Annotated in this window: 59 protein-coding genes and 1 tRNA gene (2 of these 60 running past the window's edge); 33 read left to right on the top strand and 27 right to left on the bottom strand. The window is 68.6% G+C overall.

What is annotated here, in order from left to right; all coding sequences use genetic code 11:
• On the top strand, positions 1-1,400 hold the 3' portion of the coding sequence (locus L324_RS34695) for a catalase (RefSeq protein ID WP_037318633.1). The gene continues 43 nt to the left of window position 1, outside the view; the window shows 1,400 of its 1,443 coding nt (coding positions 44-1,443); the start codon falls outside the window, past its left edge; it ends in the stop codon at positions 1,398-1,400.
• Between the two features lie 454 nt (positions 1,401-1,854).
• Positions 1,855-2,385 carry a hypothetical protein gene (locus L324_RS34690; RefSeq protein ID WP_037318631.1) on the top strand — a complete coding sequence of 177 codons (531 nt, stop codon included), beginning with the start codon at positions 1,855-1,857 and terminating at the stop codon, positions 2,383-2,385.
• A 271-nt stretch (positions 2,386-2,656) separates the two neighbouring features.
• On the opposite strand, the gene L324_RS34685 is transcribed toward L324_RS34690, so the two are convergent.
• Positions 2,657-3,703: an alpha/beta hydrolase gene (locus L324_RS34685; RefSeq protein WP_037318629.1), complete on the bottom strand. Its 1,047-nt coding sequence runs from the start codon at positions 3,701-3,703 to the stop codon at positions 2,657-2,659.
• A 147-nt stretch (positions 3,704-3,850) separates the two neighbouring features.
• On the opposite strand from L324_RS34685, the gene L324_RS34680 reads away from it, so the two are divergent.
• The 6 genes from L324_RS34680 (at position 3,851) to thmT (ending at position 7,870) form a co-directional block, all read left to right on the top strand.
• On the top strand, positions 3,851-4,426 hold the full coding sequence (locus L324_RS34680) for an NADPH-dependent FMN reductase (RefSeq protein WP_037318628.1): 576 nt from the start codon (positions 3,851-3,853) through the stop codon (positions 4,424-4,426).
• A gap of 137 nt (positions 4,427-4,563) precedes the next feature.
• Entirely contained in the window at positions 4,564-4,986 is a 423-nt protein-coding gene (locus L324_RS34675) for an organic hydroperoxide resistance protein (protein WP_037318626.1), read from the top strand.
• A 54-nt stretch (positions 4,987-5,040) separates the two neighbouring features.
• The gene (locus tag L324_RS34670; RefSeq protein ID WP_007035084.1) at positions 5,041-5,517 is read left to right on the top strand and encodes a Dps family protein; all 477 of its coding nucleotides are present in this window, start codon (positions 5,041-5,043) and stop codon (positions 5,515-5,517) included.
• A 95-nt stretch (positions 5,518-5,612) separates the two neighbouring features.
• On the top strand, positions 5,613-6,986 hold the full coding sequence (gad, locus tag L324_RS34665) for a glutamate decarboxylase (RefSeq protein WP_037318621.1): 1,374 nt from the start codon (positions 5,613-5,615) through the stop codon (positions 6,984-6,986).
• Between the two features lie 62 nt (positions 6,987-7,048).
• Complete coding sequence (locus tag L324_RS34660) at positions 7,049-7,675, top strand: TIGR03085 family metal-binding protein (protein WP_037318618.1); 627 nt, start codon at positions 7,049-7,051, stop codon at positions 7,673-7,675.
• 9 nt (positions 7,676-7,684) lie between these two features.
• On the top strand, positions 7,685-7,870 hold the full coding sequence (gene thmT / locus L324_RS34655) for a 2-hydroxymuconate tautomerase (protein ID WP_037318615.1): 186 nt from the start codon (positions 7,685-7,687) through the stop codon (positions 7,868-7,870).
• Positions 7,871-7,952: 82 nt separating this feature from the next.
• Here thmT and L324_RS34650 read toward each other — a convergent pair whose 3' ends face one another.
• Positions 7,953-9,797 carry a prolyl oligopeptidase family serine peptidase gene (locus L324_RS34650; RefSeq protein ID WP_037318612.1) on the bottom strand — a complete coding sequence of 615 codons (1,845 nt, stop codon included), beginning with the start codon at positions 9,795-9,797 and terminating at the stop codon, positions 7,953-7,955.
• A 39-nt stretch (positions 9,798-9,836) separates the two neighbouring features.
• Between L324_RS34650 and L324_RS34645 the strand changes: the two genes are divergently transcribed.
• Positions 9,837-10,538, top strand: coding sequence for a class I SAM-dependent methyltransferase (locus tag L324_RS34645; RefSeq protein ID WP_037318609.1), 702 nt, complete (start codon positions 9,837-9,839; stop codon positions 10,536-10,538).
• 224 nt (positions 10,539-10,762) lie between these two features.
• Here L324_RS34645 and L324_RS34640 read toward each other — a convergent pair.
• The 3 genes from L324_RS34640 to L324_RS34630 all read right to left on the bottom strand — a co-directional run bounded on the left by L324_RS34640 (position 10,763) and on the right by L324_RS34630 (position 14,254).
• Positions 10,763-10,836 (bottom strand) — tRNA-Pro (locus L324_RS34640).
• Positions 10,837-10,864: 28 nt separating this feature from the next.
• A complete protein-coding gene (locus tag L324_RS34635; protein ID WP_037318607.1) occupies positions 10,865-11,791 on the bottom strand; it encodes a metallophosphoesterase in 927 nt (308 codons plus the stop codon).
• Between the two features lie 285 nt (positions 11,792-12,076).
• A complete protein-coding gene (locus tag L324_RS34630) occupies positions 12,077-14,254 on the bottom strand; it encodes a transglycosylase domain-containing protein (protein ID WP_152547080.1) in 2,178 nt (725 codons plus the stop codon).
• A 350-nt stretch (positions 14,255-14,604) separates the two neighbouring features.
• Here L324_RS34630 and L324_RS34625 point away from each other — a divergent pair, with 350 nt between their 5' ends.
• Positions 14,605-14,922 carry a WhiB family transcriptional regulator gene (locus L324_RS34625; RefSeq protein WP_037318605.1) on the top strand — a complete coding sequence of 106 codons (318 nt, stop codon included), beginning with the start codon at positions 14,605-14,607 and terminating at the stop codon, positions 14,920-14,922.
• A gap of 63 nt (positions 14,923-14,985) precedes the next feature.
• Here the strand turns inward: L324_RS34625 and bagB are convergent, their stop codons facing one another.
• The 4 genes from bagB to L324_RS34605 all read right to left on the bottom strand — a co-directional run bounded on the left by bagB (position 14,986) and on the right by L324_RS34605 (position 18,428).
• Positions 14,986-16,116: an ATPase BagB gene (gene bagB, locus L324_RS34620; RefSeq protein WP_037318603.1), complete on the bottom strand. Its 1,131-nt coding sequence runs from the start codon at positions 16,114-16,116 to the stop codon at positions 14,986-14,988.
• Complete coding sequence (bagA, locus tag L324_RS34615) at positions 16,116-17,120, bottom strand: ATPase BagA (RefSeq protein WP_037318601.1); 1,005 nt, start codon at positions 17,118-17,120, stop codon at positions 16,116-16,118. The genes bagB and bagA overlap by 1 nt, the downstream gene beginning before the upstream one ends.
• Positions 17,121-17,142: 22 nt before the next feature.
• Positions 17,143-17,391: a hypothetical protein gene (locus L324_RS34610; RefSeq protein ID WP_037318598.1), complete on the bottom strand. Its 249-nt coding sequence runs from the start codon at positions 17,389-17,391 to the stop codon at positions 17,143-17,145.
• A 92-nt stretch (positions 17,392-17,483) separates the two neighbouring features.
• Positions 17,484-18,428 (bottom strand): esterase/lipase family protein, encoded by a 945-nt coding sequence (locus L324_RS34605; RefSeq protein WP_037318597.1) that lies wholly within the window; start codon positions 18,426-18,428, stop codon positions 17,484-17,486.
• Positions 18,429-18,558: 130 nt separating this feature from the next.
• Here L324_RS34605 and sp36 point away from each other — a divergent pair, with 130 nt between their 5' ends.
• From sp36 to L324_RS34570, 7 genes are all read left to right on the top strand, one after another.
• Positions 18,559-18,720: a Sp36 family protein gene (sp36, locus tag L324_RS34600; RefSeq protein WP_005166970.1), complete on the top strand. Its 162-nt coding sequence runs from the start codon at positions 18,559-18,561 to the stop codon at positions 18,718-18,720.
• Between the two features lie 12 nt (positions 18,721-18,732).
• Positions 18,733-19,188: a RidA family protein gene (locus L324_RS34595; RefSeq protein ID WP_037318594.1), complete on the top strand. Its 456-nt coding sequence runs from the start codon at positions 18,733-18,735 to the stop codon at positions 19,186-19,188.
• Positions 19,188-19,817 (top strand): hypothetical protein, encoded by a 630-nt coding sequence (locus L324_RS34590; RefSeq protein ID WP_037318589.1) that lies wholly within the window; start codon positions 19,188-19,190, stop codon positions 19,815-19,817. The genes L324_RS34595 and L324_RS34590 overlap by 1 nt, the downstream gene beginning before the upstream one ends.
• Before the next feature lie 38 nt (positions 19,818-19,855).
• Complete coding sequence (locus L324_RS34585) at positions 19,856-20,992, top strand: hypothetical protein (protein ID WP_037318587.1); 1,137 nt, start codon at positions 19,856-19,858, stop codon at positions 20,990-20,992.
• A gap of 90 nt (positions 20,993-21,082) precedes the next feature.
• The gene (locus tag L324_RS34580) at positions 21,083-21,895 is read left to right on the top strand and encodes an NUDIX hydrolase (protein ID WP_037318585.1); all 813 of its coding nucleotides are present in this window, start codon (positions 21,083-21,085) and stop codon (positions 21,893-21,895) included.
• Positions 21,892-22,662 (top strand): MBL fold metallo-hydrolase, encoded by a 771-nt coding sequence (locus tag L324_RS34575; RefSeq protein ID WP_037318582.1) that lies wholly within the window; start codon positions 21,892-21,894, stop codon positions 22,660-22,662. The genes L324_RS34580 and L324_RS34575 overlap by 4 nt, the downstream gene beginning before the upstream one ends.
• The gene (locus L324_RS34570; RefSeq protein WP_037318579.1) at positions 22,659-22,913 is read left to right on the top strand and encodes a glutaredoxin domain-containing protein; all 255 of its coding nucleotides are present in this window, start codon (positions 22,659-22,661) and stop codon (positions 22,911-22,913) included. The genes L324_RS34575 and L324_RS34570 overlap by 4 nt, the downstream gene beginning before the upstream one ends.
• 230 nt (positions 22,914-23,143) lie before the next feature.
• Here L324_RS34570 and dnaN read toward each other — a convergent pair whose 3' ends face one another.
• The 4 genes from dnaN to L324_RS34550 all read right to left on the bottom strand — a co-directional run bounded on the left by dnaN (position 23,144) and on the right by L324_RS34550 (position 27,289).
• On the bottom strand, positions 23,144-24,208 hold the full coding sequence (gene dnaN / locus L324_RS34565; RefSeq protein WP_037318577.1) for a DNA polymerase III subunit beta: 1,065 nt from the start codon (positions 24,206-24,208) through the stop codon (positions 23,144-23,146).
• 9 nt (positions 24,209-24,217) lie between these two features.
• Positions 24,218-25,492: an MFS transporter gene (locus L324_RS34560; protein ID WP_037318575.1), complete on the bottom strand. Its 1,275-nt coding sequence runs from the start codon at positions 25,490-25,492 to the stop codon at positions 24,218-24,220.
• A gap of 712 nt (positions 25,493-26,204) precedes the next feature.
• Positions 26,205-26,879, bottom strand: coding sequence for a Crp/Fnr family transcriptional regulator (locus tag L324_RS34555; RefSeq protein ID WP_003081747.1), 675 nt, complete (start codon positions 26,877-26,879; stop codon positions 26,205-26,207).
• A gap of 158 nt (positions 26,880-27,037) precedes the next feature.
• Complete coding sequence (locus tag L324_RS34550) at positions 27,038-27,289, bottom strand: hypothetical protein (protein WP_005166943.1); 252 nt, start codon at positions 27,287-27,289, stop codon at positions 27,038-27,040.
• Between the two features lie 237 nt (positions 27,290-27,526).
• On the opposite strand from L324_RS34550, the gene nth reads away from it, so the two are divergent.
• The 4 genes from nth to L324_RS34530 are packed head-to-tail and all read left to right on the top strand — an operon-like array spanning position 27,527 to position 30,698.
• Positions 27,527-28,210, top strand: a complete 684-nt coding sequence (gene nth / locus L324_RS34545; protein ID WP_037318569.1) for an endonuclease III — start codon at positions 27,527-27,529, stop codon at positions 28,208-28,210.
• A complete protein-coding gene (locus tag L324_RS34540; protein ID WP_037318567.1) occupies positions 28,207-28,803 on the top strand; it encodes a TlpA family protein disulfide reductase in 597 nt (198 codons plus the stop codon). The genes nth and L324_RS34540 overlap by 4 nt, the downstream gene beginning before the upstream one ends.
• Positions 28,800-29,507, top strand: coding sequence for an NUDIX hydrolase (locus tag L324_RS34535; RefSeq protein ID WP_037318563.1), 708 nt, complete (start codon positions 28,800-28,802; stop codon positions 29,505-29,507). Before L324_RS34540 ends, L324_RS34535 begins: the two co-directional genes overlap by 4 nt.
• Positions 29,508-29,513: 6 nt before the next feature.
• Positions 29,514-30,698, top strand: coding sequence for a MarP family serine protease (locus L324_RS34530; RefSeq protein ID WP_037318560.1), 1,185 nt, complete (start codon positions 29,514-29,516; stop codon positions 30,696-30,698).
• Positions 30,699-30,799: 101 nt separating this feature from the next.
• Here the strand turns inward: L324_RS34530 and L324_RS34525 are convergent, their stop codons facing one another.
• Genes L324_RS34525 through nhaA form a run of 4 tightly spaced genes read right to left on the bottom strand, consistent with a single transcriptional unit; the run spans position 30,800 to position 33,896 of the window.
• Positions 30,800-31,213, bottom strand: coding sequence for a DnaJ family domain-containing protein (locus L324_RS34525; RefSeq protein WP_037318554.1), 414 nt, complete (start codon positions 31,211-31,213; stop codon positions 30,800-30,802).
• The gene (locus L324_RS34520; RefSeq protein WP_037318552.1) at positions 31,210-32,133 is read right to left on the bottom strand and encodes an alpha/beta fold hydrolase; all 924 of its coding nucleotides are present in this window, start codon (positions 32,131-32,133) and stop codon (positions 31,210-31,212) included. Before L324_RS34520 ends, L324_RS34525 begins: the two co-directional genes overlap by 4 nt.
• A 15-nt stretch (positions 32,134-32,148) precedes the next feature.
• Entirely contained in the window at positions 32,149-32,643 is a 495-nt protein-coding gene (locus L324_RS34515) for a phage holin family protein (RefSeq protein ID WP_152547079.1), read from the bottom strand.
• Positions 32,644-32,693: 50 nt separating this feature from the next.
• Positions 32,694-33,896, bottom strand: a complete 1,203-nt coding sequence (nhaA, locus tag L324_RS34510) for a Na+/H+ antiporter NhaA (RefSeq protein ID WP_037318550.1) — start codon at positions 33,894-33,896, stop codon at positions 32,694-32,696.
• Between the two features lie 207 nt (positions 33,897-34,103).
• Between nhaA and L324_RS34505 the strand changes: the two genes are divergently transcribed.
• Positions 34,104-35,564 (top strand): peptide MFS transporter, encoded by a 1,461-nt coding sequence (locus L324_RS34505; protein WP_081736564.1) that lies wholly within the window; start codon positions 34,104-34,106, stop codon positions 35,562-35,564.
• A 53-nt stretch (positions 35,565-35,617) separates the two neighbouring features.
• On the opposite strand, the gene L324_RS34500 is transcribed toward L324_RS34505, so the two are convergent.
• Positions 35,618-36,346, bottom strand: coding sequence for a VIT1/CCC1 transporter family protein (locus tag L324_RS34500; RefSeq protein ID WP_037318548.1), 729 nt, complete (start codon positions 36,344-36,346; stop codon positions 35,618-35,620).
• Between the two features lie 113 nt (positions 36,347-36,459).
• Here L324_RS34500 and L324_RS34495 point away from each other — a divergent pair, with 113 nt between their 5' ends.
• Positions 36,460-36,912 (top strand): ATP-binding protein, encoded by a 453-nt coding sequence (locus tag L324_RS34495; RefSeq protein WP_173426433.1) that lies wholly within the window; start codon positions 36,460-36,462, stop codon positions 36,910-36,912.
• Positions 36,909-37,691, top strand: coding sequence for a tRNA(His) guanylyltransferase Thg1 family protein (locus tag L324_RS34490; RefSeq protein ID WP_235783726.1), 783 nt, complete (start codon positions 36,909-36,911; stop codon positions 37,689-37,691). Before L324_RS34495 ends, L324_RS34490 begins: the two co-directional genes overlap by 4 nt.
• On the opposite strand, the gene L324_RS34485 is transcribed toward L324_RS34490, so the two are convergent.
• Positions 37,655-38,335, bottom strand: coding sequence for a DUF2848 domain-containing protein (locus L324_RS34485; RefSeq protein WP_037318536.1), 681 nt, complete (start codon positions 38,333-38,335; stop codon positions 37,655-37,657). The genes L324_RS34490 and L324_RS34485 overlap by 37 nt on opposite strands.
• A 108-nt stretch (positions 38,336-38,443) precedes the next feature.
• Here L324_RS34485 and L324_RS34480 point away from each other — a divergent pair, with 108 nt between their 5' ends.
• Together L324_RS34480 and L324_RS34475 are read left to right on the top strand one after the other, a co-directional pair.
• A complete protein-coding gene (locus L324_RS34480; protein ID WP_037318961.1) occupies positions 38,444-39,748 on the top strand; it encodes an MFS transporter in 1,305 nt (434 codons plus the stop codon).
• Complete coding sequence (locus tag L324_RS34475) at positions 39,745-40,080, top strand: cupin domain-containing protein (RefSeq protein WP_037318533.1); 336 nt, start codon at positions 39,745-39,747, stop codon at positions 40,078-40,080. The genes L324_RS34480 and L324_RS34475 overlap by 4 nt, the downstream gene beginning before the upstream one ends.
• A gap of 55 nt (positions 40,081-40,135) precedes the next feature.
• Here the strand turns inward: L324_RS34475 and L324_RS34470 are convergent, their stop codons facing one another.
• From L324_RS34470 to L324_RS34460, 3 genes are all read right to left on the bottom strand, one after another.
• Positions 40,136-40,642, bottom strand: coding sequence for a DUF6319 family protein (locus tag L324_RS34470; protein WP_037318530.1), 507 nt, complete (start codon positions 40,640-40,642; stop codon positions 40,136-40,138).
• 167 nt (positions 40,643-40,809) lie between these two features.
• Positions 40,810-42,780: an acetate--CoA ligase gene (gene acs / locus L324_RS34465; protein WP_037318528.1), complete on the bottom strand. Its 1,971-nt coding sequence runs from the start codon at positions 42,778-42,780 to the stop codon at positions 40,810-40,812.
• Positions 42,781-42,880: 100 nt separating this feature from the next.
• Entirely contained in the window at positions 42,881-43,459 is a 579-nt protein-coding gene (locus L324_RS34460) for a GNAT family N-acetyltransferase (RefSeq protein WP_037318523.1), read from the bottom strand.
• Between the two features lie 114 nt (positions 43,460-43,573).
• Here L324_RS34460 and L324_RS34455 point away from each other — a divergent pair, with 114 nt between their 5' ends.
• From L324_RS34455 to L324_RS34435, 5 genes are all read left to right on the top strand, one after another.
• Complete coding sequence (locus tag L324_RS34455) at positions 43,574-44,071, top strand: phosphoribosyltransferase (protein WP_037318519.1); 498 nt, start codon at positions 43,574-43,576, stop codon at positions 44,069-44,071.
• Complete coding sequence (locus L324_RS34450) at positions 44,068-44,799, top strand: Fic family protein (RefSeq protein ID WP_037318511.1); 732 nt, start codon at positions 44,068-44,070, stop codon at positions 44,797-44,799. The genes L324_RS34455 and L324_RS34450 overlap by 4 nt, the downstream gene beginning before the upstream one ends.
• Positions 44,800-44,954: 155 nt before the next feature.
• Positions 44,955-45,713 (top strand): 3-hydroxybutyrate dehydrogenase, encoded by a 759-nt coding sequence (locus tag L324_RS34445; protein ID WP_037318509.1) that lies wholly within the window; start codon positions 44,955-44,957, stop codon positions 45,711-45,713.
• 23 nt (positions 45,714-45,736) lie between these two features.
• Positions 45,737-47,071 (top strand): MFS transporter, encoded by a 1,335-nt coding sequence (locus L324_RS34440; RefSeq protein ID WP_037318507.1) that lies wholly within the window; start codon positions 45,737-45,739, stop codon positions 47,069-47,071.
• The gene (locus L324_RS34435; RefSeq protein WP_037318500.1) at positions 47,068-48,903 is read left to right on the top strand and encodes a helix-turn-helix domain-containing protein; all 1,836 of its coding nucleotides are present in this window, start codon (positions 47,068-47,070) and stop codon (positions 48,901-48,903) included. The genes L324_RS34440 and L324_RS34435 overlap by 4 nt, the downstream gene beginning before the upstream one ends.
• Here the strand turns inward: L324_RS34435 and L324_RS34430 are convergent.
• Both L324_RS34430 and L324_RS34425 read right to left on the bottom strand, forming a co-directional pair.
• The gene (locus L324_RS34430; RefSeq protein WP_037318497.1) at positions 48,881-49,465 is read right to left on the bottom strand and encodes a nitroreductase family protein; all 585 of its coding nucleotides are present in this window, start codon (positions 49,463-49,465) and stop codon (positions 48,881-48,883) included. The genes L324_RS34435 and L324_RS34430 overlap by 23 nt on opposite strands.
• A gap of 4 nt (positions 49,466-49,469) precedes the next feature.
• Positions 49,470-50,744, bottom strand: a complete 1,275-nt coding sequence (locus tag L324_RS34425) for an alpha/beta hydrolase family protein (protein WP_173426432.1) — start codon at positions 50,742-50,744, stop codon at positions 49,470-49,472.
• Between the two features lie 118 nt (positions 50,745-50,862).
• Between L324_RS34425 and L324_RS34420 the strand changes: the two genes are divergently transcribed.
• A complete protein-coding gene (locus L324_RS34420; protein ID WP_037318494.1) occupies positions 50,863-51,717 on the top strand; it encodes an extracellular catalytic domain type 1 short-chain-length polyhydroxyalkanoate depolymerase in 855 nt (284 codons plus the stop codon).
• Here the strand turns inward: L324_RS34420 and L324_RS34415 are convergent.
• Entirely contained in the window at positions 51,694-51,999 is a 306-nt protein-coding gene (locus L324_RS34415) for an ArsR/SmtB family transcription factor (protein WP_037318491.1), read from the bottom strand. The genes L324_RS34420 and L324_RS34415 overlap by 24 nt on opposite strands.
• 51 nt (positions 52,000-52,050) lie before the next feature.
• Here L324_RS34415 and L324_RS34410 point away from each other — a divergent pair, with 51 nt between their 5' ends.
• Positions 52,051-53,220: an MFS transporter gene (locus L324_RS34410; protein ID WP_037318485.1), complete on the top strand. Its 1,170-nt coding sequence runs from the start codon at positions 52,051-52,053 to the stop codon at positions 53,218-53,220.
• Between the two features lie 97 nt (positions 53,221-53,317).
• Here L324_RS34410 and nicT read toward each other — a convergent pair whose 3' ends face one another.
• Together nicT and L324_RS34400 are read right to left on the bottom strand one after the other, a co-directional pair.
• Positions 53,318-54,421, bottom strand: coding sequence for a Nickel transporter NicT (nicT, locus tag L324_RS34405; protein ID WP_037318957.1), 1,104 nt, complete (start codon positions 54,419-54,421; stop codon positions 53,318-53,320).
• Positions 54,422-54,495: 74 nt separating this feature from the next.
• Positions 54,496-55,261, bottom strand: partial view of an N-acetylmuramic acid 6-phosphate etherase gene (locus L324_RS34400; RefSeq protein WP_037318482.1) — the 3' portion only. Its footprint extends 164 nt past the window's final position; only the last 766 of its 930 coding nucleotides appear in the window; its start codon lies beyond the right edge, outside the window; its stop codon occupies positions 54,496-54,498.

Genomic DNA, 55,261 nt, shown 5'->3' with positions numbered 1-55,261 from the left:
GCGACAACGACTCGCTGACGCTGGGTGCCAACGGCCCGATCCTGCTCCAGGACCACTACCTCATCGAGAAGAACGCCCAGTTCAACCGTGAGCGCGTGCCCGAGCGCGTCGTGCACGCCAAGGGCGGCGGTGCCCACGGCTTCCTCGAGGTCACCGAAGACGTCAGCCAGTTCACGAAGGCCGCGGTCTTCCAGCCGGGCGTGCGCACCGAGAGCCTGGCCCGCTTCTCGTCGGTCGCCGGGGAGAACGGTTCGCCCGACACCTGGCGTGACCCGCGCGGCTTCGCGGTGAAGTTCTACACCTCCGAGGGCAACTACGACATCGTCGGCAACAACACCCCGGTGTTCTTCATCCGCGATCCGATCAAGTTCCCCGACTTCATCCACTCGCAGAAGCGCCGCGCCGACAACCACCTGCGCGACCACGACATCCAGTGGGACTTCTGGACCCTGCGCCCCGAGTCGGCGCACCAGGTCACCTGGCTGATGGGCGACCGCGGCATCCCGTCGAACTGGCGTGAGATGGACGGCTTCGGCTCGCACACCTACCTGTGGGAGAACGCGGGTGGCGAGAAGTTCTGGGTCAAGTACCACTTCAAGACCGACCAGGGCATCGGCTACCTGTCGCAGGCCGACGCGGACCGCATCGCGGGCGAGGACGCCGACTACTACATCCGCGACCTGTTCAAGAACATCAAGCAGGGCAACCACCCCAGCTGGACGCTGTACGTCCAGGTGATGCCCTACGTCGAAGCCGCGGACTACCGCTTCAACCCGTTCGATCTGACCAAGGTGTGGCCGAAGGGCGACTACCCGCTGATCAAGGTCGGCCGCTGGGTGCTCGACCGCAACCCGTCGAACTACTTCGCGGAGATCGAGCAGGCCGCGTTCGAGCCGTCCAACCTGGTGCCGGGCATCGGCCCGTCGCCGGACAAGATGCTGCAGGGCCGCCTGTTCGCGTACCCGGACGCGCACCGCTACCGGATCGGCGCGAACTACACCCAGCTGCCGGTCAACGCGCCGAAGTCCCCGGTGAACAGCTACTCGCGCGATGGCGCGATGCGCTACAACAACCCGGGCGACCCGGTGTACGCGCCGAACTCCTACGGCGGCCCGCACGCGAACGCGGAGATCGCCTCCGAGACGTCGTCGAGCTACGGCGTCGAGGACGAGGTGATCCGGTCGGCGTACCGGCTCCACGCGGAGGACGACGACTTCGGCCAGCCCGGCACCCTCGTGCGCGAGGTGATGGACGACGAGCAGCGTGAGCGGCTCGCGAACAACATCATCGGGCACGCCTCGAACGATGTCTCGCGGCCGGTGCTCGAGCGCGTCTTCGAGTACTGGCGGAACGTCGACAAGGACCTCGGAGACAAGGTCGCGGACGCTTTCCGCGAGTAAGAAGACCTCTTTCGAGAGGCTGCTCCCACCACCGGAACGCACCCGGCGCGCGTCATCCTCGCGCGCCGGGTGCTTCCATGTCCCCACTCGCATGTGAAACCAGTTGCGCCATACAGGTGGCGGGGCGTGCGTGGGGGACAACACGAGTGGACCAGTGCGACACGCCTGTCCGACAGAGTGATGAAGCTAAACGATCACCGTTTACACCGCTGTGGGTGAACGAACTGCTCTACCGGGTAGTTCGGTCACCGGTGGTCATAAACCTGATCGAAAAAGATGATCTTCAGGGGGAGGCACAAGATTTCGACGTTAATCAATTGCGGGGGTCTTCGCCTCTCATGAATCCGGCACGTAAGGGTTAGAAAACGGTTCAAACCGGTGATCGGCTGGTGTTCCTTCGATACGGCGGGTATCGATTTACCTCGTTAGGTCCCAGAGGCCAGGAGGTAAGGGAATGAAAGGCAACATTGCCCGGACGATTGCCGCGATAGCCGCAGGCAGTCTGTTGGCGGTGGCCTCAGCCGGCGCCGCAACGGCTAGCACCGAGGGTGGGAAGGGCTCGTCGAACACACAGGCGCTCGCCGCGCAGGTGCTGCAGATGCGAGACGGCCTCACGAAGGTGGCCTACGCCGGTGACGTCGGCAAGACCCGGGCGGACTTGGACAAGCTGAGCCCGGTGCTGGCGGACATCGCCGCCGGCAAGCGCTATCAGATCCAGACCGAGACGCAGAAGCTCGGTGACCTGGCCAAGGGCCGCTCCGACGAATCCAGCAGGCTGCTGGCGGACCCGACGGCCAAGGCGCGCCAGCTGCCGCCGCTGCCGGTGCCGATCCCGTCGCTTCCGGACCTGCCCGGACCGCTGAAGATCGTCAGTGACCTGGTGAAAGCCCTGCTGGCGGCCGTGACCGGCATCCTCGGCGGGCTGCTCGGCGGACTCCCTGTGCCGCCGCTTCCGCTGCCGCCGGTCCCGCTTCCCACGCCGTGATATCGCCGCGCGCTGACGGAAACCTTTCGCAGGGCGCGGGATCGCGGTCCGCTCGCGCAGGCAGGTAGGGGCGCCCTACAAAAGGTTTCCGTGGCCTTCGGCCAAAAGAGGCGCGCGGGGTGAAGTCTCTCGTCGCGCTGACGCGCTCCCGAGAGACAGGTGGGAGTCGTCTGGTTCGCCGTGCAGGGCGGCGGCCACGATATGGGGGCCGGAGCCCGAGTGGGGACATTTCTCCTCACTCGGGCTCTGGCCGTCTTTACCGCTACTTCGGTTACTTCGGCGCCAGGCCGAGTCGCAGCGCGCCCGCCGCTTCGGCGGTGGCCTCACGGAACCGCCTGCCGACGCCCAGGAAGTTGATGTACCCGTGGATCAGGTCCGGCTGGCGGCTGAGTGCCACCGGCACCCCGGCCTTCCGCAATTTCTCCGCGTAAGCCTCGCCCTCGTCGCGCAGCGGATCGAAACCGGCCGTCGCGATATACGCGGGCGGCAATCCGGAAACGTCGCCGTGCAACGGGGACAGTTTCGGGTTGTACAGATCGGTGCCCTTCGGCACGTAATGTCCTTCGAACCAGCTCATATCCGAGTCGGTGAGGAACAGGTCCTCCGCGAACAATTCCCGCGAGCGGCGGCGCACGGTGAAATCGGTCGCCGGGTAGAACAGCAGCTGGAACGCCGGGACCCCTCCGCCGCGTTTCACCGCCTGCTGCGCGGTCACCGCCGCGAGGTTCCCGCCCGCGCTGTCGCCGCCGACGGCGATGCGCGCCGGATCGGCGCCCAGGTCCCGCGCCTTCGCGTAGGCGTACTCGAAAGCCGCGATCGCGTCTTCGGTGGCGCCGGGGAACTGTGTCTCCGGCGCGAGCCGGTACTCCACCGATAGAACCCGCACGCCTGCCTGTTTCGCCAGGTAGCGGACGGTGTTGTCGTGGGAGGCGCGGCTGCCGACCACCCAGCCGCCGCCGTGGAAGAACACGAGCAGCGCGGACGGGTCCGGCAGTCCGGCCGGGGTGTAGAGCGTGGCCGGCACGTCGCCGTCTCCCGTGGGGATCAGGAGTTCCCTGGTGGAGACCGGTTCGATGACCTGCCCGCTGACCAGATGCCTGCTCGCGAGAAGGAGACTGCGTGACTCCTCGACGCTGCCCCGCACCAGCGACGCCTTCGCCAGCTTCTGCAGGCGAAGCAGGAGCTGGGCGTCCAGGGCGAGTTCCTGGCCGTCCAGGCGGAGCGGCGGTCCGGCGATGGCCCGTCTCACCGGCGTCGGAAGCCAGAACGCCAGCTGCGAGAACGCGGCTTCGACCCGGATCTGGAGCGGTATCGCCATACTTCCTCCTCAGCGCTTCAGGCCACGTTACTTGCGAGTAGGTAGACCGTCCAGCGGGAACGGGCCGTTTGGGGCGAACGGGTGTGACGCAGACCTCCGTTCCAGATGCTGGTCCTCCACTCAAGTAGAGGGGTTAGCCTCGAAAACGTGACTTCGACGAACACGGTTCATGTCCTCGGTATCGGCGGCTCCCTGCGGGAGGGATCGCAGTCCGAGCGGGCGCTGCGCATCGCACTGGGCAGCGCGGCCGAGGCCGGAGTCACCACCGAACTGATCGCCGGGCCCGAACTGGTGCTGCCCTTCTACGACACCGCGCTGGAAGAACGGCACGAACGGGCCGTGCGGCTGGTCGAAGCGATCCGCCGCGCCGACGGCGTCATCGTCGTCTCGCCGGGCTATCACGGCGCGCTGTCCGGCCTGGTCAAGAACGCCCTGGACTATGTCGAGGATCTGCGCGACGACGAACGCCCGTACCTCGACGGCCGCGCCGTCGGCCTCGCCGCCGTCGCGTTCGGCTGGCAGGCCGCGGTGACCACGCTGGACCAGCTCCGCACGATCACGCACGCGCTACGCGGCTGGGCCACCCCATTGGGTGGTTCGATCAACACCGCGGAGACCAAGTTCGACGAAGCCGGTGGCGCTTCCGACGAGAAGACCGTCCGCACCCTCCGGTTGATCGGCAGCCAGGTCGCCGAGTTCGCGTTGAGTCGCGCCGGTCACTAGTCGTTTGCTCCGGTCGACGTCCGGGTAATTCCCGGACGTGATGCCTGCCATGGGTGGCAAGGTTTCGCGGTTGCGGGACGTTGGCACCACAGAGACGCTCAACGGGGCGTGTCTTGAGACCAGGAGGTAGGCGAAGAATGGCTGAGGCTCTGTACACCGCTGTGGCCACCGCTCGCGGCGACGGCCGCAACGGTGAGGTCACGTCCTCTGACGGCGTCATCGACGAATCGCTGGCGATCCCGAAGGAGATGGGCGGACCGGGCGGTGACAAGACCAATCCCGAGCAGCTCTTCGCCGCCGGCTATTCCGCCTGCTTCCACTCCGCGCTGCAGCTCGTCGCGCGCCAGGCGAAGGTGAAGCTGGACGGCTCCACCGTCACCGCCGAGGTCAGCGTGCTCAAACAGGGCGAGGGCTTCGGCCTCGGTGTGGCGCTCAAGGTTTCGCTGCCCGGCCTGGAGCAGGCGCAGGCCGATCAGCTCGTCGAGCAGGCGCACCAGGTGTGCCCTTACTCGAACGCGACCCGCGGGAACATCGAGGTCGCACTGTCGGCGACGGTCTGACCCCGCGCGCGACAGAACCACCTGAACCGGCAATTTCTGAAAGGAAGACCGAAGATGGGCAAGTCCCCGATCCAGAGTCCGCTGAGCGAAGCCGACAAGGAGATCACCGGTAACGCCTTGCAGGCCACGCTGGTCGATCTGGTGGATCTGTCGCTGATCGCGAAGCAGGCCCACTGGAACGTCGTCGGCGCGAACTTCCGCAGCGCGCACCTGCAGCTCGACGAGCTGGTCGCCACCGCGCGCCAGTACGTCGACGAGGTCGCCGAGCGCGCCAACGCCATCGGCATCTCGCCGAACGGACAGGCGAAGGCCGTCGTGGAGAGTTCCGGTCTGCCGGACTATCCCGACAACTGGCAGTCCGTCGAGTCCACGGTCGCCGCGATCGTCGACATCCTCGCGGCGCTCATCGAGCGGCTGCGCAAGCGCATCGACGAGACCGACAAGAGCGACCTGGTCACCCAGGATCTCCTGATCGAGATCACCCAGGAACTCGAGAAGGCGCACTGGATGTGGCAGGCCCAGCAGGCCTGACCCGCGCCTGATCCCGATCCACCCTCGTGAGTGGTAATGACGGTTCTAACCGTCATTACCACTCACGAGTCTCTGGGCACCGCTACGTTCGGGGCATGGTGCTGCACAAGGGGAAACCGACCGATCCGGACCGCAAGGGCGGGGCCAACCCGCTGCACGCCGGCGCGTACCCCGCGCTCGCCGCGAGCATCCGCCTCCCGCACGACAGCCTCGCGGAAGAACCGCTGCCGCCCGACACCGCGCTCCAGCTGGTCCGCGACGAGCTGATGCTCGACGGCAACGCCCGGCTCAACCTCGCCACGTTCGTCACCACGTGGATGGAGCCGCAGGCCCGCGAGCTGATGGCCGAATGCGTCGACAAGAACATGATCGACAAGGACGAGTACCCGCAGACCGCGGAACTCGAGCGCCGCTGCGTGAACATCCTCGCCGATCTGTGGCACGCTCCCGATCCCACCGCGATCATGGGCTGCTCCACCACCGGTTCCTCCGAGGCCTGCATGCTCGCCGGGATGGCGTTGAAGCGCCGCTGGTCGAAACTGGGGCGGGCCGGGAAGCCGAATCTGGTGATGGGCGCGAACGTCCAGGTCTGCTGGGAGAAGTTCTGCGAATACTGGGAGGTCGAACCGCGGCTGGTGCCGATGGACGGCGACCGGTTCCATCTCACCGCGGACGAGGCGATCGCCCGGTGCGACGAGAACACGATCGGCGTCGTCGCGATCCTCGGGTCCACTTTCGACGGTAGCTACGAGCCCGTCGCCGAGATCGCCGCTGCGCTCGACGGCCTGCAAGAACGGTCCGGATGGGACATTCCGGTGCACGTCGACGGCGCGTCGGGCGCGATGATCGCGCCGTTCCTGGATCCGGAGCTGGTGTGGGACTTCCGGCTGCCGAGGGTGGCGTCGATCAACACGTCCGGGCACAAGTACGGGCTGGTCTACCCGGGTGTCGGCTGGGTGGTGTGGCGCGACAAGGAGGCGTTGCCGGAGGAACTGGTGTTCAACGTCAACTACCTCGGTGGCGACATGCCGACCTTCGCGCTGAACTTCTCGCGTCCCGGCGCCGAGGTGGCCGCGCAGTACTACACGTTCGTCCGGCTCGGCCGCGAAGGTTTCCGTGCCGTGCAACAGGCTTCGCGGGACGTGGCCACCCAGCTGGCGGACGGGATCGCGGAGCTGGGCCCGTTCGAGCTGCTGACCCGCGGCGATCAGCTGCCCGTGTTCGCCTTCACGACGAAGGCCGACGTCGACACCTTCGACGTCTTCGACGTGTCACGGCGGCTTCGCGAGCGTGGCTGGCTGGTCCCGGCGTACACCTTCCCGGAGAACAGGACCGACCTCGCCGTGCTGAGGATCGTGGTGCGCAACGGTTTCACGCATGACCTCGCGGATCTGCTGCTCGCCGACCTCCAGCGGCTGCTTCCCGAGCTCGATCATCGGCCGCGACCGCGTACCGCGTTCCATCACTGAGCCGGGTGCCCTGCGTCACGCCGGATTTCCCCCGGCCCTACCGGCGCGTAACGTCGGGGGGTATGGGAGTCGCCGGAGACGAACGTCGTGCGTTGAGCGAGCTTTTCGAAGAGATCGGCCCGGACGCGCCGACCCTGTGCACGGGCTGGAAGACGCGGGATCTCGCGGCGCATCTGCTGGTGCGTGAGCGGCGCCCGGACGCGGCGCCCGGCATCCTGGTGCCCGCGCTCGCCTCCTACACACAGCGGGTGCAGGACTCGTACGCCGCGCGGCCGTGGTCGGAGGTCGTCGGCAAGGTCCGCTCCGGCCCCGCCTGGTACTGGCCGACGTCGATCGGCGCGCTGGACGAACTGACGAACAGCGCGGAGTTCCTGGTGCACCACGAGGACGTCCGCCGAGGTCAGCCCGGCTGGGAGCCGCGTCCGGCGGACCCCGCCCGTGACGCGGCGGCATGGAAGTCGGCGAAGCAGGCGTCGAAGCTGAACCTGCGGAAATCACCGGTCGGCGTGATCCTGAAGACCCCCGAAGGTCGCGAAGCGCGGGTGAAGGACGGCCCGGACACGGTGACCGTGATCGGCGCGCCGATCGAGCTGCTGCTGTTCGTCTTCGGCCGCGACGCGGTCCGGCTCACCTTCGAAGGCGACGCGTACGCGGTGGACAGGCTCCGGAAGCACGACCGCGGCCTTTAGAGTTCGGGCATGCCGATGATCAGTGTCTCGATGTTCCCCGGCCGCACGGCCGAACAGAAGCAGGCCCTCGTGCGCGAGGTGACCGACGCGTTCGTCCGGACCTGTGGGGGCAACCCCGAAGGCGTCTGGGTGACGATCAACGAGATCCCCGCCGAGCACTGGGCGGCGGGCGGCACCCTCTTCTCCGACCGCTGACCGTCCCTCCGCGCACCACCCCGGATGTCATGAACGGGACTTTCATTGCGAAATTTGCAATGAAAGTCCCGTTCATGACCTGTCAGCGGAGCCCGACGGCCCGCAGCGCGAAGAACACTTCGATCGCCGTCTGCTTGATCGTCTCGGCGATCACCAGCGAACCGTGCCCCGCGTCGAACCGGTAGAACTCGAACGGGACCTCCCGCTTCGCGAGCTTGTCGAGATAGTTCTCGACCTGCCGGATGGGGCACCGCGGGTCGTTGTCCCCGGCGAGCACCAGCACCGGCGCCGTCACGGCCTCGACGTAGGTGATCGGCGAGCATTCCTGGTACACCGCCGGCACCGTCTCCGGCGAGCCGCCGAACAGCGCCCGGTCGAACGAGCGGAGCTGCTCCATCTCGTCCTCGTACGCGGCGACGTAGTCCGCGACCGGTACTCCGGCGATCCCCGCCGCCCACCGCGCCGGCTGGGTCCCCAAGGCCAGCAGGGAGAGGTAACCACCCCAAGAAGCGCCGTTGACCACGCACTTCTCCGGATCGGCGAGTCCACTTTGGACGGCCCAGTCGTGCACGGCGGCGACGTCTTCGAGTTCGGTCAGGCCGGGTCGGCCTTCGATCGCGTCGCGCCAGGCCGAACCGTAGCCGGTCGAGCCGCGATAGTTGACCTCGACGACGGCGAAACCGGCGTCGAGCCAGACGGCGCGATACGCGGAGAACCGGTCTTCGTCGGCCGCGTGCGGCCCGCCGTGCAAGGAGAAGACCGTCGGAAGCGGACCTTCTGGCGCGTCGGCCGGACGGGACACCAGCGCGTGGATCCGCCCGCCGATCCCGTCGACGAACGCGTCGGTGACCGGCGCGGATTCCGGCGCCCGGTCACCCGGCGGTTCGAGGAGCACCGAGTCGGTGCCGTCCGCGGTCCGCGCGCGCACCGCCGTCGGCTGCGCGGCACTGGACCACGAGTACTCGACGGTGCCGTCGGGCCGCACCCCGGCGCCGCCGATCCTGCCCGGCGGAGTGTCCAAAGAGGACAACTCACCGCTCGCGAGATCGTACCGGTGAAGGGAACTGCGGCCCTGGTGGAAGTGCACGACCAGCAGCGCCCGCGCGTCCGGGTACCAGCCCGCGACCACTTCGCCGGGCAGGTCGAGTTCGATCTCCCGCTCGGTGTCCTCGGCGGTGTCCCAGATCAGCAGTTCCTCGCGGCCGCGCCGCTCGTGCAGCACCAGCAGCCGCTGGTCGCCCGGGACCGGCGAGAACTCGAGCGCGCCGAGTCCCTTGCCCTCACCGTCCCATTTGTCGGCGACCGTGGTGAAGCCGTCGGTCGACAGCACGCGCAGCGCGGGGTGTCGGGAATCACCATGCTCGGAATGCGAGATCGCGAGCAGGGATTCGTCGCGGGACAGCGACGCGATCCCGGCGTCGTCGTCATGGCGGTAGAAGCGCGTGGTCTCGCCGTCGATACGCGCGAAGAGTTCGCTGCCGTCGTCGGTCGAAACACCGACGGCGACCACGCGGGTGCCGATCTCGAGTCCGGCGGGGTAGCCATCGTGGACGTCCGGCACCGCGCGCTCGGCGGCGGACCCCGGCGTGAACGGTTCGCGGACCCAGGAACCGAATTCGTCGCCGTCGGTGTCGTCGAACCACCAGATCCAGCGGCCGTCGGGGGACGGGGTCGCGTGCATGGTGCCGGCGGGCCGGTCGGTGACGCGGCGGTGTTCACCGGTCGACCGGTCCCAGGAGTAGACCTCCCAGACACCGCTGGCGTTGGAGACGTAGACGTTCGCGTCCGGTGCGTCGATGGCCCATTCAGGCACCGAAATGCGCGGCGCGTGGAAGCGGGCCCGCCACCTGGCCTCGGCTTCGGCGTCGTCGAACAGGCGGTCCGGGACCGCCGCGGACGGATATTTGTTGCCTGGCTGCGTGCTCACCCCTCGATCCTGCCACTCCGGAGCCGTACTGTGTGCGGGGTGCTGGAGGGAAACGCGCCGGGCGCCGCGCGCGATGCGGTGTCCGCGCGGTCTGCGCGCCAGGCGGTCGAACGTGCCGTGTTCGCGCAACCGCTGTTCGGGCCGGGGATGGGGCTCGTCGACGTCGGCTGCGGCCCTGGTTCGATCACCCTCGGTATCGCCGACGGGCACAGAAAGTCCACAGTGGACTTCTTGGTCGCGGACGCGCGGGCGTTGCCGTTCGCCGAAGCCTCGGTGGACGTGGTCTTCGCGCACGCTGTCTTCGAGCATCTGAAGGAGCCGGGTGCCGCGCTCGCGGAGATCCGGCGGGTGCTCAAACCGGGCGGATCGCTCGCACTGTCCACATCGGACTGGAGTCGCGCGCGGCTCCGGCCGAAGACGGCGAATGTCGACGCGGCACTCCGCGGGCACCATCTGCTGTGCCGTCGCGCGGGTGGTGACCCGTTCGCCGGGCGGTCCATCCCCGCCGCGGTCACGGCCGCCGGTTTCCGTGACGTGCGAACGAAAATCCGTTACCGCACGGACGCGACATACCGGTCGCTGGCGACCTATGTCGAGGCATGCCTGGTGACGGCACTGGAAACCGCGACCACCCCGGACCGCGACCAGCTCGCCTCCGCCGCCCGCTCCGCCTGGTCCTGGGCCCGCTCCGGCGACGGCGATTTCGCCCAATGCTGGACCGAACTCCTCGCGACCCGCTGACCCCGTTGTCGTGAGTGGTAAGTGTCGTTCTAACGACACTTACCACTCACGACCAACTCAAGGCGCACCCACAAGAGCCCACTCACCAAGCCGACCCACTCCCTATGGGGGTCCGGGGGGCGAAGCCCTCCCGGGCGGGGTTTGGGGGTTGCACCCCCAAAAAACACCGTAGGGCCCGCGTGGTTGGCGCTTTCTGCCAACACGCGAGCCCTACGGGACCTACGTCGGGGTGGCGGGATTCGAACCCACGACCTCCTCGACCCGAACGAGGCACGCTACCAAGCTGCGCCACACCCCGGATACTTCTTAGCGGGTCGAGGAGAAGTTTAGCGGACGGTGTTTCGGGCTTTGCGGGGGGCTGCTTTCCGGTGGTTCTCCCTGGTCGTGCCCCTGGGAACGAGGGTCAGCAGGCTCGCCTCGGGAGGGCACGCGAAGCGGGCCGGGGCGTACGGCGAGGTGCCCAGTCCGGCGGAGACGTGGAGCCACATCTGGGCGCCCCAGCGGGAGGCGCCGCGGGCCCGGGTGCGGTCCAGTTCGCAGTTGGTGACGAGGGCGCCGTAGCCGGGGATGCGGAGTTGCCCGCCGTGGGTGTGCCCGGCGAGGACGAGGTCGTAACCGTCGCCGGCGAACTCGTCGAGGACGCGGGGCTCCGGGGAGTGGGTGACGCCGATGCGGACGGCGGCGCCGGTGTCGGCCGGGCCGGCGATGTCGGCGTAGCGGTCGCGGCGGAGGTGGGCGTCGTCCACGCCGGCGGTGAACACGTACTGGTCGGCGACCTCGATGGTGCGGCGGACGTGGGTGAGGTCGGTCCAGCCGTGTTCGACGAAGGCGGCACGGAGGTCGCGCCAGGGCAAGTGCTCGCCGTGGATCCGCTTCTTCTTGCCCTTCGGCATGAGGTAGCGCGCGGGGTTCTTCGGCTTCGGCGCGTAGTAGTCGTTGCTGCCGAAGATGAACACGCCGGGCCTGTCGAGCAGGGGGCCGAGTGCGCGCAGGACGGACGGGACGGCCTGCTGATGTGACAAATTGTCACCGGTATTGACGACGAGGTCCGGTTCGAGCCGGTCGAGCGCGGCTACCCAGCGTTGCTTGCTCACGTGACCGGGGAGCATGTGCAGGTCCGAGATGTGGAGGATCGTGAAGGGCTTCGCCCCTGCCGCGAGGACCGGGAGCTCCGCCGTGCGAAGCGTCCACCGGCGCCTTTCGATGCCGACCGCGTAACCGAGGGTCGCGGCTCCCAGGGCGGCGGTTCCCACGGCCCAGCGCCGTACCGTTGCCCCCGAGGTGCTGCTGTTACTGAGCGTGTTCACAATGTCCAGTTTACGTGCTCTTCGGTGGTGATCGTTCGCCCCCATTCCGGCGATGTCGAAGAATCGCTGGAATGGCCTCTTTTCTTCACTTTCCGTGGTCGGCGGTGGGTGATGTGATCAATCGACATGATGGCGTCGACCACCGTTCCTCGTTAGGCCGCCAGCCGCTCACTTAAAGTTAGTCCACTGTGACTCATCGTGATTCGCGCTGGTGAACGCGGCCCTCGTCGGTCAGCGTCCGGTGCCCATGTACTTCGGGTCCGGCGCCGGCAGCGGCAGCGGTTCCTGCCCTTCGAGGATCTTCGACATCGCCCCGAACCAGGTCTGCGCGGGCGTCTTGCCGCCCCACATGTTTTCGCAGCCACGAGCAGACACGTTGCCAGGGCCGAGGTAGCAGAGACCGCCACTTCCACCCTTCGGACGGAACACCATCGCCGCGCCGGCAAGCTGCGGGGTGGCCCCTAGGTACGATCCCGCGCCGTTGCTCTGCGTGGTCCCGGTTTTGCCTATCACCGGCCGGTTCCACCTGACGGCATTCGCGGCGCCGAACGAGGTCCCGCCGGGCTGACTGTCCTTGCTCATGCCGACCGCGAGGGTGTTGGCGAGGCCTTCGGGAACCACTTGTTCACAGGCGGCTTCCTTGACGGGAACCGGCTTTCCGTCCCGGTCGGTGACACCGGCCAGCGGAGTCGGCGGGCACCAGACGCCGCCGCTCATGATCGTGGCGCCGACGTTCGCCAGTTCCAAACCGGACAGCGGGCTCACGCCGAGTGTGAACGCACCGGTTCCGGCCCAGCCGGGCTTCGGCCCGTACGCCTGGAGCTGATTGACATTGACGTTCTCGTCTTTGGAGTTCGGGTCGACGGCTCCGCCACCTCGGTTGCTGGCCATGGTGTCGCGCATTCCGAGCTTGCGCGCCATCTCCACGACAGGCCCGGTGCTCCCGAGTCGGTCTTCGAGGGCCACGAATGCAGTGTTCGGCGAGGTCGCCAGCGCCTGCTGCAGCGACATGGCCCCACCTGCCGGGTTGTAGTCGCCCGCGTTGCCTACGCAGTACCAGTTACCACCTGGCCCGGCGGGGGGCCTGGGAGCTGCAGGGCATCGCTTCGGGCCACCGGCGAACACGTGCGAGGTGTAGAGATCAGGTACCGGGAGTGGACTGTTGATCCCGGCCACGCCCGCTTCCAGCGCCGCGGCCGCGGTGAAGACCTTGTAGGCCGAGCCTGCACCCGCGGTGTTGTAGACGCCGGACGGCAGCGCGAACGTCGTCTGACCTTGGTCTTCGTGCAATCCGTAGTCACGGTTCGCCGCCAGTGCGACGACTTCGTGCCGGTTCTTGCCCGGCTTCACCAGGGAAAGCGTGTTGGCGACGTTGTCCTGGGTCTTCTTGACCTGGGCTTCGGCCGACGCCTTGGCCTCGGAGTTCGCCCGTTCGTCCAAAGTGGTCTTGATCTGGTAGCCGCCGGTGTAGAGATCGTCCTTCGTCATCCCGTTCTTGAGGAGGTAGTCCTCGACGTACTGACAGAAGAAACCGTTCTTCTCACCGGCGCCGGTGCAGTTCGAAGCGGGTTTCTGCGGGGCGCCTTCGACGACGCCGAGCGGCTCGGCCTTGAAGCGTTCCGCGTCCGCCTTCGCGAGCTTCTGGTTGTCGACCATGCGGTCCAGGACCAGGTTGCGGCGTTCGGTCGCCTTCGCCGGGTTCTTCCACGGGTCGTTGACGGCTGGGTTGTTCACCAGGCCGGCGAGCAACGCCGCCTGCGGCACCGACAGCTTCTCCACGGGCGTGTTGAAGTACGCGTTCGCGGCCGCGCCGACGCCGTAGATCTCGCGCGAGAACTCGACGACGTTCAGGTAGCCGGTCAGGATCTGCATCTTGTTCAGCTTGGTTTCCAGCTGGATCGCGATCCGGGCTTCCTTCAGCTTCCGGGCGACCGACTGTTCCTGTGCGCGCTTCTGGCCCGGCTTGTCGTCCCGGTAGACGACGTTGATCAAGTAGTTCTTGACGTACTGCTGGGTCAGCGTCGAGGCGCCCTGCGTGTCCCCGCCGGTGGTGTTGCTGACCGCGGCGCGCAGTGTGCCCTTCCAGTCCACCCCGTTGTGCTCGTAGAAGCGCTTGTCCTCGACCGAGATCAGCGCCCACTTCATGGCGTCGTTGATCTGGGTCTCGGTCGTCGGGATGCGGTACTGCTTGTACAGCGTCGCGATCTGCTTGCCGGTGTTGTCCGTGATGGTCGTCACCAGGGGCGGCGGAATGTCCGCAAGGTCCGAAGATGTCTTGTCGACGGTCTCGCTCGCCTGGTTGGAGATCACCCCCGCGGCACCCGCCACCGGGAACAACATTCCCGCGACCAGCACCCCCGCGAGCACACACAGGCCAATGAGCTTCAGCAGACCGTCCGTTTTGCGCACGCGGACCAGGGTACGCGGATCCCGTTAGCCCACCGTGACGTCACCTCGCTGTGCGTGCGAATTCGGTTACAAAATCGACCCCATGGGATGACGTCTGGTAATCGGAGGCATTCTAGGGCTTGGCGGAGGGAACCGAGGGCCCTTACAGTCCGTCAACGTCTCACGTATGAAAAAGCCGACAGACGGGTGAGTGCGAGCGGCAGTCGCATTCGGCCGAACGGAGGCACCGGCGCCGGGGAGGTGCCGGGAGGAACCGACGTGAGCACAAGGGAGACACGCTCATGGGGGCAGGAGCGCAGGCTTTTCGTCCCCCCGTGGTGTGTCGAACACCAGGGTAGGGAGCTGGGGGTATGGAAACCAACCAGTCGAGCTGGCGGGTCAATGCGTCGTGCCGCGACACCGATCCGGACGGTTTGTTCGTCCGGGGGGCGGAACAGAACCGGGCCAAGGCGGTCTGCCTCGGTTGCCCGGTCAGGACGGAATGCCTCGCCGAAGCGCTCGATGGCCGGATCAACTTCGGTATCTGGGGAGGTATGACCGAACGGGAACGGCGGGCGCTGCTGCGGCGGCGGCCGGATGTTTCCAGCTGGGCGGACCTGCTTGAAGCGGCGAAGCGCAGGTTCACCGGGATCGACGAAGAGGAAGACGTACGCGTCCGAGTCTCGTGATCACGTTTTCGCGGAAGGCCCCTTCCCTGAGTCCAAGGTAGGGAAGGGGCCCTTCACGGGAGTTCAGGACTGAGTGGCCAACCGCGTGCCGATGTCGCGCAGGCCTTCGAGATCGTGCACGTCGCTGGGGAGCGCGGGCACCCGCGCCAGCGGGACCTCGGGATGCGCCCGCGTGAACCTGGCGAGCAGCCGTGTCTCTCGTTCGGCCAGCGCGACCCGGTCCGCGTGCAGGCGGAGGACGGCTTCGGCCAGCGGTGCGCCGGTCCCGCCCTTCGCCAGCTGCTCGGCGGCCGCGATGGCCTCGGCGCCGGACAACGGCGCCAGCACCGGATGCGTCCGGTTCGCGACCAGCCCGGCCAGCGGCATGCTCTCCTCCGAAAGCCGCTCCACGAAGTAGGACGCCTCGCGCAGCGCGTCCGGCTCCGGCGCGGCCACCACGAGGAACGACGTCCCGCCGGACCGCAGCAGTTCCGCGGTCTTGCGCGCGCGTTCGCGGAAGCCGCCGAACATGCTGTCGAAGGCCTGCATGAACGCCGACGCGTCGGTCAGCAACTGGCCGCCGATGATCGTCGAGACGGCCTTCGCGAACATCGAGAACCCGGCGTTGACGACCTTGCGCAGACCCCAGCCGCCCGCCTTCGCGGGGCCGGTGAGCAGCCGGATCATCCGGCCGTCGAGTGCGCTCGAAAGCCGCGTCGGCGCGTCGAGGAAGTCCAGGGCGGACCGGCTCGGCGGGGTGTCGACGATGATCAGGTCCCACTCGTCGGTGGCCGCGAGCTGGCCGAGCTTCTCCATCGCCATGTACTCCTGCGTCCCGGAGAAGGACGTGGAAATGGTCTGGTAGAAGGGGTTCTGCAGCAGCTGCTCGGCCCGTTCCGGGCCGGCGTGCACACGCACCATGTCGTCGAAGGTGCGGCGCATGTCGAGCATCATCGCCCAGAGTTCGCCCTTGGGTTCGAAGCCCTCGACCTGCACCTGCTTCGGGTGATTGCCCAGTTCCCGCAGGCCGAGCGCCTGGGCCAGCCGCCGCGCCGGGTCGATGGTGAGCACCACCGTCTGCCGTCCGCGTTCGGCCGCGCGCAACGCCAGCGCCGCCGCGGTGGTCGTCTTGCCGACCCCGCCGGAACCGCAGCAGACGATGACCCGGCTCTCCGGATCGTCGATCAGCCGGTCCATTTCCAGGACGTCCGACATCAGCGCACCCCCTGCTCGGTCAGCGCTTCGGCGAGGTCGTAGAGCGCCGCGACGTCGACCCCGTCGGTCAGGTCCGGCAGCTCCAGCCCCGGCAGGTCCGCTTCGGCCAGTTGTTCGCGGGCGCGTTGTTCGGCCGCGACCCGGACGGCGTGCTCGACCGTCTCCTCGACGAGCGCGTCGAGGGTGCTGTCGGGCAGGTTCAACCCGGCCGACGCGAGCCCGGCGCGGACGCGGGAGGCGTCGACCCGGCCGTCCGCGGCGGCCGTGACCGAGCGTGCGGGCAGCCGCGGCGGGCGGACCCGGTTGACCAGCACCGCGCCGGGGCGCAGGTCCGCGCCGTCGAGTTCGGCGACCGCTTCGACGGTTTCCCGGACCGGCATCTCTTCGAGCAGCGTCACCAGGTGCACGGCGGTCTCGCCGGAATGCAGCAGCCGGACGACGCCGTCGGCCTGGCCGCGGATCGGGCCGGTCTTGGCGAGGTCGGTGAGGGCCTTGGTGACGTCGAGGAACTTCACGACCCGGCCGGTGGGCGGCGAGTCGACGACGACGGCGTCATAGGTGTGGCGGCCGTCGGATTCGGTCCGGCCGACGCATTCCTTGATCTTCCCGGTGAGCAGGACGTCGCGCAGACCCGGCGCGAGCGTGGTCGCGAACTCGATCGCGCCCATCCGCCGCAGCGTCCGCCCGGCGAAACCGAGGTTGTAGAACATCTCGAAGTACTCGAGCAGGGCGGCTTCGACGTCGATGTGCAGTGCACGCAGCTCACCGCCTCCTGGGACGGCCGCGATGCGCTGCTCGGCGTAGGGCAGCGGCTCGGTGTCGAAGAGCTGGGCGATGCCCTGGCGGCCCTCGACCTCGATCAGCAGCACCCGGCGCCCGCCCTTCGCGAGCGCGAGGCCCAGCGAGGCGGCGAGGGTGGTCTTGCCCGTGCCGCCCTTACCGGTGACGAAATGCAGCCGGGCTCTCGCGAGTTCGTCGGTCCAGCCGGCAAGGGGAGTGCTCACCGGTCCCACCCTAATTGAGGGTTCAGCTCGCCAGCATCATGACGCCGAGGGCGGCCGCGACCACCGCGACGATGACCCAGGTCAGGGCGCCGGGCAGGACCGTGAGCATCACCACACCGAGCAGCAGGAGGACCACGAAGGCCACCGCGCCGGTGATCGCGACCGTCGCCGAGCGGTCCGACCGGTCCCTGGCCTTCGCCATCAGGACCAGCACCAGCGGCAGCCCGGCCGCGGCGAGCAGGACGGTCGCGACCACACGCCAGGTCTCCACGTGCCCAGCCTAGTGGGGGCTGAAGGGGCCTTTCCTCGCATAAGACGCGGTGAAGGGAGCTTTCGTCGCGTCTTATGCGGGTATGGCGTCCTTCAGCTCCCGATCGGGGTCGCGGGCACGCACGGCACCGGCTTCGCGTGCGCCGGGTCGAGGGCGTTGAGGACGTGCCCGGCCGCGTTGCGGTCGGCGGCGACCCCGCCGTGCTCGGCCAGATCCAGCAGGCAGGCGTCCTGCAGGACGATGTTCTTCACGTTCGACCCTGTCCCGAGCCCGCTCGTGTATGGGACGACGGCTTCGTCGTAGCGGGTCAGGATGTTCGTGTACGTCACCCCCGGCTGGAAGACGCCGTTACCGCCGCGCAGCTTCGTGAGGAACTCCGAACCGCGCAGGAACTGGCGGCACGAGCCGCAGAGCGGGTCGAGGATCCCGTTGAACCCGGGCGCCAGCCCCAGCGCGCCGGCGACCGCGTACAGATGCGAAGCGCCGAACAGCGTGGTCCCGTTCCACAACGGGGTCAGGCTGACGTACTTGTCCACTTTGGACGCCCCGCCAAGGAACTTCACGTAATAAGAAGGCATCAGCGTGCCTTCGGAGTGCCCGAGGATGTCCACCTTGGACGCCCCTGTCGAGCCGAGCACCCGGTCGACGAACGCCGACAGTTCCTTCGCGCTCTGTTCCATCGGCAGGAGCCCGCCGGGCTGGTACACCGGCAGCGGCTCGCCGGGGACGCCGTAGGTCAGGGAGAACACGCAGTACCCGTTGTTCTTGAGCAGCGGGGCGAACGTCTGCCAGTTCACCGTCTGGTTGGCGCCGAGGCCGTGCGCGAGCACCACCGGATTCGGATGGGCCGCGCTCGGGCGGCAGTCGAAGTCGTTCGAGCCGGGCGGCGGACCGCCGGGGTTCGCCGCTTGCGCGGGCAGGGCGGCGGCGAGGGTCCACGGAACGGGGAGTTCCTGGACGGCGTTCGCCGGTGAAGCGCAGATCAGGGCAAGCGCCGCGGCCAGGAAGGCGACGGCGAGGGACTTCGTTGTCCGCATGTCAACGTCCTATCTACTCCCGAGTAGGTGTGAAGTGAACCACATCCACGGGAAATCGGCGAACCGCTCGCGAGAGGGTTTTGCCGCATGTGTGTCGGGCGCGCTCGCCGGTTTGGCTACGCTCCCGGGCATGAGCGCCACCAAGTGGGAGTACGCGACCGTCCCCCTGTTGATCCACGCCACCAAGCAGATCCTCGACCAGTGGGGCGAGGACGGCTGGGAGCTCGTCACCGTGCTCCCGAACCCGACCGGCGAGCAGCACGTCGCCTACCTCAAACGAGCCAAGAACTAGGGGATTGAAGCCATGACCTGGACCGATCGGCTTGCCGAGCTCGGTATCGAACTCCCCGGCGTCGCCGCTCCGCTGGCGGCCTACGTGCCCGCCGTCCGCACCGGCTCGCACGTCTACACGGCCGGGCAGCTGCCCTTCGTCTCCGGTGAGCTCGAAGCGACCGGCAAGGTCGGTGCCGAGGTCAGCCCCGAAGAGGCGAAGAAGTACGCGCGGACTTCGATCCTCAACGCGCTCGCCGCGGTCGACTCGGTCGTCGGGATCGACAACGTCGTGCGGGTGGTCAAGGTCGTCGGGTTCGTGGCGTCCGCGGAGGGCTTCACCGGCCAGCCCGCGGTGATCAACGGGGCGTCCGAGCTGCTCGGCGAGATCTTCGGCGAGGCGGGCATCCACGCCCGCTCGGCCGTCGGGGTCTCCGAGCTGCCGATCGGGGCGCCGGTCGAGATCGAACTGATCGTGGAGGTGAAGTGATGGACCCGGACATCGAGAAGTCCTCGCACGAGCTTCTGCTCCGGCTGGCCGGACGGCTGCCGGATCAGCTCCTCTGGCGTTTCCGTGACTGGCTGGGTGAAGGCGCGATGGGAACCCTCGCGCGAACCCTGCCCAGGTCTTTGCTTAAGCACAGGATCGACCTCGATCAAACCGAGTATCGCCTGCTAGTCGCCGGGCTCATTCCCCACGGGGCCGATTGGCATCAGGTGAGTTCCACCCTGGGGGTAGACGACGTCACCGAGACCAGGTACACATTCACGCAGAGTGCGCCCGAATGGGTGAACTCCGTCGACTCTGTGTCCGTATTGATCCACGCGACGTTGCGGGGACGGCCGGATGTGGGTGAAGTGCGGCAAAGCTGGCGACACCTCGGTGTGGTCGGCGAGGGTGGGGCGAAACGAGTCCTCCTGGTCACGGCGCTGAACGGGCTGCCGAGGCTGACCGGCGAACTGCAGCGCGTCCTGCGCGTGCTGGGTGACGAGGAGCCCGGCGTCGAGGTTCTCCCGCCGAGCATCGACCTCACCGGCTATCACCGCACCGCGCTCGCCAACTCCGAGCTGGTCTGCGTGGGCGCGGTGGACACCGGAAGTCGGCTGGTCGCCGCTTAACGCTCGCACCACCAGGCGAGCCGGGAGGGAGCAGAGCAATGGTGGAGGTCCACGACGGCCCGCCCATGGACGGGTTCTCGGTGCCCCTGCGCCTGCACAACCTGTTACTGGCCCTGGCGGGTCGAATCGACGACAGTGCTTTGACCGAAGCGCGTGAGCTGATCGCGCGTGCGCACATCGACGAAGCGGTCGAGCTCACCACCGGAACCCTGATCGCGGGGAAGATCCCGGTGAGCTCGTCCGAACAGCGTGAACTGGCACTCGTCCTCGAGATGAGCCGGTCCGACGCCACCCTGGCGAACGACCTGCTCGTGGAGGAGGACGAGTCGGTGCTCACCCACCGGTTCACCGGGGAGAACCAGCCCGAATTCGGCCTCGCCGAGGCGCTCGACCGCACCCTGCAGGTGCTGCCGGACGTCCGCTCGGTGCACGCGGTGTGGCGGAACACGCCCGCCGGGAGCGTGCCCGGCGCGCTGCCGCAGCGGGTGGTCCTGGTCGAGATCGGCCCGGAGGGCAACCCGCCCGCGGTCGCCTTCCGCGTGGACACCGCGCTTCGCCGCGCGGGTATCCGTTCGGTCGTCGAGGTCGCGGGACCCGGCGTCGCGCGGTCCGCGTACCACCAGGCCGCGTCGTCGGCCGCGAGTCCTGTCTGGGTCACCGGGAGTACCCATTCCAGTGACTTTCGGTCCGAGCCGGTGACTCCGCCGCCCGCTCCCGCCCCGGCTCCCGAGCCGGTCAAGGAGCAGCCGAGCAGGCACGGGCTGCGGCCGGTGGGCAGCTCGGAGCCGATCGCACCGGTGGTGCCGATCGTGCAGCCGTCGCCCGCCCCGGCTCCCGCGTCTTCTTCGTCCGGGTCGTCTTCGGAGCAGCCGCCGCGTAAGTCGAGGGCGGAGACCCGTGCCGAGCGCACGGCCGACCTGACCCCGGCCGAGGTGGCGCAGCTGCGCCAGGCGCTCAAGGAGGACCCGGAAAAGGGCCGCGAGATCGCCACGGGCAAGCCGAGCATGCACGAGGTCGTCGAGCTGCCCGCTCTCGACCTCGACGACCCGAGCCTGAGCGAACGCGACCGCGCGCTCCTGCGCGAGCTGCACGCCGAGCTCGCCGAACGGGAGCGTGCCGAGGCGGCGAAGATCCGGCTGAACGGGGCTTCGCGCAGCAGCGGCTGGTCTTCTTAACCAAGCGCCACGCGTTTCGTCCTCTGGATGCGGTAGTTGCACGCGCAACGATCGCACCCAGAGGACGAAACGCGATGTTAGGTTGCGGGTGTGGCTGAAGAACTGACATTCGACATCCCGGTGGGGGCCGGGGTGGGCACCCGCGCCAACGCCGGCGGTACGCCGGTGACGCCCAAGGACGCGGCGACCGTGATCCTCCTCCGCGACGGCGACCAAGGCGTCGAGGTCTTCCTGCAGCATCGGGTGAAGGGCATGCCGTTCGCGGGCGGGATGACCGTCTTCCCCGGCGGTGGCGTGGATTCCCGCGATGTCGACGCCTCGGTCAGCTGGGCGGGCCCGGAGCCCGCCTGGTGGGCGGAGCGCTTCCGGTGTGAGGAACCGCTGGCCCGCGCCTTGGTGTGCGCGGCCGTGCGCGAGACCTTCGAAGAGTCGGGCGTACTGCTCGCGAGTGCCGGGGACACCGTCGTCAGCGACGCGACGCGGTACCACGACGCCCGCGAAAAGCTGGTCTCTCGCGAACTTTCGCTCGCCGCGTTCCTGGCGGCGAACGACCTGACACTGCGCGCGGATCTCCTGCGCCCGTGGGCGAACTGGGTCACCCCGCCCGAGGAACCGCGCCGCTACGACACCTGCTTCTTCGTCGCCGTACTGCCCGAGGGCCAGCAGGCCGACGGTGCCACGTCCGAGGCCGTCGGCTCCGGCTGGCAGCGGCCGGAGGACGCCCTCGCCGACGCCAAGGAAGGGCGCCGCATGCTCATGCCGCCGACCTGGATCACGCTCGCGGAACTGGGCACCTTCGATTCGGCCGCCGTGGCGCAGGCCAGCGAGCGCGAGATCGTGAAGATCATGCCGACGCTGGTGCGCGACGGCGACAAGGTCCGCGTCGTATTGGACCCGGCGTGAGCGCCCCCGCGTACGGCGTGCTGCGCCAGGTCACGCCGACGGCTTCGGTGCTGTTGGAGCGCAATCCGTCGTCGATGACGTTGGAGGGCACCAATTCCTGGGTGCTGCGCGGTCCAGGCGCGGCCGGTTCCGTCGTCGTCGATCCCGGCCACGAGGACATCGAGCACCTGACGCTGCTCGCCGGGACAGGCGCCGTCGAGCTGATCATCCTGACCCACCACCATCCCGACCACGCCGAGGGCGCACCCTGGTTCGCCGAACGGGTCGGCGCTCCGGTGCGGGCCTTCGACGAGTCGCTGTGCGTCGGCGGCAAGTCCCTTGTGGACGGTGAGGTGGTCGAGGCCGGCGGCCTGGAGATCTCGGTGCTGCACACGCCGGGGCACACCGGCGACTCGATCTGCCTGCGTTCCGAGGGGCAGATCCTGACCGGTGACACCATCCTCGGCCGTGGCACCACCGTGCTGCACGACCTCGGCGACTACCTGCGGTCACTGCGCAAGCTCATCGAACTGCCCGACGGCACCACCGGGCTGCCGGGACACGGCCCCGAACTGCCCGATCTGGCCGCGACCGCGCGTGAATACCTGGCGCACCGGGAAGAACGGCTCGATCAGGTGCGTTCGGCACTGAAGGTCCTCGGCGCGGACGCCACCCCACGCCAGGTCGTCGAGGTCGTCTACGCCGACGTCGACCAGGCTTTGTGGGCGCCCGCCGAGTGGAGTGTGCAGGCACAGTTGGACTACCTGAGGTCGGAGGACGGCGAATGAGTGACGTCGAGGTCGAGTTCTACTGGCGGCCCGGATGCGGGTTCTGCGCCGCGCTGGAGCGGCCGCTGTCGAAGAGCGGCCTGAAGGTGAAGCGGGTCAACATCTGGGAGGACCCGGACGCCGCCGCGCGTGTGCGTTCGGTGGCGAACGGGAACGAGGTCGTGCCGACGGTCTTCGTGGGCTCGAAGGCGATGGTGAACCCCTCGTTCGCGGAGATCGAGGCCGCGGTGAAGGCCGCTTCGGCTTCCTGACGGCTCCGCGCTCGTGAGAGTTTCGGCGGTGGGCTGAAGGGGCCCTTCGCCGCATCGCATGCGGCGAAGGGCGCTTTCACCGCATGGCATGCGGTGAAGGGCCCTTTCAGCCCACCGGCGCCAGTAGTCGGCTACTTGCGGCGGTCTTCACGAGCTGCCAGCAGGTGCCCATGTTATGAACGGGACTTTCATTACAAAATTTGCAATGAAAGTCCCGTTCATAACATTTTTCAGCGCGGAAGCATCGGCATGACGTAGTACGTCAGGGCGACATCGCCGGGGTCGGTGGAGCGGATGACGCAGGCCCGCATCCCGGGCTGGATCTCGAGCCGCACCCGTTCCCCGGCGAAACCCTGGAGCGCGTCCAGCAGGTAGCGCGCCTGGAACGAGGGTGACGTCCGGCCGCCGGAGACCTCGGCCTTCAAGGTCTCTTCGGCCTCCCCGGTGTCCTGCTTCGAACTGGCCAGCCGCAGGTGCGCATCGCCGACCTCCAGCGTCAGCACCCGGCGCTCGTCCGCGTAGACGCCCACCCGGCGCACGGCGGCGGCCAGCGCGTCGGCGGCGACCTCGACCGTCGTGTCCACAGTGGACGACTCGATCAGCTTCTCCGACAGGAAACCCGCGTCGAGTACGGCGGTGGTGACAGCCACGCCCGCCCAGCTCAGCCCGAACCGGTTCCGGTCACCGTGCAGGCCGACGGTGCCCCGCGCCTGCTTCGCCGTCTCGGCCAGCAGGCCCGCCGGGACGAGCGCGTCGATCGGCTCTCCTTCGGAGCGCAGCGGCAGGGTGGCCACGGCCATCCGGTACCGGTCGGACGCGGTCAGCCGCAGTTCACGGCTGAAGCTCTGGACGCGGACGCCGGTGAACATCGGCAGCGCGTCGTCCTTCGCCGCCGTACCCGCGACGGTGCGCAACGCGGTCACCAAAGCGGATCCGTCCACTTCGGACACCTTGGGTGGCATCTCCGGGAGGTTCAGTTCCCGGCTCAGCAGCGGCAACGCGAAGCGGCCGCCTTCCACGCGCACGGCCAGCCGCGAGCCCTCGACGACCAGGCGCACCAGGTCGTCGTCGAGCATGCGCAACGTCTCCGCGAGCGGGCCGGCCGGGACGACGACCTCGCCGTCGGTGTGCACGATCGTCTCGGCGCTCAGGCGGACCGCTCGTTCACTGTCGCTGCCGCCGACGGTCAGCCCTTCCCGGCCGGCGCGCAGGAGCAGGCCGGACCGGGACGAGAGCAGGCGGGCGGCGGCGGAAACGGCGGACGAGAGGGAGCGGGTGGTGGCGGTCAGGTCCATGCCCGCAAGCTAGCGGGCGGCACCGACAAGTTCGGGCGTCTCGATGGCGGGCGCCGACGGCTTCGGGCGGAACGTGCCGCGCAGCAGCCAGACGACCGCGGCGAGCGCGAACCCGACAGCGCCGGCGGCGAGGAACGCCGCGTCGGTGCCCGCGTGCTCGACGAGGTAACCGCTGATCGACTGCCCGAACGCCAGGCCGAGCGTCACCGCGGTGAGCACCCAGCCGAACGCCTCGGCGGCCGTGCCCTTCGGCGCGGCGATCTCGATCGCCGCCGAATGCGTCGTCGACTGGGGCGTGATGAGCGCGCCCGCGGCGAGCATGGCGAGCGCGAGGCCCCAGAGCGACCCCGGCAGCGCGAGCAGCGCCACCAGCGCGCCGAAACCGGCGAGCAGCACCGGCAGCCGCAGGCCCATCTGCCGTGGCCACGGGCGCAGGCTGTACGCGACGCCGAACGCGACCGAGCTGACCGACCACGCCGAAAGCAGGAGTCCGCCGATCGAGGTGTTCCCGGCCTCGGTGGCGGCCGCGGGGACGGCGACCTCGACGAACCCGATCACCGCGCCGAAGCCCAGCGCGGCGAGCGCGAGCGTGCGCATCCCGGGGCTGGCCAGCGCGCCGAGCAGTTTGCCGCCCGACGACGGCGCCGGTCCCCAGGCCCGCACGGTCGGGCTCAGCGCGAACAGCACCGCGCCCGCGATCATGGTCAGGGAGCCGGTCACGATGCCGGTGCCCGCCCACGGCGCGGCGATCAGGAGTCCCGCGAATCCGGGGCCGAGGATGAAGAAGACCTCCATGCTGATCGCCTCGTAGGAGAACGCGGCGTTCCGCGTCGGCCCGGCGGGCAGCAGGCGTGTCCACAGTGCCCGCGAGGCCGAGCCGACCATCGGCTCGGTGATCCCGGTGCCGAAGGCGAGCGGGACCAGCACGAGCGTCGGCGCGTGGGCCTCGATCGCGAACACCAGCGCGGTCATCGCCAGCGCGAAGAGCACCGTGGTCGTCAGCAGCGGCCGCGTCGGCCCGAAGCGGTCGATGAGCCGTCCCTGGACGACCGCGCCGACGGAGACGCCGACCAGCGAACCGGCCGACACCAGCCCGGCCGAAGCGAAGGAGCCCGTCTCGCGCTGGACGTAGAGCAGCGCGGAAATGCCGATCATCGCGATCGGCAGGCGGGCGAGCAGGGACGCGACGACCGCGCCGCGGGAGCCGGGCGCGGTCAGCGCGGCCTTGTAGTCGGCGAGGGAGGTGCGGTGGCTCTCGGCGGGTTCGGACACAGACTGGGACACGCGTACCAGTATGACCTACTTTGGTACGCGAGTGCCAGATCCGTGACGGTAAGGTTTGTCACCCCCGTCTTCTGGGTACTTGGGAGCTTGAACCGCCTCGGTTCGTCTCGATCAGATAACAGTCGGCCGATTCTGGGTCATTCGGGGCAACAAATGGACCCAGATGGCGTCCTTGAGAGTGAAAGAACTTGAGTTCACGGCCGACGGCCGTGGATGGTTGTACAACAGCACACAGTCTCCAGCTCCCTCCGGCGTACGGGTCGGGGCCTTGTTCCGGAGGGCGGGGAGCGCGGATCGTCGGGGGATGGTCCGCGCACAGCGAAGAGCCGGTGCGCCACGTCGGGGGTGGCGCCCGGCTCTTCGTTGTTGCCGCGCGCTGTGTTTATTGCCGCGCGCTGACGGAAACATTCCGCAGGGCGCCGGACCGAAGTCAGGTCACGTGGGTGCTGAGGGCGCCCTGCAAAATGTTTCCGTGGGCCTTCGGCCCAAAAGAGGGCGCGCGGGGTGAAGTCTCCCCGTCGCGCTGACGCGCTTCCGGGGAGACAGTCCGCCGGTCACCTTCAGGGCTCGTCGGTCGCCTAGTGCGGCGCGTTCGGTTCTGCCGAGGGCGGTGTCGTCCCTTGTCGGGCGCGTTTCGTCCTCCGGATGCGGTACTTGAACGCGCAACTGCCGCAAGCAGAGGACTACTTGCGGCAGTTGCGGGTGAAGATCTCTAGCGAGCGCGCCGGGCCAGGCGCTCCGGGTCCAGGATGAGGACGCTCTTGCCCTCGAGTCGCAGCCAGCCGCGGTGCGCGAAGTCGGCGAGAGCCTTGTTCACGGTCTCGCGCGAGGCGCCGACGTACTGGGCGATCTCTTCCTGCGTCAGGTCGTGGGTGACCCGCAGCAGACCGGCCTCCTGGCTGCCGAACCGCTGCGCGAGCTGCAGCAGCGCGCGCGCCACCCGGCCGGGGACGTCGGTGAAGATCAGTTCCGCGACCATGTTGTTGGTCCGGCGCAGCCTGCGGGCGACCACGCGCAGTAACTGCTCGGCGATCTCGGGGCGCGTGGAGATCCACTGCCGCAGCGCCGGGCGGTCCATCGTCACCGCGCGGACCTCGGTCACGGTCGTCGCGCTGGACGTCCGGGGGCCGGGGTCGAAAATGGACAGCTCGCCGAACATGTCGGACGGGCCGAAGATGCCCAGCAGGTTTTCGCGGCCGTCGGGTGACTTGCGGCCGATCTTCACCTTGCCGGACTGGATGATGTAAAGCTTGTCGCCGGGTTCACCCTCGTTGAAGATGACATGCCCGCGAGGAAACTCCACGGATTCCAAGGTCTGCGCCAGCGCCTCGGCGGCTGCCGGCTCAACACCCTGGAAAATGCCCGCTCGGGCCAGGGTTTCGTCCACCTCGGGTGCCTCCTCATCGAGAAACGACGCCGATCCTCGTTGCCGGGGATCGTGTCGCCGATCACTTTTCGCGTCAGTCTAGGGCGTGCTGGCGAGATCGCCCGTCGGCTCGCCGCAGGCGCGTCCGTGCCGGGAACGATCTCGCTCGAACGTGGAGCCTAACTCCGCACGCGTCGCGCGCGTAGCCTGGCCGCCTTCCCGCCGAGCCTGCGCAGCCGGAACAGCTCGAGCGCGCGCCCGATTCCGTGCCCGTAGAGGGCCCTGACCTCGTTGGGCTGCGCCTGCTCGAGGAACTCCTCGACTTCGTTCTCCTGCACCGCGACGTGCTTGAGCCTGGTCTCCACGCGTTCCATGAACAGCGCGAAGAACATGATCACCAACGGGACGAGGATGACGAACCAGACTGTCATGAGCCCTGCCCTGGGAATTCCGAAAAACTGTGCATTACTCCAGATCCTCGCTCATGGCGTCCTCGATCGAAGCGCCGAGGTGGTGCTCTGGCGTGTCGGCCGACGACCGGTGGGTGCTCCCACTGGCTCGTCCGATGGCGCCCGTAGGCTATCGGGGTGCCTCCTGCCCCCACCAATGCCCCCCGTACGGGAGGCAAGGGTGAAAGCCGGCTCGCGTTGGTGAGACGCGCCAGGCGGATGAAGCGTTGCCTTGACGACGAGTTCCCGGACGCCCACTGCGAGCTTGACTTCACCACTCCGCTCGAACTGCTGGTCGCGGTCGTGCTGTCGGCGCAGACCACCGACGTCCGCGTGAACCAGGTCACCCCCGCGCTCTTCAAGCGCTATCGCACCGCCGCCGACTACGCCGGCGCCGATCGCGCCGAACTCGAGGAGTACCTCCGGCCGACGGGGTTCTTCCGTGCCAAGGCGAACTCGGTGATGGGACTGGGCGCGGCGCTGGTGGAACGCTACGACGGCGAAGTGCCCGGCAAGCTGAAAGACCTCGTCACGTTGCCCGGTGTCGGCCGCAAGACGGCCAACGTCGTGCTCGGCGACGCCTTCGGGGTGCCTGGGATCACCGTCGACACCCATTTCGGCCGCTTGGTCCGCCGCTGGGGCTGGACCGAGGAGGAGGACCCGGTCAAGGTCGAGCACGCCGTCGGCGAGCTGATCCCGCGCAAGGAGTGGACACTCCTCTCGCATCGGACGATCTTCCACGGCCGCCGCGTCTGCCACTCCCGCAAACCCGCCTGTGGCGCCTGCCCGCTGGCCAAGATGTGCCCCTCGTACGGAATCGGCCCGACGGAGTTCGAAGAGGCCGCGAAGCTGGTCAAGGGCGAAGAGCGCGAACACATCCTGGACCTGGCGGCGCGCCGGTGACGAAGGTCACCAAGCTGGCTCTCGGTGCCGCCGTGCTGGTGGTGGCCCTGATCGTCGCGCTGCTCACGGCCCGTGACGACGAGGGGCCCGTCAAGACATCGGGGGACCTCACGGCAGCCCGTGCGAAAGCCGGCCTCGCCGCTTGCCCGCCGCCCGGGCCGGGCGAGGTGGCGAAGCTGCGCGGGGTCGACGTCGAATGCCTCGGTGACGGCTCCCGGGTCGACCTCGGCAAGGCGCTTTCCGGCGGTCCCGTGCTGGTCAACCTGTGGGCGTCGTGGTGCCAGCCGTGCCGCGGCGAGCTGCCCTTGCTCCAGGAGTACGCGGCCCAGCCCGGTGCCGCGCGCGTGCTTCTCGTCCAGGTCGCGAGTTCCGGGGCCGACGGGCTGGCGATGCTGGCCGAACTGGGTGTCCGGCTGCCGTCCGTTTTCGACGGTGACGGGCAGTCGGGGCCGGTGCGGACGGCACTAAAGGTCCCTCCCTCTCTTCCGGCGACGTACCTGGTCACGGCGGGTGGCGACGTCCGGCTCATCGAGAACCCACGCGTCTTCCTGAACACTGAGCAGGTGCGCGCCGCAGTGGAAGGGACACCATGACCGGCCCTCTCGTGGACCCGGAGTCCGTGCCGTCCTGGCTGCAACCGCTGGTCAAGATCAGCCGGGACGTCGGCGCCGAAACGTTCAGCCGGTTCAGCGTGCCGCCGGACGCCAGTTATCGCCCGGCGTCCGTCCTGATGCTCTTCGGCGAGGGCCCGGAGGGGCCGGACGTCCTGCTCCAGCGCCGTGCCGACACCCTCGGCTCCCACGCCGGTCAGGTGGCCTTCCCCGGCGGAGGCGCCGAGCCCGGCGACGACGGCCCGGTCGGCACCGCCCTGCGCGAGGCGGAGGAGGAGACCGGCGTCGAGCCTTCCGGCGTGCTGCCGGTGGCGATCTTCCCCGAACTGTTCGTGCCGGTGTCCGGATTCGCCGTGACGCCGGTGCTCGCCTACTGGCGGACGCCGTCCCCCGTACACGCCGTCGACCCCGGTGAGACGGCGGCGGTGGCCAGGGTGCCGGTCGCCGAACTCACCGATCCGGCCAACCGGTTCCAGGTGAAACGGGAGGGCTTCGGCTGGAAAGGGCCCGCGTTCGACGTCGGCGGGCTGTTCGTCTGGGGCTTCACGGGCGGCCTGCTCGCGATGACCTTGTCGCTCGGCGGCTGGGAACGCGAATGGGACCACGGCGACGTCCGGGACCTTGACGTAGCGTTGGCCGAACATCAGGCGCGGGTCGACGGGCGGCAAGTGCCGGAGAAGGAGTAGTCGCCGTTGAACTGGGTTGACGTACTGGTGATCCTGCTCGCGTTGCTGGCCGGCGTGTCCGGCGCGTTCCAGGGGGTGATCATCGCCCTCCCCTCGCTGGTCGGAGTGGTGCTGGGCGCGCTCGCCGGGATCAAGATCGCGCCGCTGGTCGTCGAACTGTTCGAGCATCCGGCGGCGAAGGTCGCCTTCGCGGTGGCGACCGTGGTGTTCCTGGTCGCGCTCGGCGAGACCCTCGGTGTCTGGGTCGGGCGGAAACTGCGCCAGAAGATCAATCCGGACAAGCTCTCCGGCGTCGACAAGACGCTCGGCGCGGTGGTGCAGGCCGCGGTGGTGTTCGTGGTCGCGTGGCTGATCGCGACGCCGCTCACGGCGGTTTCCGGGGTGCCGGGGCTGGCGAAGTCGATCAACAGCTCGGTCGTGCTCGGCGGCGTCAACGACGTCATGCCGGAAGCGGCGCAAGGCTTCCCGAGCGAACTGCGCAAACTGCTGGACGCGTCCGGCTTCCCGTCCATTGTGGACCCGTTCCAGAAGCCGAACGTCCAGGACACCAGCCCGCCGGACACCGCGCTGCAGGCGAGCGAGATCGTCAAGCAGGTGCACGGCAGCGTGGTGAAGATCCGCGGCAACGCGACTTCGTGCTCACGGGCGCTGGAGGGCAGCGGTTTCGTCATCGCGCCGCAGCGTGTGATGACCAACGCGCACGTCGTCGCGGGCACCGACGAGGTCGCCATCGAGTCCACTTCGGGCAAGTTCGCGGCGCGCGTCGTCTACTTCGACCCCGAGGCCGACGTCGCCGTGCTCGCGGTGCCGAGGCTGCAGGCGCGGGTGCTCCCGCTGGCGCCGCGGGTCGCGCGGGCCGGCGACAACGCGATCGTGCTCGGCTACCCGCTCGACGGCCCGTACACCGCGACGCCCGCCAGAGTGCGCGGCCGGATCAACCTGCGCGGACCGGACATCTACGAGTCCAACACCGTGCAGCGCGACGTGTTCACCGTGCGCGGGCAGGTCCGCAGCGGTAACTCGGGCGGGCCGATGATCGACCCGGACGGGCAGGTCATCGGGGTCGTCTTCGGCGCGGCCGTCGAGGATCCGGAGACCGGGTTCACGCTGACGTCCGAACAGGTCAAGCCGGTGGTGGACACGGCTCCGGCGCTGAGCGCGAACACTTCGACGGGTCCCTGCGCGAACTAGCGTCCTTTCATAGCGCGCGAGGGCGGGGCTGAAGGGCCCTTTCCCCTCATCTCACGCGGTGAAGGGCGCTTTCGCCGCATGCGATGCGGGGAAAGGGCCCTTCAGCCCCCGGAGAGGCCTTCGCGCCACGAAGCGACGGTCTCCTCGACGTCCAGCGGCCGGGCCCGCAACACTGGACCACCCGCCGGACGCCGGTGCTCCTCGCGGATCCGCTCGTTCAGCTCTTCGACGATCTCCCGCACCCGGGCCTCGCGACGCACCTTCGCCAAGGTATCCGGCAGGTCGTCGAGCTCCTTGGCGATCGCCAGCGAAGGCGGCAGCAGCGCCGACACGTCGTGCCCTTCGGCGCGGACCTTGTTGACGACCCAGGCGAGCGCGGTGTCCTTGCCGTCGGTCTTCGGGAGCGGCTTCCCGGCCCCGGGCAGGTTGTCGAACTCGCCCTTCGCCTCGGCTGCACTGATCTGCCGGTCCACCCAGGACTCGAACGAGACACCCGTCGGTTTGCGTTCGGTCATGACTCCAAAATACGGAGGAAGTCCAGCAACCGCCCGGACGTCCGGTCCGGGGCCTCCAGATGCGGGAAGTGCCCGATGCCGGGCCAGCGCTCAAGCCGCGCGTCGGGGGCCCAACGACGCGACGCCGCCGCCGTCTCGGGCAGGACGCACCGATCGTCCTCACCGTGCAGTTGCAGGACCCGGGCGGCGAAGCGGCCTCGCAGCGCTTCGCTGAATCGGCGCCCTTCGCCGCGGAACTGCGCGCGGAACGCCCACCGGTAGTACTCGAGCGCGCTGTGCGGGACCCCCGGCACGAGCATCGCCTGCCGGAACGTCCGCACGGTTTCGGTGAAGTCCGCGGTGTCCGTCCACTGAGGACCGGACCAGGCGCGGAACAGCTCCTCGACGGCGAGAGCGTCGTCTCTGACCAGCCATTTTTCCGGCGCCATCGGGACTTGGAAGCGCAGGAGATGTCCCGACGCGCGCAGCTGTCCAGGGCGTCGCACCGCCCGTCGCAGGGCGAGCGGATGAGCGCCGCCCAGCACGCTGACCGAGGAGACCAGCCGGGGATGCAGCGCGCCCACCGTCCACGCGAGCATGCCGCCCCAGGCATGTCCGACGAGGTGGGCCTTGCGCGCGCCCAGTGCTTTGATCAGCCCGCCGACGTCGCCCGCGAGCGTCCAGGCGTCGTACCCGCGCGGGGGCTTGTCCGAATCGCCGTACCCGCGCAGATCCACCGCCACCGCGCGGAAACCGGCGTCGGCGAAGGCCGTCAGCTGGTGGTGCCAGGTCCACCAGAACTCGGCGAACCCGTGCAACAGCAGCACCATGGGCCCGTCGCCGAGTTCGGCGACGTGCAGCCGGATGCCGTTCGCCGAGACGTCACGATGAGTCCACGGGCCGTCGATCCGGACGATCGACGGATCCGGTGTCGCCCGCACCGCCTCGAAAACCCGTCAGCTGTGGTCGGCGGGGGAGTCGTCGCGGTGCGGTTTGAACGCGGCGGCGGTGTCCTTGAAGCTGTTGATCGTGCGCTCCGGCGCCTTGATCTTCTTCATCTTGCGGTAGCCGAGGAACCCCGCGACCGCCGTCGTGACGAGCATCAGCCCGAACACGATCAGGAACGCCGCCCAGCGCTGCAGGAACTCCGACAGCAGTTCGCCGAGGAAGAAAAAGAAGAAGAACGAGCTGTACAACCCGATGACCAGCGCGATCAGGAAGTAGATGGCGCCCTTGACGCCCTTCTTCGCCTCCGCGACGACCTCGGACTTGGCCAGCTCGACCTCGGCGCGGATCAGCGTCGAGACATGCTGTGTGGCGTCGCCGACGAGCTTCCCGAGGGACTGCTCGCTCGCTACCACGTCGTCATCGCTCGACAGGGGGAGGTAGGGCACGGCCCCCACGCCGTCGGGGCCGGTGCGTTCGTGCTTGGGGCTGCTCACACCGGTCATCGTGCCACGTGCCCTCATCACGGGCGCGGCGGACCGGCGAGTGTCGCGCCTCAATCCTCCTGAGCGTGGACGCGGCTGCGATGCATCAGCAGGGCGGCCCCCGCCAGCGAGGCGACGGCGGAAGCGATCAAGACGGCCGTCTTCGCCAGTTCGACGTCCTCCCCGTCGAGCGCGAGATCGGCGATCAGGAGGCTCACGGTGAACCCGACACCGCCCAGCATCGACAGCGCGCCGATGTCCCGCCAGCCCATACCCCGGGGTTTCTCCGCGAGCTTGAACTTCACGGCGAGCAGGCTGGCGCCGAAGATCCCGACGAACTTCCCGCCGACCAGACCGGCGAGCACGGCCAGCGGCAACGCCGTGGTGAAGACGGCTCCGAGCGAGTCGGCGTTCACGGTGATCCCGGCCGCGAACAGCGCGAACAGCGGCACCGCCACCGCGGCCGACCACGGCTGCAGCCGGTGTTCGAGCCGGATCGCCGGCGCGTGCTCCTCGCCTTCGTCGGCGCGGACGCGGGTGAGCAGGCCGAGCGCGACACCGGCGATGGTGGCGTGGACGCCGGCCGAGTGCACCGCGACCCAGGTGACGACCGCCAGCGGCACATAGATCCAGGCGCTGCGGACGCGGCGGTGCTGCAGGTAGGCGTAGAGCGCGAGGGCCACGACGGCGACACCCGCGGCGACGAGGTCGAACTTCGCGGTGAAGAGGATCGCGATGACGAGGATGGCGCCGAGGTCGTCGACCACCGCCAGCGACAGCAGGAAGACCCGGGCGCTGCTCGGCAGGTTCGACGCGGTCAGCGCGAGCACGCCCAGCGCGAACGCGATGTCGGTGGCGACCGGGATGGCCCACGCGCGTTCGATGCCCGGCGCGCCCCAGCCGACGGCGAGCGCGATCAGGGCCGGGACGACCATGCCGCCGATCGCGGCCACCACCGGCAGGATCGCCTGCTTGAACCGCGAAAGCTCGCCGACCACCAGTTCGCGTTTGAGTTCGAGGCCCGCGACGAAGAAGAAGAGCGCCAGCAGGCCGTCCTTGGCCCAGTCGCCGATCGTCAGATTGAGGTGGAGGAATTCGGGGCCGAGCTCGAAATCGCGAATCGCGCGGTAAATGTCTTCGATGGGCGAATTCGCCCAGAGCAGGGCGAGCGCGGTGGCCCCGAGCAGGATCATCCCGCCGGTGGTTTCGGTGCGGAGATAGCGGGCGAAGTCGGCGACGACGGCTTTCGCGGGGCGGTTGGGACCGCTGGTCACGGCATCCTCCGGATTTCGGCAACGACGAATACTGTTGCCGACCAGCCTTCCCGGCGCACCTTGACGCGATTTTAATGCTTCTAGCTGGGGAAATCTCGCTTTCATGACTGTTGCCACAGGATCGCTACGGACGTCGGTGTCCGGTCCACATCACGGGCTTCTAGCATGTCAACGGAAAACGACAACGATGTCTTCGATAAGGACGGCATGGTGAGTACCTCTACCGAGGTCCAGCAAGACACGAGGTTCTTCGGGCACCCACGAGGGCTGGCGAACCTCTTCGGCGTCGAGATGTGGGAGCGATTCTCGTTCTACGGGATGCTCGGCATCCTCCCCATCTACCTCTACTACGAAGTCAGCCAGGGCGGGCTCGCGCTGCCGAAGGCGTCCGCGCTCGGCATCGTCGGCGCGTACGGCGGCATGGTCTACCTCTCGGCGGTGATCGGCGCCTGGGTCGCGGACCGCGTGCTCGGCTCCGAACGGACGCTGTTCTACAGCGCGATCCTGATCATGGTCGGCCACATCAGCCTGGCCCTGCTGCCGGGTCTGGCCGGTATCGGTGTCGGTCTCGTCTGTGTGGCCGTCGGCAGTGGCGGGCTGAAGTCCAACGCCACGGCCATCGTCGGGACGCTGTACGCGCCGGGCGACGAGCGCCGCGACGGTGGTTTCACGATCTTCTACATGGGCGTGAACATCGGTGGCTTCGTCGGGCCGCTGCTGACCGGGCTCGCGCAGAGCGAGATCGGCTTCCACGTCGGCTTCGGGCTCGCCGCGATCGGGATGGCGCTGGGCCTGATCCAGTACACGATCGGCCGCAAGAACCTCGGCGACAAGGCGAGCGAGATCCCGAACCCGCTGCCCGCGTCGCGGCGTCCGCTGGTCTACGGCGCCACCGCGGTGGGTGTCGCGGCGATCGTGCTGCTGGTGGTCTTCGGTGTCATCAACCCGGCCAACCTGGTCGACATCGTGGTCGGGGCCGTCGCGGTCATCTCGGTCATCTACTTCGTGGTGATCATCAGCAGCAAGCAGATCACCTCCGAGGAACGCAGCCGGGTGTACTCGTTCATCCCGATGTTCATCGCGAGCGCGGCGTTCTTCTCGCTGTACCAGCAGCAGTTCACCGTCGTCGCGGCCTACACCGACGAGCGCCTCGACCGCACCATCTTCGGCTGGGAGATGCCGGTGGCGTGGGTCAACTCGATCAACCCGGTGTTCATCATCGTGTTCGCGCCGGTGATCGCGGCGATCTGGACGAAACTCGGTTCGCGGCAGCCGTCCTCGCCGGTCAAGTTCGTGCTCGGCACGGTCGCCATGGGCGCGGCGTTCCTGCTGTTCCTCCCGATGGTCGGCAGCGGCAAGAACGCGAGCCCGCTGATCGCGCTGGTGGGCATCCTGTTCGTGTTCACCATGGCGGAACTGATGCTCTCGCCTGTTGGTCTCTCGCTGTCGACCAAACTCGCGCCGGAGGCGTTCCGGACGCAGATGGTGGCGCTGAACTTCCTGTCCATCTCACTTGGTACCGCGATGTCCGGAAAGCTCGCCGAGTACTACACGGTGGACGACGAAGCGCCGTACTTCAGCATCGTGGGCGGGGTGGCCATCGTGATCGGGGTGGCGCTCCTGGTGGCGACGCCGATGATCCGCAAGCTCATGAAGGGCGTGCACTGACCTTCTCGTGAGTGGTAATGACGGTTAGAACCGTCATTACCACTCACGAGGCCCTACCCGACGGTGACGCCGAAAAGCACACCGACGTAGTACGTCACCAGCATCGTCAGCGCGCCGACGCCGACGTTCCGCGCGATCGCCCGGCCGATCCGGGCGTCGCCGAGTTTCGCGCTGATGAACCCGGTCAGCGCCAGCCCGACCACCACCGCCGACGCGCACGCCCAGACCCGCGCCGACGTCGCCGTCCACAGGATCGACAGCAGCGGCAGCAGGGCACCGGCGGTGAACGCCACCAGCGACGCCCACGCCGCCTGCCACGGACTGGTCAGATTGTCCGGATCGATGCCGAGTTCCGCCTCCGCGTGCGCCTGCAACGCGTCCTTTTCGGTCAGCTCGCGGGCGACCTGGGCGGCCAGTTCCGCGGAAAGGCCCTTCGACTCGTAGATTTCCGCGAGTTCGCGTTCTTCGGCCTCGGGCATCTCTTTCAGTTCGCGCTTTTCCAGCCGCAACTGCGCGCGTTCCGTATCGCGCTGGGTGCTCACCGAGACGTATTCGCCGCCCGCCATCGAAAGCGCGCCCGCGACCAGGCCCGCGATTCCGGCCGTCGCGATCGTGGTGGAGTCGGTGGTCGCGCCCGCGACACCGACCACGATGCCGGCGACCGAGACGATTCCGTCGTTCGCGCCGAGGACCCCGGCGCGCAGCCAGTTCAGCTTGCCGCCGAGGGTCTCGTGCGGTTCGTGGGGATGCGAAGTCGATTCGTCGGAGATGGTTTCGGTCACCCATTCAGTGAAACACGGGAAACGCAATTCGGCGAGTGGGGATCGTGCGTGGTCAATGCAGGCAAACCTTATTCATTATTGGCTTACCTAACTCGTCGGCTAGATTGTCGCGCATGGTCGAGGTGGTGATCCTGATCGGGCTGCAGGCGTCCGGGAAGACGACGTTCTTCCACCGGGAGTTCGCGAGCACGCACGTCCACCTCAGCAAGGACAACTTCCGCCACGCCCGCCGCCCGCAGGCGCGGCAGCTGAGGATCCTGACCGAGGCGCTCGAAGACGGCCGTTCGGTGGTGGTGGACAACACCAACCCCTCCCCGGAGGAATGGGTGCCGCTGATCGAGGTCGCGAGGCGGCACGGCGCGAAGGTCGCGGGGTACTGGTTCCCGCCCGACCTCGCCGGATCACATCGGCGCAACGCGCTCAGGACGGGAAAAACCCGGGTGCCGGACGTCGGTCTGTATGCGACGCTCAAGCGTCTTCGGCGGCCTGGCGCCGAAGACGGGTTCGACGAGCTGTACACCGTCGGTTTCGATGGTGCGGGCGGTTTCGTCGTGGAGCGGGGGTGACCGTGGAGGCCGGTGGTTTCGAAGCGCGGCAACGGGAACGCGAGTGGTTCCACGGTCTGACCGTGCCGCCGGGTTCGTGGACGGTGCTCCGCGTCGACGGCCGCGGATTCTCCAAGTTCACCGAAGCGCGTTTCGAGAAGCCGTTCGATCCGCGGTTCAGCGCGTGCATGGTCGAGACGGCGCAGGCCTTGATGGCGGAATTCGCCGCGCCGTACGTCTACACCGAGAGCGACGAGATCTCGGTCCTGCTCGACCCCGCCGCCGCGCTATTCGGCCGTGGGGTCGAGAAGCTCGTGTCGATCTCCGCGGGAGTCGCGTCGGCGGCGTTCACGCACGCGGCCGGGGTGCCCGCGCACTTCGACGGCCGGATCTGGCTCGGCACGACAGCGAGCGACGTCGTCGACTATTTCTCGTGGCGCCAGGCGGACGCGACGCGCTGCGCGCTCAACGGCTGGTGCTACTGGACCTTGCGCCAGGCGGGGAAATCGGCACGCGAAGCGGGCGACGTCCTGGAAGGCGCCGGTATCCCCGAGAAGAACGAGCTGCTCTACGCGCACGGCGTCAACTTCACCGAACTGCCCGCCTGGCAGCGGCGCGGCGTCGGGCTGTACTGGGAGACCTACGAGAGCACGGGGTTCGATCCCGTACGGGAGATCGAGGTCGCCGCGACCCGGCGCCGCGTCCGCGTCGAACGTGAGTTGCCGATGAAGGACGAGTACCGCGCCTTCGTCGGCGAACTGCTTCAGCCGATCGGTTCGGGCAGCCGCCGCACCCGGTAGGCGAGGTCGATCGTCTCGCCGGTCGCGGGGTCGCCCAGTTCCACGCGCCAGGAGTCGGCGAACTGGTCGACACCGTGAACCATCGGGATCGTGCCCGAGATCAGTACCGTGCCCGGTGCGTGCAGGCCGCGTTCGCGCAGTACGTCCAGCCAGTACGACGGCGGCAGCAGTTCCGCGAGTTTTCCTTGCTGGATCAGGGTTTCCCCGGCCCAGGCGGAGAGCGTGAGGTCGTCGAGCCGGTCCTGGACGTCGACGAGACGCCAGGCCTTGGCGGCGAGGACGTCGGGGCCGGCGTTCTTGCTCCACGCGACGCCGTGCGCTTCGAGCGCGCGGTCGGTGTGGTCGCAGGCCGCCGTCAGGAGGACGTCCTCGGGCGCGGGGCCGGTGATGACGATGGCCCACTCCGCCTCACCGGAGGTCCGGTCGTGCTGCACGGGGACCTCGTCGGTCTGGCTCGCCAGGTACGGCGCGACCGGATAGAGCGCCGGGATCACCGCGGGTGCGGGGACGCCGAGTTCGGCCAGTTCGGCCACGTGGGCGGCGACGTCCTCCTGGCTGCGACCGGCGTATCCGGCGTTCAGGAGCGTGTGGACCTCGGTCCGCCGCTCCTGGCCGTCGGGAAGGGTGAAACGCAGCTCAGGCATCTGTCCTCCGAGATTGGGGGTTGCGCATACGCCTTGTATACAAGGAGTATATCCGCAATTCAACCCCTCCCGGCGGGGTTGAGGACCTCGAACGGACGGGATGTGGACATGACTTCACCAGCCGGTGACCGGCGCTCGCTGCGCAAGGCCTTCGCGGCCAGCCTCTCGGGAACAGCGCTCGAGTGGTACGACTTCGCGGCCTACTCGGTGGCGGCCGCGACGATCTTCGGGCACCTCTTCTTCCCCTCGGAGGACCAGCTCGCGAGCACGATGGCGGCGTTCTCCACCTACGCCGTCGGCTACCTCGCCCGTCCGCTGGGCGGGATCATCTTCGGCCGCCTCGGCGACGTGCTCGGCCGCAAACGCATCCTGGTCATGACGCTCGTGCTCACCGGTGTCGCGACCTTCCTCATCGGCGTCCTGCCCACCTACGAGACCATCGGCGGTTTCGCGGCGGTCATGCTCGTCGCGCTGCGGTTCGCGCAGGGTGTCGGCATCGGCGGCGAATGGGGTGGCGCCGTCCTGCTGTCGAGTGAGTTCGGCGATCCGGGCAAACGCGGATTCTGGGCGTCGGCCGCGCAGATCGGCCCGCCCGCGGGCAACCTGCTCGCGAACGGCGTCCTCGCCGTACTGGCCGCGCTGCTCACCGAGGACCAGTTCAACAGCTGGGGCTGGCGGATCGCGTTCCTGCTCTCCGGCGCGCTGGTCGGTTTCGGCCTGTGGATCCGGCTCAAACTGGAGGAGACGCCGGTCTTCCGCCGGATCCAGGAGCGCGGCGAACGTCCGTCGGCGCCGGTCTCCGAGGTCTTCCGCACCGAACGCCGCGCGCTCGTCGCCGCCGTGCTGATCCGCGTCTGCCCGGACGTGCTGTACGCGCTCTTCACCGTCTTCGTCCTCACCTACGTCACCACGCACACCGGTCTCTCGCGCGGCGCGGGGCTGGCCGCGGTGATGATCGGTTCGGCGTTCCAGCTGGTGCTGATGCCGTTGTTCGGCGCGCTGTCGGACCGGGTTTCGCGGCGCAAGATGTACCTGATCGCGACCATCGCCGCCGGGATCTGGCCGTTCGTCTTCTTCCCGATGATCAGCGGCGGTTCGTTCGTCATGCTGGTGATCGGCATCGTGCTCGCGCTGGTCATCCACGCCGCGCTGTACGGGCCGCAGGCCGCGCTCGTCACCGAGCAGTTCTCGCCGCGGCTGCGCTACACCGGCAGTTCGCTGGCCTACACCCTCGCCGGGGTCATCGGCGGGGCGCCCGCGCCGCTGCTGCTGACGGCGCTGCTCGCCGGCTACGGCACGTGGGTCGCGATCGGCGTCTACCTGCTCGCGACCGCCGTGGTGACCGTCATCGGCGTCGTCCTCGCCCGCGACCCGGACCGCGAGGAGGTCGTGGAGCCGGAGCCCGCGCGATGAGCTGGACGCCGATGTCCACAGTGGAGGGTTTGCCGCTGATCGGCGGTCAGGGCCGGTACCGGTCGCTCGCGCGGGCGGAAGGCGGTCTGGCGTACGAGATCGCCTATCCGGCCGGTGTCGCTTCTCCCGTGCACAGCCACGATCACGACAGCATCGTGTACCTGCTGTCGGGTTCGCTGCGGGGCACGCTCGACGGCCGGGAGATCGCGCTCGAAGCGGGCGGGACGATCGTCCACCCGCGCGGTGTCCCGCACAGCGTCGAGGCCATTGTGGACAGTCGCTGGATCGAGTTCAAGACGCCGCTGCCCTCGCGGCCGCCGATCGGCGGATGACAGAAACCGGGGCGGACACTGATTTCCAGCGTCCGCCCCGGTCGGGAGGAAAGTCTTAAGCGTCCAGCTCGGCCAGCGCCAGCTTCGCCTTCTCCAGCTCGGCTTCGAGCTGGGCCACCTTCGCGGCCTGCAGCTCGCGGGCGGCGTTGATGACCTCGTCGATCGGGCCGGACAGATCCGCGTGCAGCTCCTTGGCGGCGCGGGACACGGCGGCGGCCGGGATCTCCAGGCCCTTCGCGACCCACTTGGCACCGTTCTTGAGCTCGGCCTGCCACTCGCCGTCGGCGGTGCCGGTGACCGTGAGCGTCAGCTCGACGGTGCGGGTCTTCTTGGCCGTGGTGGCGACCTTGGGGCGGCCGCGCTTGGGCTTGGGGGACTCGGCCACCTGCTCGTCGGAAGCCGGGGTCTCGTCGGACTTCGGGGCGTCGGTCGTTTCGGGAGTCTCGGCCTTGGACTCGGCCGGGGTCTCGGTGGCCTCCGCCTGCGGCGTCGAGTCGACGGGCGCTTCGGTAGCCGCTTCTTCGGACGCGGCGTCAGTGCGCGTCAAGGCATCCACGGTCATCGTCGGTGTCGTCTCCTTGCCCGGGTATGGGGTGGTACCCGGCACATCATAGAACAGGCGTTCGAGTGGTGCGCGGCGGGGTGTGCTAGGCGTGTCGGACGCCAGGAAAGGTTCTTTCCTCGCAAAATTTGCAAGGAAAGGACCTTTCATGGCGCGCGAGGGGAGGGTTACTCCTCGGACTTGCCGGTCTTCAGGCCCGAAGAGATCAGGTCCATCACCGACGAGTCGGCCAGCGTGGTCACGTCGCCGACCTGGCGGTTCTCGGCGACGTCGCGCAGCAGGCGGCGCATGATCTTGCCGGACCGCGTCTTCGGCAGTTCCTGCACGACCAGGATCTGCCGCGGCTTCGCGATCGGCCCGATCTCCTTGGCGACGTGGTTGCGCAGCTCCTGAACGGCCTGCTCGCCGCCGTCCACGGCGTTGCCGCGCAGGATGACGAACGCGACGATGCCCTGTCCGGTGGTCGGGTCGGTCGCGCCGACGACGGCGGCCTCGGCGACCGTCGGATGCGAGACCAGCGCGGACTCGACCTCGGTGGTCGAGATGCGGTGACCGGACACGTTCATCACGTCGTCGACGCGGCCCAGCAGCCAGACGTCGCCATCGGCGTCGTACTTCGCGCCGTCACCGGCGAAGTAGTAGCCCTGGTCGGCGAAGCGCGACCAGTACGTCTCGCGGAAACGCTGCTCGTCGCCCCAGATGCCGCGCAGCATCCCCGGCCACGGCTTGTCGAGCACCAGGTAGCCGCCGCCACCCTTGCCGACCTCGACGCCCTGGTCGTCGACGACCTTCGCCGAGATGCCCGGCAGCGCCTTCTGCGCCGAACCCGGCTTCGTGGAGGTGACGCCCGGCAGCGGCGAGATCATGATCCCGCCGGTCTCGGTCTGCCACCACGTGTCGACGATCGGCGCGGAGTTCGCGCCGACGTGCTCGCGGTACCACATCCACGCCTCGGGGTTGATCGGCTCGCCGACACTGCCCAGCACGCGGAGCGAGGAGAGGTCGTACTTCTCCGGGATCTCGTTGCCCCACTTCATGAACGTGCGGATCAGCGTGGGCGCGGTGTAGTAGATGGAGACCTTGTGCTGCTGCACGATCTCCCAGTGGCGGCCCTCGTGCGGGGTGTTCGGCGTGCCTTCGTAGACGACCTGCGTCGCCCGGTTCGCCAGCGGCCCGTACACGATGTAGCTGTGGCCGGTGATCCAGCCGATGTCGGCGGTGCACCAGTAGACGTCTTCGCCCGCCTTGTGGTCGAAGACGTTGTGGTGCGTGTACGCCGCCTGGGTCAGGTAACCGCCGGAGGTGTGCAGGATGCCCTTCGGCTTCCCGGTGGTGCCGGAGGTGTAGAGGATGAAGAGCGGGTGCTCCGAGTCGAACGCCTGCGGCGCGTGCTCCGCCGACTGGCCGTCGACGAGGTCGTGCCACCACACGTCGCGGCCGTCGGTGATGGGCACCTCGTCGCCGGTGCGGCGGACGACGATGACCTTCTCGACCGATTCGGCGCCTTCGAGTGCTTCGTCGACGTTCACCTTCATCGGGGCGGCCTTGCCGCGGCGGTACTGGCCGTCGGTGGTGATGACGACCTTCGCGGCCGCGTCATCCACACGGGAACGCAGCGCTGTGGGGGAAAAACCACCGAAGACGACACTGTGCATGGCGCCGATGCGGGCGCACGCGAGCATCGCGACGATCGCCTCGGGCACCATCGGCATCTGGATGGCGACCCGGTCGCCCGCCGTGAGCCCGAGGGACTCGAAAGCGTTCGCGGCCTTGGAAACCTCGTCCTTCAGCTGCGCGTAGGTGATGTCCCGGCTGTCACCGGGCTCGCCGACCCAGTGGATCGCGACCTGCTCACCGTGGCCGTCCGCGACGTGGCGGTCGACGCAGTTGTAGGCGACGTTCAGCTTGCCGCCCACGAACCACTTCGCGACCGGCGCATTGGTCCAGTCCAGTACCTGTGACCACTTCGTTTCCCAGTGGAGGCGTTCCGCCTGCTTGGCCCAGAACGCTTCCCGGTCGGCGTCGGCTTCGGCGTAGAAGTCGGCGGTGGCATTCGCTTGCGCGCTGAAGGTCTCACTCGGGGGGAAGGTCCTGCTCTCCGTGAGCAAATTGTCCAGCGCCGGCGACTGCTCGGTCATGGTGCGATGCCTCCTGTGATTCGCGTGTCTTCACGCCCGTTGGCACGCTATCGACGTTACGACGCGAAGTAAAAGGTTGCATCGCGGTTGCGCACGGCATTCACACGCTTGAGGACAAGGCGGTACGGACCGCCGGCCATTCTGGTCCGGTGAGGGAGTAGAGGACGGTGTCGCGCACGGTTCCGTCGGGCCGGACGCGATGCGCGCGCAGCACCCCTTCCCGTTGCGCGCCGAGACGTTCGATGGCGCGCTGCGACTTCAGGTTGCGGATGTCGGTCTCCCACGCGACGCGGTTCGCGCCGAGGTCGTCGAAAGCGTGGCGCAGCAACAGGAGTTTCGACTCCCGGTTGAGCCCGGAGCGCTGCCAGGCGGTACCGATCCAGGTGTGGCCGATGGACAGGATCCGGTGGCGCGCGTTGATCGCGTAGAACGACGTCGTGCCGGCGACCTCGCCGGTGTGCGCGTCGATCTGCGCCCAGGCGCGGCGGTCGGTGTCGGCGAGGACGTCGTCGACCATCGCTTCGGCGGCGGAGAGGTCCTCCGGTCGCCGGAGGCTGAGCCAGGTCCAGATCGCCGGGTCGGATCCGGCTTCGAAGAGGCCCTTCGCGTGGTCGCGGGTGAGGGGTTCGAGGCGGACGCGTTCGCCGGTCAAAGTCGCATGCGCGGTCCAGTCGGTCACGATCTTGACGTTACGGCCGGTAATGGCCTTGCTGGATAGCCAGTTTCGAAGCATTCGAGAAGGCCACTGGGGCGTTGCCTATGCTCGCGGGAACGATCGAGAAGGCGAGGCGGCATGGCCGAAGAGCGGGAAGAGCTCACCTGGGAGTTGTTCGGGTCGGCCAGCAGGGATCTGGCGCAGGCCGTGGCCGACGACGGCTTCGAACCGGACCTGATCCTGTCGATCGCGCGCGGCGGGTTGTTCGTCGCCGGTGCGCTCGGCTACGCGCTGGACGTCAAGAACCTGCACGTGATGAACGTCGAGTTCTACACCGGTGTCGATCAGCGTCTCGACCTGCCGGTGATGCTGCCGCCGGTGCCGAACGTCGTCGACCTGACGAAGAAGAAGGTGCTCGTCGCCGACGACGTCGCGGACACCGGCGCGACCCTCAAGCTGGTCCGCGACTTCTGCGCCGACCACGTCGCCGAGGTGCGCTGCGCGGTCGTCTACGAGAAGCCGCGTTCCGAGGTCAAATGCGAGTACGTCTGGAAGCACACGGATCGGTGGATCAACTTCCCGTGGTCGGTGCAGGCGCCCGTGGTGCGGCGCGCCGGGCAGGTGCTGGACGCATGACGGATCCGCTGAAGCCGCTGCTCGACCTCGAAGGGGTCGCGGCGGCCGCGAAATCGGCTCAGGACGCGGTGTTCGCCGTGCACCGGCTGCCCGCCAACCTGCGCGGCGGGGCCGCGACGGCCGCCGAAGCGTCCGTGCGGTCGGCGCGGGCGTCGGCCGGCATCGAAGGCGCCGCACCCGAACTGCCGGAGTCCGGTGAGGTGACCGATCCGGTGCTGGCCGGTGCGTTGCGGGTCGCGGAAGCGCTGGAGGGCATGCTCCCGACCTGGCGGCGGGCGCCGCTGCAGGCGTTGGCGCGGCTGCATGTCCTCGCGGCGTCGGATCTGGTGTCGGACCTCGACGCGCTGGGGCGGCCGCGGTCGTCCGGCGACGTCGGGCCGCGGCTGGAGATGCTGGCGCAACTCGTCACCGGCGCGACGTCGGTACCGGGACCGGTGCTGACCGCCGTCGTGCATGGAGAACTGTTGGCACTCAAGCCTTTCGGCTCGGCGGACGGCGTCGTCGCACGGGCGGCCGCCCGGCTTTCGGCGGTGGCGACGGGGCTGGACCCGAAGGCGCTGACGGTGCCGGAGGTCGCGTACTTCCGCCGGGTGCCGAAGTACCTCGAAGCCGCTTCGGCCTTCGCCGAAGGGACTTCGGAGGGTGTCCGGTCCTGGCTGCTCTTCTCATGCGAAGCGTTCGAGGCCGGCGCTCGCGAGGCGAAGTCCATCTCGGACGCCGCCGGTTAGCCCGCATTTCGTCCTCTGGATGCGGTACTTGCACGCGCAACCACCGCATCCAGAGGACGAAATGCATGGGTGTGACGGGCACACACAGGATCTTGAGCAGGTGTAGCGCGTAGCCACATGGTTTAAGTGCCGGGAGCGACCTAACGTCGTCGGGCATGAGTGGTGCGTATCACAGCGATCTGGCCGGGAAGTCCGCGCTGGTCACGGGTGCGGCGAGCGGTATCGGCCTGGCCTGCGCCGAGTCGCTCGCCGAAGCCGGGGCCAAGGTCCACCTCGTCGACATCGACGACGCCGTCGAGAAGGCCGCGGCCGGCGTCAACGGCATCGCGCACGTCATCGACCTCACCGACGCCCAAGCCATCGAGACCCTCCCGGCCGAGGTCGACATCCTCGTCAACAACGCCGGTTTCCAGCACATAGCGCCGATCGACGAGTTCCCGCCGGAGACGTTCATCCGGCTCCAGTCGCTCATGGTCACCGCGCCGTTCCTGCTCATCCGACGCGTGCTGCCCGCCATGTACGACCGCGGCTGGGGGCGCGTCGTCAACATGTCGAGCGTCCACGGGCTCCGCGCGAGCCCGTTCAAATCCGCGTACGTCACCGCGAAGCACGCCCTCGAAGGCCTCTCCAAGGTCACCGCGCTCGAAGGCGCGGAACACGGCGTGACCAGCAATTGCGTCTGCCCCGGCTACGTCAGGACGCCGCTGGTGACCGGCCAGCTGGAGGCGCAGGCCGAGGAGCACGGCCTCGAACGCGACGCCGTCATCGAACAGGTCCTCCTGCGGCGTTCGGCGATCAAGCGGCTGATCGAACCCGCCGACGTCGCCGCGTGCGTGCTCTGGCTGTCCGGCGACCACGCCGCCCATGTCACCGGTACCTCGATCCCCCTCGACGGCGGCTGGACCGCCGCGTGAACCCCCAAGAAAGGACGCCTTCGGTGACCACGCAGAACCGCGGCTCGATCGCGAAGGTCGTCAGCGCCAGCCTGATCGGCACGACGATCGAGTGGTACGACTTCTTCCTCTACACCTCCGCCGCGGCGCTGGTGTTCGGCAAATTGTTCTTCCCCACCAACGATCCGCTGACCGGCACGCTGCTCGCGTTCCTCACCTACGCCGTCGGCTTCCTCGCCAGGCCGGTCGGCGGGCTGGTGTTCGGGCACTTCGGCGACCGGGTGGGCCGCAAGAAACTGCTGGTGCTGAGCCTGCTGCTGATGGGCGGTTCGACCTGCGCGATGGGCATCCTCCCGACGTACGCCTCCGTCGGTGTCCTGGCGCCGATCCTGCTGACGCTGCTGCGGCTGGTGCAGGGCTTCGCACTCGGCGGGGAATGGGGCGGCGCCGTCCTGATCGTCTCCGAACACGGCGACGACAAGCGACGCGGCTTCTGGGCGTCGTGGCCGCAATGCGGTGCCCCGGGCGGGAACCTGCTCGCGACGGCGGTCCTCGCGGTGCTCGCCGCGACGCAGTCGGACGAGGCCTTCCTCAGCTGGGGCTGGCGGATCCCGTTCCTGCTTTCCGGGGTCCTCGTGGTGATCGGGCTGTGGATCCGGCTCGCAATCAGCGAATCCCCGGCCTTTTTGCTTTTACAACAGAGCCTGGCCGCGCAGAAGAACAACACGACCACGCACGCACCGGTCGTCGAGGTGTTCCGGAAGAGCTGGCGCGCGGTGCTGATCACCATCGGCTCGCGGATGGCGGAGAACGTTTCGTACTACGTGATCACCGCGTTCATCCTGGTCTACGTCACCACCGGGCTGAGCCTGCCGAAATCGGCGGGACTCAACGCGGTGCTCATCGGCTCGGCCGTGCATTTCGTGACGATCCCCTTGTGGGGCAAGCTTTCCGACCGGATCGGACGACGCCCGGTCTATCTGTTCGGCGCGATCGGCATGGCGGTGTGGAGTTTCGCGTTCTTCGCGATGCTCGACACGAAGAACTCCGGTGTCATCATTCTCGCGGCGACCGTGGGGCTGGTGCTGCACGGGGCGATGTACGGCCCGCAGGCCGCGTTCTTCTCCGAACAGTTCCCGACGAGGGTCCGCTACACGGGTCTCTCGGTCGGCGGGCAGCTGTCGTCGATCGCGGCGGGCGCGGTGGCGCCGCTCATCGCGGTCGCCCTGTTCAAGGAGTTCGGGAGCACGATCCCGGTCTCGCTCTACGTCGTCGCGATGTGCGCGCTGACCGTCATCGCCCTCCTCGCCGCCCGGGAGACCAAGGGTGAGTCCCTCCATTCCGAAGTTCTCACGGAGCCCGCTCACGTGTCAGCATGACCGTTGTGGACAGTTCCGCAGAGTTGCGCCGGCTGCTCGAACTGCTCGCCTCCGGGGCGGGCAGCGAGCAGCTGGCGCGGGTCCCGGTCGATCCGAAGGCCACCGAGCTGGCGCTGCGGATCCGCGACACCGTCGCCGAGCACCGGCGGCGCGAGGCGGAGCTGGCGGCGCTGTTCGACACGGCGAGCGACCTCGCCAGACTGGACGATCCGGACGCCGTCCTCCGGTCGATCGTGCGGCGGGCGCGGGCGCTCCTCGGCGTGGACGTCTCGTATCTCAGCCTCAACGACGAGACCGAGGGGAACACCTACGTCCGGGTGACCGACGGCTCGGTTTCCGCGCTGTTCCAGGACATCGTGCTGGGCATGGGCGAGGGGCTCGGCGGGCTGGTCGCGCAGACCGCGCGGCCGTACGCGACGGCGGATTACTTCAACGACAAGCGGTTCCGCCATACGTCCTCGATCGACACCGGCGTGCGCGACGAGGGCCTGACGGCGATCCTCGGGGTGCCGCTGGCGATCGGCAGCAAGGTCATCGGCGTCCTGTTCGCCTCGGACCGGAGCACGCGGGAGTTCAGTCCGGAAGAAGTCGCGCTACTGTCCTCGCTGGCCGACCACGCGGCGATCGCGCTGGACAACGCGCATCTGCTCGACGAGACGCGCCGCGCGGTCGCCGAGCTGAACGCCGCCAACGCGACGATCAGCGCGCACAACGACGCGATGCGCCGCGCCGAAGACGCGCACGACCGGCTGATGGATCTCGTGCTGCGCGGCGGCGACCTGGCCGAGGTCGCCGCCGCGGTCGCGGACGTGCTCGATGGTGCCATCGCCGTTTACGACGCCGAGGGTGTCGTCCTGGCCAGGACCGGCGGGGACTCGAGCCTTTCGCGGACGGCGGTGTCGGCGTCCAGGGCGAGCGGGCGCGCCGTGTCCACTGAGGACGGTTGGCTGTGCGCCGTCCAAGCGGGACAGGAATTCCTCGGCAGCCTGGTGCTGAGCGGCGGGCCGTCACTCGGCGAGGCGGACCGCCGCCTGTTCGAGCGGGCCGGCGTGGTCACCGCGGTACTGCTGATGCAACGCCGCTCCGTGGCGCGGGCCGAGGACGAGGTGCGCGGGGAGCTGCTGTCGGATCTGCTCACCGCGCCCGGCCGCAATCCGGCCGCTTTGCTGGCGCGAGCACGTCGTCTCGGGGTCGATTTGTCGACACCGCACGCGGTGCTGATCGCGCATTCCGACGCTGTCTCCCGGCGAAGGCTGGCCATGGCCGCCGCCCGGCACGCCGATCTGGTCGGTGTCCACGCCGACGAGGTCGTCCTGCTGGTCCGGGGCGAGGATCCCGGCGCGCTGGCCCGTTCGGCAGCGGCGGAACTAGCGTCCACAATGGACTGCGCGGTGACGGTCGGCGCGGCGGGCCCGGCTGCCTCACCGCGGGCGCTGGCCGAGGCGCACGCCGAAGCAGCCCGATGTGTCGCGTCGCTGCTGGCACTGGGCCGGGCGGGCGAGGGTGCGAGCATGGCCGACCTCGGCTTCGTCGGGCTGTTGCTGGCCGAACACGCCGATCTCGGCGCGTACGTGACCGCGACGATCGGCCCGGTGCTCGACTACGACGAACGCCGGGGCACGGATCTGATCGGCACACTCCGCGCGTACTTCGCCTGTGGCGGAAACCTGACGCGCGCCAAGGATCTCCTTCACGTGCACGTCAACACCGTCGTGCAGCGGCTGGACCGCATCGCGTCGCTGCTGGGCGAGGAATGGCAGGCGCCCGAGCGCGCGCTGGAACTCCAGCTCGCGCTCAGGCTGCACCGCCTCACCAATGACCGAAACGGATGACGTCGTCGAAGTCGCGGCGAGCGATCTTGGTCGCCGACGAGCCAGGCGACGGGCCGGATTCGTCACCGTGGCCGAGTGCCACGACGCCGATCGGGTCGTGATCCTCGGGTACGCCGAATTCGCTGTGGAGCCGCTCGACGCTTTCCGGGGCGAGTCCGAAGAACACCGCGCCCAGATCTTCGTCGACCGCGGTCTGGAGGATCAGCAGCGTCGCCATCCCGGTGTCGATGTCCCAGTACGGCACGCGCCACCACGACTCGTCGCGATCGGCGACCCCCTTGTCGGGCTTGGCATAACGGTCGAGGTAGGCGTTCTTGACCGAGAGCGGCACGATCGCGACCGGTGCCGTGGTCACGGATTCCGGCGCCCAGCTGGCCCCGAACTCCCAGAATTTCGCGAGTTCCTCGCCCGTGAGGACGAGAAATCCTTGTCCCTGTGAGAAACCGGCCGAGGGACCTTTCAGCGCGTTGCGCAGAATGCGCCGGAGGCTGTCCTCGGCGACGGGCTCGTCGGTGAACTTCCGGACCATGCGACGGCGTCGGACGACGTCCTGGAATTCCATGTGATCAGCTTAGTGCGCAACTGGCCGCGAGGTCGCCGTCCGCGCGGGGGATCGTCGCCGAACCGGGCGGGCGTACGCCGTCGAGCCAGCCTTCGAGCGCGGTGAACGCCGTGCGGAAGCACGGGCCGATGGGCCTCAACCTGTCCGGGAACGCGTCGTACAGGCCGTCGACGTGGTTGCCGTCGACGATCCGGTAGTAGCGCTGCAGCCCCGCGCGGCCCTGTTCGGCGATCATCCGCTGGTAAACGTCGGAATCGCGGCTGATGGGGAGGAGCGTGTCGAGGGTGCCGTGCAGGGTGATCAGCGGTCTGCCGATCCGGCCGGTCAGCGAGATCCGTTCGACCGCGCGGTGGACCGACGGCGGGCGAGCGGCGTAGTCGTAGTCGTCCCCGGTGAACGCCGGATCGAATTCGGCCTGGTAGATGCGTTGCGTCAGCCCCCAGTAGACGTCGTCGTGGTACGGCCACAGGAATTCCGAGCCCGGCGCGAACCCGGCGTCGAGAATTTTTTGGCGCGCTGCCTCGGAACCGGCGGCGTAGGCGGGATATGCCTTGATGGCGGGCGGCAGGAAGGTGAACAGGTTGGGGCCGTCCTCATGCCAAAGCGTTCCCTCCCAATCGATCCCGCCGTCGTAAAGCCATGGCCGGTTCTCGAGCTGCCAGCGGACGAGGTAGCCGCCGTTGGACATCCCGGCCGCGAGCGTGCGGCTCGGCGGGCGTCCGTAGCGGTGGGCCACGGCGGCTTTCGCGGCGATGGTCAGCTGCGTGACCCGCGAGTTCCACTCCGCGAGCGCGTCACCGGGGCGGCGTCCGTCGGTGTGGAAGCCGGCGCCGGTGTTGCCCTTGTCGGTCGCGGCGAACGCGTACCCCGCGGCGAGTACCTGGTCGCCGATCGCGCGGTCGTTCGCGTACTGCCGCCGCACGCCGGGGGAGCCCGAGACCACGAGGCCGCCGTTCCAGCGGTCGGGCAGGCGCAGCACGAACTGCGCGTCGTGGTTCCAGCCGTGTGCGGTGTTGGCGGTCGACGTGTCCGGGAAATAGCCGTCGATCTGGATGCCCGGAACGCCCTTGGGAGCGGGGAAACCGGCCGACGTCAGTCCCGCCCAATCGGCCTGGACGGTATGCCCGGTGGCCAGGGTGCCGGTGGTGGTCAGATCGTCCAAACAGGACAATTGCTGTTTCGTGGCCCCGGGAACGCGGACTCGCGCGCATTCACTCGCCGACGCTTCGGCGGGGACTATCAGGGCCAGCATCGTCGCGAGGACCAGGAAGAGCCGCATCGGCCGACGATAAGTGGCGTTTCCGGATGCCGGTACCCGTCGCGACCACACAAAACCGGCCGCCGCTGTGGTGGTCTTCCACGTGGAAACCCGCCGGTGACGGTTTTAGCCTCGGACGATGCGAAAACTCCTCATCGGCGCGGTGGTTTCGGCATTGACCCTTCTCTTTTCGGCTCCGGCGGAGGCGGCGACGATCCGCCCGGTGACCGGATTCGGGAGCAATCCCGGTGCGTTGCGGATGTTCGAATACGTTCCGGACGGGTTGCCTTCCGGACGTCCGGCGGTGGTCGTGCTGCACGGCTGCACCCAGGACGCGGCCGGATACGCGCGTGGCTCCGGCTGGGTCGGGCTCGCGGACAAATTGCGTTTCAAACTCGTTCTGCCTGAACAGGTTTCGGCGAACAACTTCAGTAAATGCTTCAACTGGTTCCAGACGGGCGACGTCAAACGAGGATACGGGGAAGCGGAATCGATCGCGCAGATGACGCGCTTCGCGGCCGGAAGCCGGACGTACGTGACCGGGCTGTCGGCGGGCGGGGCGATGACTTCGGTGATGCTGGCGGCGTATCCGGACCTGTTCGCGGGCGGCGGGGTCGTCGCCGGGCTGCCGTACGGGTGCGCGGCTTCGATGATCGACGCGTATCCGTGCATGAATCCCGGCAAGGACCTGACGCCGAAGCAGTGGGGTGACAAGGTGCGGGCCGCGAGTACGGGGCCGCGTCCGCCGGTCAGCGTCTGGCACGGGACCGCGGACCACACGGCCGCCCCGATGAACCTGCGCGAGCTTGCCGAGCAGTGGACCGACGTCGGCGCCGCCGTCGACACGCACGCCATCGAAGGCATGGGCCACGGCCAGCCGATCGCACCGTCGTCGGGATGCGGTCAGGCCGGGCCGTACCTGCTCGACGTCGGCGTCTGCGCGGCGGGAGAGCTGGCGGCGAAGTGGCGGTTAGGCGAGGACAGCGTCCAGTAGGCCGGGGAAGCGCTTGTGAATGTCTTCGGTGCGTAGCTCGACCCAGCGGGTCCGGCCCTCGACGAACGTCGTCGTGAGGCCGGCCTCGCGCAGGACCTTCCAGTGATGGGAGAGCGTCGGCGCGCTGATCTCGACGTCGTACTCGGTGATGGCACAGCTTCGCGGCGAAGGGTTGCTTCGCAGGGCGCGGATCAGCTCCAGGCGTACGGGATCCGCGAGCGCCTGGAGTACCGGCACGATCTCGATCTCGTCGATCGACGGCTGCGGCAGCGTGCTGCTCACTTCGCTCCAACTATTTGACAGGCATCGAATTGTCACGCCACTATACCCCGTATGACGATTCGACGATCATCAAATGATCGGCTCGCTCTGGGGGCTCTTCTGATACTCGCCGTCGGTACGTTCACCGTCGGCACGGATGGGTTCGTCATGAACGGGCTGCTGCCTGTCATCGCCGCGGATCTGCGCGTCTCCGAAGCCGTCGCGGGCCAGCTGACCACGGTCTTCGCGGTGACCTACGCGGTTTCCTCGCCGCTCATCGCGGCGTTCACCGGACGGCTCGACCGGCGCTGGGTGCTCGGGGCCGGGATGGTGCTGTTCACGATCGGCATGGCGGGCCAGGCGCTCGGCGAGTCGTTCGCCGTGGTCGCCGTCGCCCGGGTGCTGGCCGCACTGGGCGCCGCCGCGTTCCAGTCCAACGCCTATGTGCTCGCCGGTGCCCTGGCGTCGGACGAGCGCCGCGGCCGCGCGCTGGCCACGGTCTCCAACGGGATGAGCGTGTCGATGGTGCTCGGCGTGCCGATCGGGGTGCTGGCGGGCACCTGGTTCGGCTGGCGCGCGGTGATGTGGGGGATCGGTGCGGTGGCGCTGGTCGTCATGCTGCTCGTGCCGCTGCTGCCCGGACTTCGGATGTCGACGGTGTCGTTGCGCGACAGGCTCGCCGTCGTCGCGCGGCCGCCGATCGCGCGCGTGCTCGGCGTGAGCGCTCTCGGCACCGCTGCGGGCTTCGCGGCCTTCGTGTACTTGCCGGTGCTGGTGGCTCCGGTGGCGGCGGGCGCGACGATCTCGTGGCTGCTCGTCGGTTTCGGGATCGGGCAGATCGCGGGCAACGCCTTCGCGGGCCGGGCCACCGACTCGCTGGGCCCAGCCCGCGTCCGCTCGGTCTCGCTGATCGGCACGGTCGTGACGTTCGCGCTGCTGGACGTCGCAGTGCTGAGCCTGCCCAGCACCCTGGTCCTTGCGCTGGCTTCGGGGACTTTCGGCGGGATGCTGATGGTGCCGCAGCAGCACCGGCTGTTCTCGCTGGCGCCTGACGCGCCGACGGTCGCTCTGGGGCTCAACGGTTCCGCGATCTACGGCGGGGGTGCCCTCGGTGCCGCGCTGGGCGGCGTCGTCCTGTCGTCGGCGGGCGTCTGGTGGGTCGGTCCCGCTGCTGCCTTCGTCGCTCTGCTCGCCTTCGCGCTTTCGGTCCCTTCGCGGGCTGCGGTGCCTCAGCCCGCCTGATCAAAAGTGAGAGCAAGGGACCTTTGCTATCGTTAGCGTAGGTACGCTAAGTAAGCGATAGCAAAGGTCCCTTGCTCTCTTTTTGCAGGTCAGAGGCCTACTTGGCGGGCAGGTGGGCCGACCAGCGCTCCTCGATCCGCGCGAAGCGCCAGACGAGAAGCGCGAAGAGCCACGTGAGCACGAAGAGCGCTACGACCGCGTAGCCGACGTAGTCCAGACTCAGCGCTCCGATCGCCGCGAGCGGTCCGGTCGTGATGCCGAGTCGTTCGGTGAGGATCGAGATCAGCTCGATCGTGCCGACGAGCAGCGCGACCGCGACGGAAAGCGCGGTCACGGTGAGGTTGTAGTAGATCTTCCGCACCGGCCTCGCGAAGGCCCAGCCGTACGCGTAGTTCATGAAGCACCCGTCGGCGGTGTCGAACAGCGTCATCCCGGCGGCGAAGAGGATCGGCAGCACCAGGATCGCGTACCAGGGCAGGGAGAACGCGGCCGCGCCACCGGCGAGGACCAGCAGGCTGATCTCGGTCGCCGTGTCGAAACCCAGCCCGAACAGCACGCCGATCGGGTAGATGTGCCACGGCTTGCGTACGGCCTTCGTGGCGCCACGGAGCAGCCGGTTCATGAAGCCGCGGTTGTCGAGCTGCCGCTCCAGCGCCGCTTCGTCGAACTCGCCACGCCGCATCCGCCGGAACACCTTCACGATGCCGACCAGCACCACCAGGTTCATGATCCCGATGAGGTACAGGAACACCGCCGAGACGGACGTCCCGATCAGCCCGGTCGCCCGGTGCAACGCCGACGAATCGTCCTCGACGGCGCCGGCGAGCGCGCGGACGCCGAGCGACAGCAGCAGGCACAGGGCGAAGACGATCGTCGAATGCCCGAGGGAGAACCAGAAACCCACCGAAAGCGGCCGCTGCCCCTCGGCCATCAGTTTGCGGGTGGTGTTGTCGATCGCGGCGATGTGGTCCGCGTCGAACGCGTGCCGCATCCCCAGCACGAACGCGGTGACGCCGAGGCCGATCCCGAACACACCCGTGGCGCCGAGCGCATAGCCGCGCGGCGCCACGAAAAGTGTCAGGACCCCCCAGCCCACGACGTTCAGCAGCAGGATGAATCCGGCCATTCCGGCCAGGGACGCCCGTTCGCGTCGCGTGAGCGCGAGGCGTCGGGATGAACGGGTTCGTCCGCCGGTGCTCATGACCACCCGGCCTCTCAGTCGTGAATACCTGAGAGCCTAAGCAGATGAGCAGGTGATGGGCAATCGTTGCTGGTTCAGCTCGCGCGCACCCGCAGGGAGTCGAGAGCCTTGCGTACGTGGCCATCACTGGCCGCCAGCGCCTTCGCCGCGTTCGCGACGTCCTCGCCGGACAACAGATGGACCAGCGCGACCTTGAGGTCGCCGTCGGCCTCGGTGAGCGCGTCGGAACAGTCCGCCATGCTCATGCCCGTGGCCTCGCGCAGGATCCGGATGGTCCGCCCGCGCAGCTTCGCGTTGGTCGCGCGCATGCTGACCATCAGGTTCGAGTACGTCCGGCCCAGCTTGATCATCGTCGCGGTCGAGAACGCGGTGAGGATGATCTTCTGCGCCGTGCCCGCCTTCATCCGCGTCGACCCGGCGATCGCTTCCGGGCCGGTGTCCACCGCGATGAGGACATCGACACCGGGCGGCGTCACCGCGGCCGGATTGCCCGAAACCAGGGCGGTACGGGCACCGCGACGGCTGGCCGCGGCCAGCGCGCCGAGCACGTAGGGCGTCCGGCCGGAAGCCGTCAGCCCGAGCACGAAGTCACCGGACGCGACGTCCTCGGCCACCTCGGCGGCTCCGGCCTTCGCGTTGTCCTCGGCGTCTTCGACGGCCTGGCGCAGGGCGCGCGCGCCGCCCGCGTGATGCGCGATGAACCAGTCGGACGGCACGTTGAACGTCGGCACGAGCTCCGCCGCGTCCAACGTCGCCAGCCTGCCGGAGGTACCTGCCCCGAAGTAGTGCACGCGGTGCCCCGACCGCAGCGCCTCCACGGCGAAGTCGACCGCCCGGGCC

The sequence above is a fragment of the Amycolatopsis orientalis DSM 40040 = KCTC 9412 genome (assembly GCF_000478275.1).
In the GTDB taxonomy this organism is placed as follows: Bacteria; Actinomycetota; Actinomycetes; order Mycobacteriales; family Pseudonocardiaceae; genus Amycolatopsis; species Amycolatopsis orientalis.
Note: the sequence above shows the minus strand (reverse complement) of the source record. Positions and strands in the feature narration are given on the sequence as shown.

Excerpts from the sequence above, each read along its gene's own strand:
- L324_RS34480 (WP_037318961.1), top strand. The coding sequence starts at position 38,444 with ATGACTTCACCAGCCGGTGACCGGCGCTCGCTGCGCAAGGCCTTCGCG.
- acs (WP_037318528.1), bottom strand. The coding sequence starts at position 42,780 with ATGACCGAGCAGTCGCCGGCGCTGGACAATTTGCTCACGGAGAGCAGG.
- L324_RS34425 (WP_173426432.1), bottom strand. The coding sequence starts at position 50,744 with ATGCGGCTCTTCCTGGTCCTCGCGACGATGCTGGCCCTGATAGTCCCC.
- nicT (WP_037318957.1), bottom strand. The coding sequence starts at position 54,421 with ATGAGCACCGGCGGACGAACCCGTTCATCCCGACGCCTCGCGCTCACG.
- L324_RS34410 (WP_037318485.1), top strand. The coding sequence starts at position 52,051 with ATGACGATTCGACGATCATCAAATGATCGGCTCGCTCTGGGGGCTCTT.
- L324_RS34495 (WP_173426433.1), top strand. The coding sequence starts at position 36,460 with ATGGTCGAGGTGGTGATCCTGATCGGGCTGCAGGCGTCCGGGAAGACG.
- L324_RS34660 (WP_037318618.1), top strand. The coding sequence starts at position 7,049 with ATGGGAGTCGCCGGAGACGAACGTCGTGCGTTGAGCGAGCTTTTCGAA.
- L324_RS34420 (WP_037318494.1), top strand. The coding sequence starts at position 50,863 with ATGCGAAAACTCCTCATCGGCGCGGTGGTTTCGGCATTGACCCTTCTC.
- L324_RS34445 (WP_037318509.1), top strand. The coding sequence starts at position 44,955 with ATGAGTGGTGCGTATCACAGCGATCTGGCCGGGAAGTCCGCGCTGGTC.
- L324_RS34605 (WP_037318597.1), bottom strand. The coding sequence starts at position 18,428 with ATGCGGACAACGAAGTCCCTCGCCGTCGCCTTCCTGGCCGCGGCGCTT.
- L324_RS34550 (WP_005166943.1), bottom strand. The coding sequence starts at position 27,289 with ATGACAGTCTGGTTCGTCATCCTCGTCCCGTTGGTGATCATGTTCTTC.
- dnaN (WP_037318577.1), bottom strand. The coding sequence starts at position 24,208 with ATGGACCTGACCGCCACCACCCGCTCCCTCTCGTCCGCCGTTTCCGCC.
- L324_RS34430 (WP_037318497.1), bottom strand. The coding sequence starts at position 49,465 with ATGGAATTCCAGGACGTCGTCCGACGCCGTCGCATGGTCCGGAAGTTC.
- gad (WP_037318621.1), top strand. The coding sequence starts at position 5,613 with ATGGTGCTGCACAAGGGGAAACCGACCGATCCGGACCGCAAGGGCGGG.
- nth (WP_037318569.1), top strand. The coding sequence starts at position 27,527 with ATGAAGCGTTGCCTTGACGACGAGTTCCCGGACGCCCACTGCGAGCTT.
- L324_RS34505 (WP_081736564.1), top strand. The coding sequence starts at position 34,104 with ATGGTGAGTACCTCTACCGAGGTCCAGCAAGACACGAGGTTCTTCGGG.
- bagB (WP_037318603.1), bottom strand. The coding sequence starts at position 16,116 with ATGTCGGACGTCCTGGAAATGGACCGGCTGATCGACGATCCGGAGAGC.
- L324_RS34685 (WP_037318629.1), bottom strand. The coding sequence starts at position 3,703 with ATGGCGATACCGCTCCAGATCCGGGTCGAAGCCGCGTTCTCGCAGCTG.
- L324_RS34675 (WP_037318626.1), top strand. The coding sequence starts at position 4,564 with ATGGCTGAGGCTCTGTACACCGCTGTGGCCACCGCTCGCGGCGACGGC.
- L324_RS34515 (WP_152547079.1), bottom strand. The coding sequence starts at position 32,643 with ATGACCGGTGTGAGCAGCCCCAAGCACGAACGCACCGGCCCCGACGGC.
- L324_RS34525 (WP_037318554.1), bottom strand. The coding sequence starts at position 31,213 with ATGACCGAACGCAAACCGACGGGTGTCTCGTTCGAGTCCTGGGTGGAC.
- L324_RS34450 (WP_037318511.1), top strand. The coding sequence starts at position 44,068 with ATGACGGATCCGCTGAAGCCGCTGCTCGACCTCGAAGGGGTCGCGGCG.
- L324_RS34670 (WP_007035084.1), top strand. The coding sequence starts at position 5,041 with ATGGGCAAGTCCCCGATCCAGAGTCCGCTGAGCGAAGCCGACAAGGAG.
- L324_RS34690 (WP_037318631.1), top strand. The coding sequence starts at position 1,855 with ATGAAAGGCAACATTGCCCGGACGATTGCCGCGATAGCCGCAGGCAGT.
- L324_RS34455 (WP_037318519.1), top strand. The coding sequence starts at position 43,574 with ATGGCCGAAGAGCGGGAAGAGCTCACCTGGGAGTTGTTCGGGTCGGCC.
- L324_RS34435 (WP_037318500.1), top strand. The coding sequence starts at position 47,068 with ATGACCGTTGTGGACAGTTCCGCAGAGTTGCGCCGGCTGCTCGAACTG.
- L324_RS34470 (WP_037318530.1), bottom strand. The coding sequence starts at position 40,642 with ATGACCGTGGATGCCTTGACGCGCACTGACGCCGCGTCCGAAGAAGCG.
- L324_RS34625 (WP_037318605.1), top strand. The coding sequence starts at position 14,605 with ATGGAAACCAACCAGTCGAGCTGGCGGGTCAATGCGTCGTGCCGCGAC.
- L324_RS34585 (WP_037318587.1), top strand. The coding sequence starts at position 19,856 with ATGGTGGAGGTCCACGACGGCCCGCCCATGGACGGGTTCTCGGTGCCC.
- L324_RS34535 (WP_037318563.1), top strand. The coding sequence starts at position 28,800 with ATGACCGGCCCTCTCGTGGACCCGGAGTCCGTGCCGTCCTGGCTGCAA.
- L324_RS34475 (WP_037318533.1), top strand. The coding sequence starts at position 39,745 with ATGAGCTGGACGCCGATGTCCACAGTGGAGGGTTTGCCGCTGATCGGC.
- L324_RS34485 (WP_037318536.1), bottom strand. The coding sequence starts at position 38,335 with ATGCCTGAGCTGCGTTTCACCCTTCCCGACGGCCAGGAGCGGCGGACC.
- L324_RS34570 (WP_037318579.1), top strand. The coding sequence starts at position 22,659 with ATGAGTGACGTCGAGGTCGAGTTCTACTGGCGGCCCGGATGCGGGTTC.
- sp36 (WP_005166970.1), top strand. The coding sequence starts at position 18,559 with ATGAGCGCCACCAAGTGGGAGTACGCGACCGTCCCCCTGTTGATCCAC.
- L324_RS34595 (WP_037318594.1), top strand. The coding sequence starts at position 18,733 with ATGACCTGGACCGATCGGCTTGCCGAGCTCGGTATCGAACTCCCCGGC.
- thmT (WP_037318615.1), top strand. The coding sequence starts at position 7,685 with ATGCCGATGATCAGTGTCTCGATGTTCCCCGGCCGCACGGCCGAACAG.
- L324_RS34590 (WP_037318589.1), top strand. The coding sequence starts at position 19,188 with ATGGACCCGGACATCGAGAAGTCCTCGCACGAGCTTCTGCTCCGGCTG.